General features: G+C 44.7%; 55 protein-coding genes, 7 tRNA genes, 3 riboswitches and 2 other annotated features (1 of these 67 running past the window's edge). Of the genes, 16 read left to right on the top strand and 46 right to left on the bottom strand.

Annotation, left to right across the window (positions count from 1 at the left end):
* The 15 genes from BLU30_RS08745 to gpmA form a co-directional block, all read right to left on the bottom strand.
* Positions 1 to 976, bottom strand: partial view of a Nif3-like dinuclear metal center hexameric protein gene (locus BLU30_RS08745; RefSeq protein ID WP_090245551.1) — the 5' portion only. The gene continues 143 nt to the left of window position 1, outside the view; 976 of the gene's 1119 nt are visible here — the first part of the coding sequence; the start codon lies at positions 974 to 976; the stop codon falls past the left edge of the window.
* Positions 957 to 1655 (bottom strand): tRNA (adenine(22)-N(1))-methyltransferase, encoded by a 699-nt coding sequence (locus tag BLU30_RS08740; protein ID WP_090245549.1) that lies wholly within the window; start codon positions 1653 to 1655, stop codon positions 957 to 959. The genes BLU30_RS08745 and BLU30_RS08740 overlap by 20 nt, the downstream gene beginning before the upstream one ends.
* Position 1656: 1 nt before the next feature.
* Entirely contained in the window at positions 1657 to 2835 is a 1179-nt protein-coding gene (rpoD, locus tag BLU30_RS08735) for an RNA polymerase sigma factor RpoD (RefSeq protein ID WP_090245547.1), read from the bottom strand.
* Positions 2825 to 4600 (bottom strand): DNA primase, encoded by a 1776-nt coding sequence (gene dnaG, locus BLU30_RS08730; RefSeq protein WP_090245546.1) that lies wholly within the window; start codon positions 4598 to 4600, stop codon positions 2825 to 2827. Before dnaG ends, rpoD begins: the two co-directional genes overlap by 11 nt.
* A gap of 20 nt (positions 4601 to 4620) precedes the next feature.
* On the bottom strand, positions 4621 to 5526 hold the full coding sequence (locus BLU30_RS08725; protein ID WP_242873552.1) for a bifunctional riboflavin kinase/FAD synthetase: 906 nt from the start codon (positions 5524 to 5526) through the stop codon (positions 4621 to 4623).
* 15 nt (positions 5527 to 5541) lie between these two features.
* Complete coding sequence (gene truB / locus BLU30_RS08720; RefSeq protein WP_090245544.1) at positions 5542 to 6453, bottom strand: tRNA pseudouridine(55) synthase TruB; 912 nt, start codon at positions 6451 to 6453, stop codon at positions 5542 to 5544.
* Positions 6453 to 7415, bottom strand: a complete 963-nt coding sequence (locus BLU30_RS08715; protein ID WP_090245543.1) for a DHH family phosphoesterase — start codon at positions 7413 to 7415, stop codon at positions 6453 to 6455. Before BLU30_RS08715 ends, truB begins: the two co-directional genes overlap by 1 nt.
* Positions 7408 to 7779 (bottom strand): 30S ribosome-binding factor RbfA, encoded by a 372-nt coding sequence (rbfA, locus tag BLU30_RS08710; RefSeq protein ID WP_090245542.1) that lies wholly within the window; start codon positions 7777 to 7779, stop codon positions 7408 to 7410. The genes BLU30_RS08715 and rbfA overlap by 8 nt, the downstream gene beginning before the upstream one ends.
* A 19-nt stretch (positions 7780 to 7798) precedes the next feature.
* Positions 7799 to 10180 carry a translation initiation factor IF-2 gene (gene infB, locus BLU30_RS08705; protein WP_090245540.1) on the bottom strand — a complete coding sequence of 794 codons (2382 nt, stop codon included), beginning with the start codon at positions 10178 to 10180 and terminating at the stop codon, positions 7799 to 7801.
* A 64-nt stretch (positions 10181 to 10244) separates the two neighbouring features.
* Positions 10245 to 10514: an RNase P modulator RnpM gene (rnpM, locus tag BLU30_RS08700; protein ID WP_090245538.1), complete on the bottom strand. Its 270-nt coding sequence runs from the start codon at positions 10512 to 10514 to the stop codon at positions 10245 to 10247.
* A 20-nt stretch (positions 10515 to 10534) separates the two neighbouring features.
* Complete coding sequence (gene nusA, locus BLU30_RS08695) at positions 10535 to 11758, bottom strand: transcription termination factor NusA (RefSeq protein ID WP_090245536.1); 1224 nt, start codon at positions 11756 to 11758, stop codon at positions 10535 to 10537.
* 12 nt (positions 11759 to 11770) lie between these two features.
* Positions 11771 to 12241, bottom strand: a complete 471-nt coding sequence (locus BLU30_RS08690) for a ribosome maturation factor RimP (protein ID WP_090245534.1) — start codon at positions 12239 to 12241, stop codon at positions 11771 to 11773.
* A gap of 74 nt (positions 12242 to 12315) precedes the next feature.
* Complete coding sequence (gene frr, locus BLU30_RS08685) at positions 12316 to 12873, bottom strand: ribosome recycling factor (protein ID WP_090245532.1); 558 nt, start codon at positions 12871 to 12873, stop codon at positions 12316 to 12318.
* Between the two features lie 13 nt (positions 12874 to 12886).
* Positions 12887 to 13597, bottom strand: coding sequence for a UMP kinase (pyrH, locus tag BLU30_RS08680; RefSeq protein WP_090245530.1), 711 nt, complete (start codon positions 13595 to 13597; stop codon positions 12887 to 12889).
* Between the two features lie 252 nt (positions 13598 to 13849).
* Positions 13850 to 14608, bottom strand: coding sequence for a 2,3-diphosphoglycerate-dependent phosphoglycerate mutase (gpmA, locus tag BLU30_RS08675; protein ID WP_090245528.1), 759 nt, complete (start codon positions 14606 to 14608; stop codon positions 13850 to 13852).
* A gap of 133 nt (positions 14609 to 14741) precedes the next feature.
* On the opposite strand from gpmA, the gene BLU30_RS08670 reads away from it, so the two are divergent.
* Complete coding sequence (locus BLU30_RS08670) at positions 14742 to 15458, top strand: LytR/AlgR family response regulator transcription factor (RefSeq protein WP_090245526.1); 717 nt, start codon at positions 14742 to 14744, stop codon at positions 15456 to 15458.
* Positions 15459 to 15505: 47 nt separating this feature from the next.
* Positions 15506 to 15635: riboswitch (FMN riboswitch) on the top strand.
* Between the two features lie 126 nt (positions 15636 to 15761).
* Positions 15762 to 16343, top strand: coding sequence for an ECF transporter S component (locus BLU30_RS08665; protein ID WP_090245524.1), 582 nt, complete (start codon positions 15762 to 15764; stop codon positions 16341 to 16343).
* 50 nt (positions 16344 to 16393) lie between these two features.
* Here BLU30_RS08665 and BLU30_RS08660 read toward each other — a convergent pair whose 3' ends face one another.
* Entirely contained in the window at positions 16394 to 17842 is a 1449-nt protein-coding gene (locus BLU30_RS08660; RefSeq protein ID WP_090245522.1) for an alanine/glycine:cation symporter family protein, read from the bottom strand.
* A gap of 45 nt (positions 17843 to 17887) precedes the next feature.
* Positions 17888 to 17985, bottom strand: a riboswitch (glycine riboswitch).
* A 156-nt stretch (positions 17986 to 18141) separates the two neighbouring features.
* On the opposite strand from BLU30_RS08660, the gene rpsT reads away from it, so the two are divergent.
* Positions 18142 to 18408, top strand: coding sequence for a 30S ribosomal protein S20 (gene rpsT, locus BLU30_RS08655; RefSeq protein WP_090245519.1), 267 nt, complete (start codon positions 18142 to 18144; stop codon positions 18406 to 18408).
* Between the two features lie 277 nt (positions 18409 to 18685).
* On the opposite strand, the gene BLU30_RS08650 is transcribed toward rpsT, so the two are convergent.
* The 5 genes from BLU30_RS08650 to epsC all read right to left on the bottom strand — a co-directional run bounded on the left by BLU30_RS08650 (position 18686) and on the right by epsC (position 23531).
* Complete coding sequence (locus tag BLU30_RS08650; protein WP_090245517.1) at positions 18686 to 19123, bottom strand: amino acid-binding protein; 438 nt, start codon at positions 19121 to 19123, stop codon at positions 18686 to 18688.
* A gap of 10 nt (positions 19124 to 19133) precedes the next feature.
* Positions 19134 to 20432: a phenylacetate--CoA ligase family protein gene (locus BLU30_RS08645; protein WP_090245516.1), complete on the bottom strand. Its 1299-nt coding sequence runs from the start codon at positions 20430 to 20432 to the stop codon at positions 19134 to 19136.
* Between the two features lie 84 nt (positions 20433 to 20516).
* Positions 20517 to 20769, bottom strand: a binding site (T-box leader).
* Positions 20770 to 20839: 70 nt separating this feature from the next.
* Positions 20840 to 21892: a nicotinate-nucleotide--dimethylbenzimidazole phosphoribosyltransferase gene (cobT, locus tag BLU30_RS08640; RefSeq protein ID WP_090245513.1), complete on the bottom strand. Its 1053-nt coding sequence runs from the start codon at positions 21890 to 21892 to the stop codon at positions 20840 to 20842.
* An 88-nt stretch (positions 21893 to 21980) separates the two neighbouring features.
* A complete protein-coding gene (locus tag BLU30_RS08635) occupies positions 21981 to 22559 on the bottom strand; it encodes an HDIG domain-containing metalloprotein (RefSeq protein ID WP_090245511.1) in 579 nt (192 codons plus the stop codon).
* Positions 22560 to 22592: 33 nt separating this feature from the next.
* On the bottom strand, positions 22593 to 23531 hold the full coding sequence (gene epsC / locus BLU30_RS08630; protein WP_090245509.1) for a serine O-acetyltransferase EpsC: 939 nt from the start codon (positions 23529 to 23531) through the stop codon (positions 22593 to 22595).
* Positions 23532 to 23709: 178 nt separating this feature from the next.
* On the opposite strand from epsC, the gene BLU30_RS08625 reads away from it, so the two are divergent.
* Positions 23710 to 25755, top strand: a complete 2046-nt coding sequence (locus BLU30_RS08625) for a diguanylate cyclase domain-containing protein (RefSeq protein ID WP_176770875.1) — start codon at positions 23710 to 23712, stop codon at positions 25753 to 25755.
* Between the two features lie 69 nt (positions 25756 to 25824).
* Here the strand turns inward: BLU30_RS08625 and BLU30_RS08620 are convergent, their stop codons facing one another.
* The 7 genes from BLU30_RS08620 to BLU30_RS08590 all read right to left on the bottom strand — a co-directional run bounded on the left by BLU30_RS08620 (position 25825) and on the right by BLU30_RS08590 (position 32679).
* Positions 25825 to 27429: a peptidoglycan binding domain-containing protein gene (locus tag BLU30_RS08620; protein WP_090245505.1), complete on the bottom strand. Its 1605-nt coding sequence runs from the start codon at positions 27427 to 27429 to the stop codon at positions 25825 to 25827.
* Positions 27430 to 27567: 138 nt separating this feature from the next.
* Positions 27568 to 28050, bottom strand: a complete 483-nt coding sequence (locus BLU30_RS08615) for an ACT domain-containing protein (protein WP_090245504.1) — start codon at positions 28048 to 28050, stop codon at positions 27568 to 27570.
* Positions 28051 to 28059: 9 nt separating this feature from the next.
* Positions 28060 to 29262 carry an aspartate kinase gene (locus tag BLU30_RS08610; RefSeq protein ID WP_090245503.1) on the bottom strand — a complete coding sequence of 401 codons (1203 nt, stop codon included), beginning with the start codon at positions 29260 to 29262 and terminating at the stop codon, positions 28060 to 28062.
* A gap of 8 nt (positions 29263 to 29270) precedes the next feature.
* Positions 29271 to 30002 carry a 2,3,4,5-tetrahydropyridine-2,6-dicarboxylate N-acetyltransferase gene (gene dapD, locus BLU30_RS08605; RefSeq protein ID WP_090245502.1) on the bottom strand — a complete coding sequence of 244 codons (732 nt, stop codon included), beginning with the start codon at positions 30000 to 30002 and terminating at the stop codon, positions 29271 to 29273.
* A 19-nt stretch (positions 30003 to 30021) separates the two neighbouring features.
* Entirely contained in the window at positions 30022 to 30771 is a 750-nt protein-coding gene (dapB, locus tag BLU30_RS08600) for a 4-hydroxy-tetrahydrodipicolinate reductase (RefSeq protein WP_090245500.1), read from the bottom strand.
* Positions 30771 to 31655, bottom strand: coding sequence for a 4-hydroxy-tetrahydrodipicolinate synthase (gene dapA, locus BLU30_RS08595; protein ID WP_090245498.1), 885 nt, complete (start codon positions 31653 to 31655; stop codon positions 30771 to 30773). Before dapA ends, dapB begins: the two co-directional genes overlap by 1 nt.
* Before the next feature lie 25 nt (positions 31656 to 31680).
* The gene (locus BLU30_RS08590; RefSeq protein WP_090245496.1) at positions 31681 to 32679 is read right to left on the bottom strand and encodes an aspartate-semialdehyde dehydrogenase; all 999 of its coding nucleotides are present in this window, start codon (positions 32677 to 32679) and stop codon (positions 31681 to 31683) included.
* Between the two features lie 83 nt (positions 32680 to 32762).
* Positions 32763 to 32934, bottom strand: a riboswitch (Lysine riboswitch).
* 110 nt (positions 32935 to 33044) lie between these two features.
* Between BLU30_RS08590 and BLU30_RS08585 the strand changes: the two genes are divergently transcribed.
* Positions 33045 to 33938, top strand: a complete 894-nt coding sequence (locus BLU30_RS08585; RefSeq protein WP_090245495.1) for an SPL family radical SAM protein — start codon at positions 33045 to 33047, stop codon at positions 33936 to 33938.
* Positions 33939 to 34009: 71 nt separating this feature from the next.
* Here BLU30_RS08585 and BLU30_RS08580 read toward each other — a convergent pair.
* From BLU30_RS08580 to BLU30_RS08535, 10 genes are all read right to left on the bottom strand, one after another.
* A tRNA-Gly gene (locus tag BLU30_RS08580) sits at positions 34010 to 34083 on the bottom strand.
* 8 nt (positions 34084 to 34091) lie between these two features.
* Positions 34092 to 34165: transfer RNA gene (locus tag BLU30_RS08575), tRNA-Cys, on the bottom strand.
* Between the two features lie 23 nt (positions 34166 to 34188).
* Positions 34189 to 34263 (bottom strand) — tRNA-Gly (locus tag BLU30_RS08570).
* Between the two features lie 99 nt (positions 34264 to 34362).
* Positions 34363 to 34438: transfer RNA gene (locus tag BLU30_RS08565), tRNA-Phe, on the bottom strand.
* Between the two features lie 3 nt (positions 34439 to 34441).
* Positions 34442 to 34518, bottom strand: a tRNA-Asp gene (locus BLU30_RS08560).
* Positions 34519 to 34646: 128 nt separating this feature from the next.
* Positions 34647 to 34722: transfer RNA gene (locus tag BLU30_RS08555), tRNA-Val, on the bottom strand.
* A 98-nt stretch (positions 34723 to 34820) separates the two neighbouring features.
* Positions 34821 to 35564, bottom strand: a complete 744-nt coding sequence (locus BLU30_RS08550) for a class I SAM-dependent DNA methyltransferase (RefSeq protein WP_090245493.1) — start codon at positions 35562 to 35564, stop codon at positions 34821 to 34823.
* Positions 35565 to 35572: 8 nt separating this feature from the next.
* Entirely contained in the window at positions 35573 to 36745 is a 1173-nt protein-coding gene (locus BLU30_RS08545; protein WP_090245491.1) for a M20 metallopeptidase family protein, read from the bottom strand.
* A gap of 8 nt (positions 36746 to 36753) precedes the next feature.
* On the bottom strand, positions 36754 to 37593 hold the full coding sequence (locus BLU30_RS08540; protein WP_090245489.1) for a PRD domain-containing protein: 840 nt from the start codon (positions 37591 to 37593) through the stop codon (positions 36754 to 36756).
* A 98-nt stretch (positions 37594 to 37691) separates the two neighbouring features.
* Complete coding sequence (locus BLU30_RS08535) at positions 37692 to 39914, bottom strand: PTS sugar transporter subunit IIABC (protein ID WP_090245487.1); 2223 nt, start codon at positions 39912 to 39914, stop codon at positions 37692 to 37694.
* 243 nt (positions 39915 to 40157) lie between these two features.
* Positions 40158 to 40412 (top strand) — a binding site (T-box leader).
* A 72-nt stretch (positions 40413 to 40484) separates the two neighbouring features.
* Here BLU30_RS08535 and BLU30_RS08530 point away from each other — a divergent pair.
* Positions 40485 to 42023 (top strand): sodium:solute symporter family protein, encoded by a 1539-nt coding sequence (locus BLU30_RS08530; RefSeq protein WP_090245485.1) that lies wholly within the window; start codon positions 40485 to 40487, stop codon positions 42021 to 42023.
* 52 nt (positions 42024 to 42075) lie between these two features.
* On the opposite strand, the gene BLU30_RS08525 is transcribed toward BLU30_RS08530, so the two are convergent.
* The 4 genes from BLU30_RS08525 to BLU30_RS08510 all read right to left on the bottom strand — a co-directional run bounded on the left by BLU30_RS08525 (position 42076) and on the right by BLU30_RS08510 (position 45494).
* Positions 42076 to 42849, bottom strand: coding sequence for a tyrosine-protein phosphatase (locus BLU30_RS08525; protein WP_090245483.1), 774 nt, complete (start codon positions 42847 to 42849; stop codon positions 42076 to 42078).
* A 59-nt stretch (positions 42850 to 42908) separates the two neighbouring features.
* Positions 42909 to 43640, bottom strand: a complete 732-nt coding sequence (locus BLU30_RS08520; RefSeq protein WP_090245481.1) for a CpsD/CapB family tyrosine-protein kinase — start codon at positions 43638 to 43640, stop codon at positions 42909 to 42911.
* Positions 43641 to 43642: 2 nt separating this feature from the next.
* Complete coding sequence (locus BLU30_RS08515) at positions 43643 to 44347, bottom strand: YveK family protein (RefSeq protein WP_176770874.1); 705 nt, start codon at positions 44345 to 44347, stop codon at positions 43643 to 43645.
* A 151-nt stretch (positions 44348 to 44498) separates the two neighbouring features.
* A complete protein-coding gene (locus tag BLU30_RS08510; protein WP_090245479.1) occupies positions 44499 to 45494 on the bottom strand; it encodes a zinc ribbon domain-containing protein in 996 nt (331 codons plus the stop codon).
* A gap of 136 nt (positions 45495 to 45630) precedes the next feature.
* Between BLU30_RS08510 and BLU30_RS08505 the strand changes: the two genes are divergently transcribed.
* The 6 genes from BLU30_RS08505 to BLU30_RS14750 all read left to right on the top strand — a co-directional run bounded on the left by BLU30_RS08505 (position 45631) and on the right by BLU30_RS14750 (position 50786).
* Positions 45631 to 45706, top strand: a tRNA-Trp gene (locus BLU30_RS08505).
* Positions 45707 to 45904: 198 nt separating this feature from the next.
* A complete protein-coding gene (locus BLU30_RS08500) occupies positions 45905 to 47176 on the top strand; it encodes a tyrosine-type recombinase/integrase (RefSeq protein ID WP_090245477.1) in 1272 nt (423 codons plus the stop codon).
* A gap of 1 nt (position 47177) precedes the next feature.
* Positions 47178 to 47363: a hypothetical protein gene (locus BLU30_RS08495; RefSeq protein WP_090245475.1), complete on the top strand. Its 186-nt coding sequence runs from the start codon at positions 47178 to 47180 to the stop codon at positions 47361 to 47363.
* A gap of 4 nt (positions 47364 to 47367) precedes the next feature.
* Entirely contained in the window at positions 47368 to 47904 is a 537-nt protein-coding gene (locus tag BLU30_RS08490) for a hypothetical protein (RefSeq protein WP_090245473.1), read from the top strand.
* A gap of 337 nt (positions 47905 to 48241) precedes the next feature.
* The gene (locus BLU30_RS08480) at positions 48242 to 49828 is read left to right on the top strand and encodes an AAA family ATPase (RefSeq protein WP_143024221.1); all 1587 of its coding nucleotides are present in this window, start codon (positions 48242 to 48244) and stop codon (positions 49826 to 49828) included.
* Positions 49829 to 50705: 877 nt separating this feature from the next.
* The gene (locus BLU30_RS14750; protein ID WP_479691030.1) at positions 50706 to 50786 is read left to right on the top strand and encodes a putative holin-like toxin; all 81 of its coding nucleotides are present in this window, start codon (positions 50706 to 50708) and stop codon (positions 50784 to 50786) included.
* A gap of 125 nt (positions 50787 to 50911) precedes the next feature.
* On the opposite strand, the gene BLU30_RS08475 is transcribed toward BLU30_RS14750, so the two are convergent.
* Positions 50912 to 52114, bottom strand: coding sequence for an IS110 family RNA-guided transposase (locus tag BLU30_RS08475; protein ID WP_090245468.1), 1203 nt, complete (start codon positions 52112 to 52114; stop codon positions 50912 to 50914).
* A 1312-nt stretch (positions 52115 to 53426) separates the two neighbouring features.
* Here BLU30_RS08475 and BLU30_RS08465 point away from each other — a divergent pair.
* Both BLU30_RS08465 and BLU30_RS08460 read left to right on the top strand, forming a co-directional pair.
* Entirely contained in the window at positions 53427 to 53993 is a 567-nt protein-coding gene (locus BLU30_RS08465) for an AP2/ERF family transcription factor (RefSeq protein WP_090245465.1), read from the top strand.
* 191 nt (positions 53994 to 54184) lie between these two features.
* Positions 54185 to 54433 carry a hypothetical protein gene (locus BLU30_RS08460; protein WP_090245464.1) on the top strand — a complete coding sequence of 83 codons (249 nt, stop codon included), beginning with the start codon at positions 54185 to 54187 and terminating at the stop codon, positions 54431 to 54433.
* A gap of 54 nt (positions 54434 to 54487) precedes the next feature.
* Here the strand turns inward: BLU30_RS08460 and BLU30_RS08455 are convergent, their stop codons facing one another.
* A complete protein-coding gene (locus tag BLU30_RS08455) occupies positions 54488 to 54715 on the bottom strand; it encodes a BRO-N domain-containing protein (RefSeq protein ID WP_278286247.1) in 228 nt (75 codons plus the stop codon).
* Between the two features lie 34 nt (positions 54716 to 54749).
* On the opposite strand from BLU30_RS08455, the gene BLU30_RS14095 reads away from it, so the two are divergent.
* The gene (locus BLU30_RS14095) at positions 54750 to 54947 is read left to right on the top strand and encodes a helix-turn-helix domain-containing protein (RefSeq protein ID WP_143024220.1); all 198 of its coding nucleotides are present in this window, start codon (positions 54750 to 54752) and stop codon (positions 54945 to 54947) included.
* Here BLU30_RS14095 and BLU30_RS08450 read toward each other — a convergent pair.
* Positions 54901 to 55131 carry a Rha family transcriptional regulator gene (locus BLU30_RS08450; protein ID WP_242873554.1) on the bottom strand — a complete coding sequence of 77 codons (231 nt, stop codon included), beginning with the start codon at positions 55129 to 55131 and terminating at the stop codon, positions 54901 to 54903. The two genes, BLU30_RS14095 and BLU30_RS08450, sit on opposite strands and share 47 nt — an antisense overlap.
* 1655 nt (positions 55132 to 56786) lie before the next feature.
* Here BLU30_RS08450 and BLU30_RS08445 point away from each other — a divergent pair.
* Positions 56787 to 57365, top strand: a complete 579-nt coding sequence (locus BLU30_RS08445) for a recombinase family protein (protein ID WP_090245459.1) — start codon at positions 56787 to 56789, stop codon at positions 57363 to 57365.
* Positions 57366 to 57435: 70 nt separating this feature from the next.
* Here BLU30_RS08445 and BLU30_RS14350 read toward each other — a convergent pair.
* The coding region (locus BLU30_RS14350; protein WP_207647996.1) for a hypothetical protein at positions 57436 to 57671 on the bottom strand (236 nt) is incomplete at its 5' end.

The following is a 57671-nucleotide window of genomic DNA, read 5'->3' as shown; positions in this document are numbered from 1 at the left end:
AATTATTCTCAGCTGCCCGCTGGGCGTCATGATATTTGAGGTCCCCGGTAATATAAACACTTGCTTTTTTAAGCTTGGCCAGACCGATAAACTCTGCCCCACTGCCGGTACACAGGGCTACCCGACGGATGGTGTCCGGTGGGTTTCCCGCCGTTCGCAGGGACCCTAAATTCAGGGCGGTCTTCACATGGTTTAAAAAGGCATCCGGGGTCATGGGAACCTCCAGCTCCCCGATCTTGCCTAAGCCATCCTTTTCCACCATGGTGTTCCCATCGAGGGGGTAGAGATCGTAGGCCATTTCCTCGTAGGGATGGGCCTTCTTTAGCTTCCCGATCATTGTTTTGACCATTCGTCCGTCAATAATGGTCTCAATACGGTCCTCCACCACGGTTTCCACCTGGCCTTCCGCTCCTATGTAAGGATGGGTGTTTTCCAGGGGCTTAAAGGTCCCCTTCCCCGTGGCTCTGAAGGTACAATGGCTGTAGTTCCCAATAAAACCCGCACCATTCTCACCGAGAACCTCCAGAATGTCCGCCGTTTTTTCCACGGGAACGTAGACCACTAATTTATAGTACATTTCCTGGGCGGCCGGATCCAGTGGACGGCGGTTTTCAATACCCAAAGTATTGGCAATATAATCATTCAATCCAAATTCTGCAATATCAATATTGGTATGGGCCGTGTATACCCCAATCTCATTTTTAATGAGCTTTTCCACCAGGGCACCGCTATGCTCATCAAAACAGATATGCTTAAGGCCGTTAAAAATAAAGGGATGGTGGGAAATAATTAAATCAGCCCCACAATCCACGGCCTCCTGAACCACTGCCGGGGTTACATCCAAAGTTAAAAGAATTCGCTCGACCATTTGACTGTAGGAACCAATTTGCAGCCCAACGTTATCCCAGGATTCTGCCAGCCGCTTTGGGGCTAACGCCTCAATACAGCCAAAAACCTTACTTGCCTTTAATCCCATTTTCTACCTCCAAAAGTGCCTGAAGCAATGCCTCACACTCCTGCTGCCGTACCATTGCCCCGGGTGTTTCCTTGCCCGAAAGCTCAGATAAGGTCCGTCTGACGGCTGTTATTTTCTCTTGCAGGAAGCGTGCAAAAACCAATGTTTCTGTGTGGCGCGCCGGGGCGTAACCCAGCACATCGTCGATGCCCTTTAATGGGGCCATCTGGCCCTGATTAGCGACAATGATTTCATAAATCCGATCCTCCTCCTGGACTAAGACCTCATCCTGGATGACGTAGTTGTTTTCCCATAAATACCGACGCAGCTTCGGTACATTGTTCATAGGCTGGAGGATAAAGGTATCCACCGATCGGGCTATTTTTTCATCTGCGGCTAACATATCCCGGATCATATAGCCCCCCATCCCTGCGACAATGACCGTTTGACATTCCCCAGGGGACAGTACCGAAAGGCCGGGTCCTAAACGGGTGTCCACATGCCCATCAAGGCCCAGTAGCGCAATGCGCTGCTGGGCCTTGGATAAAGGCTTTGGATGGATATCTGAGGCGATGGCCCGGGGGCATTTACCCTTTTGAACCAGTGCCGTCACCAGATAGCCATGGTCGGTCCCTATATCTGCCACCACCGTCCCACAGGGGGTGCAGTGATAGAGCATTTGTAATCGTGGCGAAAGCATCTTAGGTTAAATAATCCTTTAGCTTTTTACTGCGGCTGGGATGACGAAGCTTTCTCAAGGCCTTGGCCTCAATCTGCCGGATCCGTTCTCTGGTGACGTTGAATTCCTTCCCCACTTCTTCCAGGGTCCGGGCCCGTCCGTCGTCTAAGCCAAAACGCAGACGCAGGACCTTTTCTTCCCGTTCGGTCAGGGTGCTCAGGACTTCAATCAGCTGTTCCTTCAGTAAGGCAAAGGAAGCGGCTTCTGCCGGAGCCGGGGCTTCATCATCGGGGATAAAGTCCCCTAAATGGCTGTCCTCTTCTTCCCCAATGGGGGTTTCCAGGGAAACCGGGTCCTGGGCAATCTTTTGGATTTCCCGAACCTTTTCTTCTGAAAAGCCCATTTCCTTGCCGATTTCTGCGGGGGTGGGTTCCCGCCCCAGTTCCTGGAGCAGCTGACGGGATACCCGGATAAGTTTATTGATGGTTTCCACCATATGCACCGGAATACGGATGGTCCGGGCCTGGTCTGCAATGGCCCGGGTAATGGCCTGACGAATCCACCAGGTGGCATAGGTACTGAATTTAAATCCCTTGGTGTAGTCAAATTTTTCCACGGCTTTAATAAGCCCCAGATTTCCCTCCTGGATCAAATCAAGGAAGGACATCCCGCGGCCGACATAGCGTTTGGCAATACTGACCACCAGGCGAAGGTTGGCTTCTGCCAGCTTCTTTTTCGCAAAATCATCCCCCTGCTCCATCCTTTGGGCCAGGTCCATTTCCTCCTCTGCACTCAGCAGCGGAACCTTACCAATCTCCTTGAGATACAGCCGGACCGGGTCGTTTACGCTGACGGAATCTGAAATGTCCACTTCCACAATGGGCTCTTCGTCCACTTCGATTTCTTCCAGCTCCTCGACGTTAATATCAATATCCAGTCCATCTCCGAGGGGTTCATCTTTAAAGGTCAGGTTGATGCCATTCTTTTGTAAAAGAATATAGATCGCATCGATTTCTTCCGGGTCCAGGTCCTTGCTGCTCAGGGCATCGTCAATATCAATGCTGTTGAGGGAGCCCTTTTCCTTTCCCTTTTTAAGCAATGCCTGTACTTCTGGCATTTCCATTAATTCTGCATTTAAAGACTCATCCCCCAGTTCGTCTAAAAAGGCCTCTTCGGTTAAGCTTTTTTTATCATCCGCCATTTCTTACCTCCTGAATCTTCGATAATTCTTTCTTTAACGCCATAAGCTGGGTAACCAGCTGGATGCCCTCAGGACTTCGCTCATCTAACATGGCGATTTCCTCCTTCAGCCTTTGTATGTCTAAGCGGCAATGGTAATAATGGATGGTGTTCATGCTTTCCATGAGCAGCTCACCATCCTCCGTGCCGTTTTCAAAGGATAGTTCCGAAAAAGCCCGTCGCTCCTCTTCGGTTTCGAATCGTTCCAATACGACCGGCAGGGAGAGATGCCCTCCGCCGCCTTCTGCCAACTCTTTTAATATACCATAAAGCTTTTGATAAAAGCCCGGTGTGAAATCCTCTGGGGCCAGACGGCTGTAAACCGATCTATCCTGATGCTGAAATAAATATTTTAGGATATAAATCTGAGCATCCCCGTAGGCCTTCGGTATTCTGGATGCCGCTTCCTGGGAGGGCACCCGGATGGCCGGGGCCTGTCCATTCTTCTGTACCCGGATGGCCTCCCGCATGACTAAGCCCGCGGAAACGCCTGCTGTTTGGGCCACCTTTTTGGCATACAGTTCAATTTCCACAGAATTGCTTAAGGTTCTCAGAAGCCCAATGGCTTCATTTAAATACTTAACCTTCCCATCGGAATTGGTGGTGTCGTGGTTCCTGGCACATTGTCGCAGCTCAAAATCCAGTACAGTATCGGCCTCCCGGATGCGTCCTCTAAACGCCTCTACTCCCTTTTCCCGGATGAAGGAGTCCGGATCCTCTTCCGCTCCAAGGCGAAGGACACGGATATTCAAGGTGCTCTTCTTTAAAATCGCGATGGCTTTTTCCGTGGCACCCTCTCCGGCCCGGTCACCATCAAAGCAAAGAACCACTTCCTTCACGTAGCGGGAAAGGGTTTTCGCATGATAGGGGGTAAAGGCGGTACCCAGGGCTGCCACCGCATTCTCTATGCCATACTGGCACAGGGCAATGACATCCATATACCCCTCGACAATAATCATTTGCTCGTTTATGATCTTCTTTTTGGCCTGATTAAGATTGTACAGCTCATACCCTTTGGAAAAAACAAGGGTCTCTGGTGAATTGAGGTATTTGGGACCATCGGTGGACTGACCGAACTGACGGCCGCCAAAGCCGATGATTTTCCCCCGAATATTCAAGATGGGAATCATGATTCGGTTTCTGAAACGGTCGTATAACCGGCCATTTTTTCCCCGAAGCACCAGTCCGGATTCCAGCAATTCGTCCTCTGTGAAGCCCTGTCCCTGCAAATACTGGCAGGCATCCTGCCACTCATTTAAAGACAAACCAATGCCAAACCCCTTAATGGTCGCCGCACTCATTCCCCGGCCAGCCAGATAGCGCTGGGCTTCCCCATTTTTTTTCAAAATCCGGTAATAATGATTGGCCAGCTGGCGATGGAGCTCGTACAGCCGTTCCTTTTTCTCATATTCCCGGTCCTTTTCTGGATTTTCAATCCGGGGCAGGGTAATCCCCACCCGATCCGCCAAGTACTCCAGGGCCTCTGGAAAGCCCATGTTTTCAATGGCCATCACAAATCCGATGACATTACCTCCGACGCCACAGCCAAAGCAATGGTAGAGCTGCTTCTCCTGGGACACCGAAAAGGAGGGTGTCTTTTCATTATGGAAGGGACAACACCCCATGTGGGATCGTCCTGAACGCTTGAGGGTAACATATTGGGAAATGATATCCACGATATCATTGGCTTCAATGACATTCTGAATGATTTCTTCATTATAGCGCATGCCTGCCCCTCCCTATTGTCTTAAGAACGCTGACCCTTCCGGTACTTTTCGTCAATGCGAATAATGTCGCCTTTAATTTGGGCGATCAAATCCTCGATCTTTTCAAATTTTATTTCATCCCGCTGCTTTTCCATGAATTCCAGGGCCAGCGGCTCCCCGTAAATATCCCCTTCAAAATCGTAAATATAGGTTTCAATACTGTAAGGGTGCTTTTCAAAGGTGGGATTAAAGCCCAGATTGGTGAGCCCATCGTAGATTTTTCCCCGCACCTGTACCTGGGTGAAGTAAACACCGCTACTGGGCAAAATACGTTTTTCCGCCATTTTCAGATTGGCGGTGGGAATATTAAAGGTTCGCCCCAACTTTTTTCCCTCAACCACTGTGCCGGAAATGCTGTAATGCCGTCCCAGAAATTTAGGGACAGCTGCCACTTCACCCACACTGATTAATTCCCGGATGACAGTACTGCTTACGGCCGTTTCCTCAATGATAAAGGGAGGGACCACAGAAACACCGAATCCATAACGTTTTCCCAGCGCCATCAGGTCCGCCGTTGTACCAGCGCCCTGAAAGGCAAAGGTATAATTAAATCCCACCACGATATGCTTTACGGGATACTTGACCAGCAGATACTCACGGATGAATGCCTCTGGGGAAAGCTGCATCAATTCATCGGAAAAATCATCCAGGTAGACATTTTGAATGCCTGCTGCTTTAATCAAAGCGACCTTTTCATCATTGGTGGTAATGAGCCAGGGCGCGTAGGTTGGAAAAATCCGAGCTAAGGGATGCTCTTTAAATGTCATTACACCAGAATCCAAATTCTTATCCCGGGCGATTTCCAGGGTCTTTTCAATCAGGCGCATATGCCCCCGATGAACGCCATCGAAAAAGCCCAATGCCAATACCATACCTTTATTTTCCAATTCTACAACTTCCTTCTATAATAACTTTAAAGGGACAACCCGCGGCCCTTCTTCATCTTCCTTAAACTGTCCGAGTCCGACGAATCCCTGGCGATCGTAAATCCTCAGAATTTCCCCCAGGGTGAGTTGATCGAAATCATCCTCGGCGTTCCATTGGAAAAGCGCATTGCCATTGCGGATGAAATGCTCTCCCCGGGGCGTCGCCCGAAGGGTCTTAAAATGGCTGAGAACCCCATCCGGAGGAATGAGGATCTGGGACAAGGTGTCCTTTTCTACTGCGGATTCCAACTCACCAAGGCGAATGGCCTCCACCGCTTTAAAACGTCCAATTTCCTGTCGCAATAAACTGCCCATACAGGCAGGGGTTTCCAGGGCACGGCCAATATCATGGCACAGTGAACGGATGTACGTCCCCTTGGAGCAGGTGACTTTAATTTGGATTTCCCCTGGAAGGCCTTCCCAGTTCATAACCTCCAGGCGGGAAATGGTGATGGGTCTGGCTTCGATCTCAACAGTCTCTCCCCGTCTGGCGTAGTCATAAAGCTTTCGGCCATTCTTTTTGAGGGCCGAGTAAATGGGGGGCACCTGCATAAGATCTCCCCGGAAATCCGACAGTACCCCTTCCACGGCCTCCTGGCTTAGGCAAGACGGCCTTTCCTCCTGGATTTCCCCTGTGATATCATAGGTGTCCGTGGATTTTCCAAAAATCACCTGGGCCAGGTAGGTTTTATCCATTTGCTCCAAATAGCTGATATACTTGGTTGCCCGGCCAAGACCGACGAGGAGCACCCCCTCTGCTTCAGGGTCCAGGGTGCCGGCATGTCCAACCTTCTTAAGCCCGACAATCCGCCGAACCCGTGCCACCACATCGTGGGAAGTCATTCCCTTCTCTTTATAGATATTGAGAAAGCCCACCGGCACCGACATTAGTCGACCTCCTGCTCATTAAAAAATGCGATAATTTCTTCCTGGAGTACGGTTAAATCCCCGGTATAGCTTAGGCCCGCCGCCCGAAAATGGCCACCGCCATCATGGGCCTTGGCAAAGGTGGAAACATCGATGGCGTAGGGTGTTTTGGACCGCAGGGAAACCCGGTACAGTCCATTTTCACGCTCTTTAACCGTCACCGATAAAATCACCCCGGCAACATTAACCCCTATATTGGCAATGTCATCGGTAATGTTGATTTCTCCACCATAATCATCGATATCCCTCTGGCTAAGGGCCACCCAGGCAATTTTTCCCTGGTGTAACAGCTCCAGAGAATCAATGGCCCGGCCAAAGAGCTTCATCTGATTGTAAGATTTCATGCTGTGAAGCCGTTTTGCCAGGGGGGCAAAATTGTCCCGATGCCCATAGAGCTCACTTAAAATCTGATGGGTATCGGAGGTGACATTGGAAAACTGAAAGCTGCCGGTATCCGTTGAGATGCTGGTATAAACCGCTTCAACCATCTGATCATCCAGGGGGATGGCCAGGGCTTTGGCCACACGAAACACGAGCTCCCCGGTTGCCGCTGTCTCTTCTACAAAATTCACCTGTCCAAAGTGATCGTTGGAGCGGTGATGATCAATGACCATGACCACCTTTGCCGTAATCCCCCCCTCGGGGCGATAGGCATAATCCATGGTGGAGCAGTCTAAAAAGCAGACAACATCATAATAGGGCTTTAATTTCTGGTTAAAGCAGGCAATTTCCGGAAAGAAATCCAGCTTATCCTCCACGGGCGTATCGATATAATAATCAACGGTTTTACCCATGGCCTTTAAAAGCAGGCCAAGGGTAATCACGCTGCCGATAGCATCCCCATCGGGCTTCCGATGGGCCAGAACCAAAAAGCTTTTGTTTTCTGTGATGGTATCCAGAATGCTCTGGGGAACCTTATTCATCCGCTTTATCTTCCTTATCTTTCTTAATTTCGGATAATAGTGCCTCAATATGCAGGCTATATTCCACTGAATCGTCTAACTTAAAAATGAGTGCTGGGGTGGAGTGGGTCTTCAGGACCTTCCCCAAATTACTCCGCAGGAAGCCCTTGGCACTTTCCAGTGACGCCAGGGCGTCCTCCTTTTCCTGATCCGAGCCCAGAATACTGACATAAACCGTGGCCACCTTGAGGTCCGGGGTTGCCTTGACCCGTGTAATGCTCAGGCCCGTTGGATTCAGACGCTTATCCTTCATTTTCTGCTGAATGATCAGGCTCAGCTCCCGCTGAATCTGACCATTGATTTTTTCAATACGATGAGAAGCCATTTTGGTTCCTCCTTCTTTTTTATAATTCCCGGGATACGGCCTCCATCACGAAGGTTTCGATCACATCGCCGACTTTGACATCATTGTATTTCTCGACACCGATCCCACATTCATAGCCAGTGGCCACTTCCTTGACATCGTCCTTAAAACGACGGAGGGAGGCCAGCTGACCTTCAAATACCACGATCCCATCCCGGATGACCCGGGCTTCCTCGTTCCGACCAATTTTTCCGTCGGTAACATAGGACCCAGCAACCATGGTGCCACCTGGGATTTTAAAGACTTCCCGGACTTCTGCGTTTCCAGTGACCTTTTCGACAAAATCCGGAGCCAGCATCCCTTCCATGGCCTTCTTCACATCCTCAATGGCGTCATAAATCACGCGATAGAGACGGATATCCACTTCTTCACTTTCGGCGGCTGCCAGGGCATTTTTATCCGGACGGACGTTAAAGCCGATAATGATTGCGTTGGAGGTTGAGGCCAGCATAACATCGGTTTCATTTACAGCACCCACGGCGCCGTGGATGACATTAATACGCACTTCATCGGTGTTCAGCTTGATGAGGGACTGGGAAATGGCTTCCACGGAACCCTGGACATCGGCTTTGATGATGATGTTGACATCCTGGATCTGACCCTCCTGGATCCGGGTGAACAAGTCGTTCAGGGAAATCTTCGCCTTGGCCTGGCGGGCATCCTTTTCCATCTGCTGACGTTTTTCAGCTAACTGACGGGCTTCCTTGTCATTGGGCAGGACGATAAAATCATCCCCGGCCACTGGGACATCGGATAAGCCTGAAATCTCAACAGGCTGGGAGGGACCGGCTTTTTTAATGCGCTTGCCCTTGTCGTCAATCATGGTCCGGACCTTCCCGTAGGTCATCCCGGAGATGATGGAATCCCCAACATGGAGGGTTCCCTGCTGGACAAGCATACTGGCTGTGGAGCCCTTGCCCTTTTTCACCCGGGCTTCGATGACACAGCCCCGGGCGGCACGCTTAGGATCAGCGGTGAGCTCACCCACTTCGGCAACTAACAGAACATTTTCCAGGAGTTCTTCAATCCCAAGACCCTTCTTAGCGGAAACCGGGACTGCGATGACATCGCCCCCCCATTCCTCAACCACAAGGGCATGCTCGGTGAGTTCCTGCTTGACCCGTTCTGGGTTGGCCCCATCTTTATCAATTTTATTGATGGCGACGATAATGGGGACATCTGCTGCCTTGGCATGGTTAATGGCCTCTACGGTCTGGGGCATCACCCCATCATCGGCGGCGACCACTAAAATGGCAATATCGGTCATCTGAGCCCCACGGGAACGCATGGCGGTAAAGGCCTCATGCCCCGGGGTATCGATGAAGGTAATGGATTCGCCCTTGATATTAACGGTGTAAGCCCCGATATGCTGGGTAATCCCGCCGGCTTCTCCGGCTGTAACATTAGCCTTACGGATGCGGTCCAGCAAGGAGGTTTTACCATGGTCGACATGACCCATAACGGTGACGACAGGGGGACGCTTGATTTCATCCCCGGTATCGACTTCGTCGTATTCTTCTAATATTTTGGTGACCACATCTTCCATGGCAACCTTTTCCACACTAAAGCCCAGCTCATCGGCAACCAGATTGGCTGTATCAAAATCGATTTGCTGATTGATGGTAGCCATGGTGCCTGCCATCATGAGGATCTTGATGATTTCTGTGGCCCCGATATCCAGAATTTCTGCCAATTCTCCAACGGTCAACATTTCCGGAATCTCATAGACCTGGTTTTTCTGCCGCTCTGATTTGGTTTCTGCCTTTATCTTTTTATAGATACTGCGGGAGGTTTTTCCACGCTTGCTATGATCCCTTACCTTTGGTGGGGTGCTGCCACCAGCGGCCCCATGACTATTACGTCCCTGGTTTTGGTTCTTTTTCTTCTTGCCATCGTTATTTTGTGGCTGGCTGTTATCCTTTTTACCCGGCTTGCTTGGATTATTTTGCTTGGTCTGATTGTTCTGGCTTCCCCGCTTTTCAGCCGTCTTCTCCGTTGATGTCGGAGCGGCTTTGGGGCTGCCGTTTTTGCCTTTATTCTGGACTGGTTTGTTGTTCTGGCCTTCCGGCTTTTTCTGTTGCTCTTTATTCTTCAGTGTATTCTGCCTTTCCTTCCCCTGATCCTTAGCCGCCTCTTTTTTAGGTTCTGTCTTTGGCTTTTTCGCCTCAGCCTGAACGTTTGGTGCTTCCTTAGGGGCTTTTTGTTCCGCGTCATAGCTCTTTTTAAATGCTTCAACCTGTTGGTCGGTTAACGCGCTCATATGGTTCTTCACAGGGATACTGTGCTTATTTAAAATATCGACAAATTCTTTGCTGGGAATTTCATACTCATTCGCTAACTGATATACTCTTAATTTCGCCATAAAATCCCTCCTATATATGCATAATTTAGGTTTCACGGCACCTATAACCGACGGCCTCCTGCTGCTAACGCACGGGGCCTTTTTGTATTTTATGCCGGATTGATTCGAAGACATCATCACTTATCTCGGTTTTTAGAGCAGCACACAGTGCTTTCCTGGCTTTGGGGCTTTCAATACAGGCCACATCAGTGCAAACATAGGCACCCCGACCATTCATTTTCCCCGAAGCATCCACACAAACGCCGTCCTCCGCATTATTGACGATTCGAATCAATTCAGACTTGTTTTTTTTCTCCCGGCAGATGACACACATCCGCATTGGTATTTTTTTCATAATTGCTCCTGCTGGATGGATTAAAAAATATCCAGGGTATCTTCACCCAGCGCTAAGGTTTCTTCCGTCCCTTCAAAATCGTCGGGCGTATCCTCTTCTATGGTAATTTCCAAAACGTCGTCAAGACTGCCCTTTAGATCTTCCATAAAAGCATCTCTGTCCTCTTCAATCAAATACTTGCTGCGCAAATCCGGATCCGCTTCCAGCATCCTTTCGAAATCCGAGGCACTTTTGATATCAATCTTCCAGCCCGTTAGTTTAGCTGCTAATCGAACATTCTGACCTTCTTTTCCGATGGCCAGGGAAAATTGAAAATCATCCACGATGGCCAGCGCCATTTTTTCTGATTGCTTGGGCAGGATTTCAACCACCTTGGCCGGGCTAAGGGCATTGGCAATGTATTCCTGAATATTATCACTGTATTTGATGACATCGATTTTTTCGCCACCCAGCTCAGTGATGATATTCTGCACCCGAACGCCCTTATGGCCCACGCAGGCCCCCACTGGGTCCACAGCGCTATCATTGGCCTTCATGGCGATCTTTGTTCTGGATCCTGCTTCCCGGGCAATGCCAACAATATCTACAACACCATCGTAAATTTCTGGCACTTCATCTTCAAAGAGGCGTTTGACCAGCCCCGGATGGGTCCGGGATACATTGACCTGGGGGCCCTTGGTGGTTTTTTTCACCATGAGCATATAGACTTTTAGGCGCTGGTTCTGGCGATAGACCTCCCCGGGAACCTGCTCCGATGGCATCAAAACCGCTTCCCCGATTCCGACATCCACATAGGCCAGGTTATGATCCACCCGGGTGACGATACCGGAGACCACCTCATCCTGCTTTTCTAAGAATTCATTATAAATGATGTTTCTTTCTGCTTCTTTAATCTTCTGGAAGATGAGCTGTTTGGCGTTTTGCGCGGCTATACGGCCAAAATCCTTTGGTGCAACCTCCACCCGGCAGATGGTCCCAATCTGGGCATCCGGATCATATTCCTGGGCATCCTCCAACAGCATTTCAGTATCTTCATTATCAATATTATCGACAACGTTCCAATTGGCAAAGACCTTGATTTCACCGGTGTCCTGGTTGAGGATGACATCCACATCCTGGGCTGTCCCGTAATTCTTTTTATAGGCCGATTCAATGGATTGTTCAATGGCCTCAATCAACTCCTGTTTGTCGATATTCTTCTCTTCCTGAAGGGCATCCAATGCCATGATAAATTCTGCGTTCATACCTTCGCCTTCCTAAAATTCGATATGAGGGCTAGCTTTAGAAATGGCCTTATACCCAATTTCCAGTACCGTCTCCTCTGATGTTTCTATCTGAATCGCTGATTCGCTCACCGATTTTAGAATCCCGGTCCATTCCCGACTTCCCTCCACAGGGGCGAATAGTCGAACATCGACGGCTGTTCCAACAGCGGCTTCATAATCGCCAAGCCGTTTAAAGGGGCGGTCCAGCCCCGGTGAAGAAACCTCCAGCAAATAGCTTTGCTCGATGGGGTCCACCTCATCTAAATAATCGCTGACCACCCGGCTGACCTTTTCACAATCATCCAGTCCAACGCCACCTGGGGTATCGATATATACGGTCAGGATAAAATCCTTTCCGACCTTTTCAAATTCCACATCGACGCATCGGTAATCAAGACCGACCACCACGGGCTCCAACAATTCATACAGATAGTCTTTTTTTGACTGTTTTGCCACGACCATCCTCCTTCTTTCCAATAAAAGCATATGAGAGTGGGTTGCCCCACTCTCACGCGATCCGGTATATACTCATGCGGCTATACAGCCAGGATTTCCTGTTCCTTATCCTTTAAGATGGCATCAATATGCTTGATTTCATCATCTGTCAGCTTTTGGATTTCCTTTTCGCCCTGATGCAGTTCATCCTCACTGATATCACCAGCTTTTTCTGCATCCTTTAATTCCTGTACAGCCTTCCGTCTGATATTACGCATGGCCACTTTGCATTCCTCACCATATTTTTTAGTGAGTTTGACCAGTTCTTTTCGACGTTCCTCTGTGAGCTGGGGTACAAGCAGACGGATGATCTTTCCATCGTTGGATGGATTGAATCCCAGGTCCGATGCGATAATGGCTTTTTCAATGGCCGCCATGATGGAAGCATCATAGGGCTGGATGACAATCATCCGGGGTTCCGGAATACTGATATTCGCCATTTGGTTGACAGCGGTGGGCGTTCCATAATAATCGACGGTCACCTTATCCAAAATATGGGCATTAGCCCGACCAGCCCGAAGCCCTGCAAGGCTCTCGTTAAGGTTGTTGATGGCCTTATCCATCTTGTCCTGGGATTTTGCTTGAATTTCGTTTAACATAACTGCGCCTCCTCTATTTATCTTCTATGATCGTTCCGATGGTTTCACCCCGTACGGCCCGCATAATATTGTCCGGGTCGTCCAGTCCAAATACCAAAATCGGAATTGAATTATCCATACAGAGCGTAATGGCCGTGGTGTCCATCACCTTTAGTCCCTCGTTAATGACCGTAATATAGTCCAGACGGTCATACTTCTTAGCATCCGGATTGATCACCGGATCTGAATCATACACGGCATCTACATTCTTTGCCAAAAGGATGATATCCGCATCAATTTCTGCGGCCCGCAAGCTTGCTGTGGTATCCGTGGTAAAGAAGGGGTTCCCCGTCCCCGCAGCGAAAATAACCACCCGGCGCTTTTCTAAGTGGCGCATGGCCTTCCGCTTAATATACGGTTCTGCCACTTCCTTCATTTCAATGGCGGTCTGCACCCGGACCGGAACACCCATTTGTTCTAAGAAATCCTGGAGTGCCAGGGCATTGATGACGGTACACAGCATCCCCATGTAATCGGCTGACGCTTTATCCATTCCCTCGCCTAAACGTCCTCGCCAGAAGTTGCCCCCGCCGACCACAATGGCGATTTCCACATCCTGCTCAAAAACCTCTTTAATGGAAGAGCAGATCTCCTTGACCGTTGGGGGATCGATGCCAAATCCCTTTTCTCCCGCTAAAGCTTCTCCGCTTAATTTTATCACTACTCGTTTATACTTAGCTTCCATTTAACGTCCTCCGTATTGAAAACATTATACCCCAGAAGGGGACTTTTATCAAGGCGAGAATCGGTACTGCCGGCGCATTAAAAAAGAACACTCGACAGTGTTCTTCTTAATTTCTATTTAACTGTCTTTTCCCGGACCGAAACCGTCATAACCAGTGAAGGCTCTCGAATTCGCACTCCACATGTTTTTTTATTGTCTCATAGATAGCACCCTTTGTCAATCTTTTAGAAAATTTATCTCTATCTTTTAAAATCAACCTTTATTTTGGGGGTCAACCTTCCCCTGGGCGGCTACCTGCTCCATCTTTGCTTTTAATGTCTTGGGATCTCCCAAATAGCCTTTCTTCAAAACCTCCCCATCCGCACTCAAATCGTAAACCAAGGGAATGCCTGTGGGGATATTCACCCCGACAATTTCTTCCGGACTCATTTTATCTAAATATTTAACCAGTGCCCGCAGCGAATTGCCATGGGCTACAATAATAATCCGCTCTCCATCCTGCATCCTGGGAAGGATCACATCGCAATAATAGGGAACGACCCGGGCGATGGTGTCCTCCAGGCTCTCCCCAAGGGGTAGATCAATACTTTGCACATTCCGGTATTGCTCCTGGATCCGAGGGCAGCGCACATCGTCAACATCCAGAAGCGGCGGCTTTACATCGTAGGAACGGCGCCAAATTTTAACTTGATCTTCCCCATAAATCTGGGCTGTTTCTGCTTTATTCAGACCCTGGAGGGCTCCGTAGTGACGTTCGTTAAGCTCCCAGGCCTTTTCTACCGGAAGCCATACCCGATCAAGCTCGGTCAGGATCCCATCCAGGGTATGGACCGCTCGTTTTAGGTATGAGGTATAGCAGCAATCAAAATCAAGGCCTTCATTTCTCAACAGCGCCCCCGCTTGGGTTGCCTCCTGCCATCCCTCTTCTGTCAAATCCACATCTGTCCATCCAGTAAAGAGATTTTCCTTATTCCAAATACTTTGCCCATGACGTACCAGCACCAACTTCATAGGATCACCCCACCTTCTTTGTTGTTTGTACTATTATACTCCTAAAACTTTAGTCTGGATTGATAAAGCTCTTCATCGAATGAAGGATTTTGTGGTAGAATAGATATCTAAAGCAAAATTAAAGGAGAGCGCTATGAATATTGTTATTTGTGATGATGATGCGAACATTATTGCAACGCTAAAATCCCGGATTCTTCCGCTGCTTGATACCCTTTACCCCAATCATCATTTATTAGATTTTTCATCAGGTAATGATCTCCTGGTTTGGTATACCCAAAACCAGGAAGATATCGATATTCTCTACATTGATATTGAAATGCCAGGCCATACCGGGCTGTCCGTCGTCAAAAAATTACGGCAGTCAGGTTCTTCCTGTATCGTCATCTTCGTATCCTCTTATGAAAGCTATGTTTTCTCAGCACTGGACTACAGCATTCTCCATTATCTGTTAAAACCCCTGGATCCTGAGAAAATCGATGCGGTTACTAAGCGAGCCCTGGATACTTATAAAGCCGATCATCAGGATATCGAAGTCATCAGCCAGGGAAAACATATACTCCTGTCGGTTTCTTCAATTATCTATGTGGAATCCAAACTGCGCAAGGTTTTTATTCACACAACGGCAGGCAGTTATCCTGTCAATATGAAAATCGGGCAGCTTGAAGAACAATTGTCGCCCTATTCTTTTGTACGAACCCATAAAAGTTACCTGGTCAATTTGGCGATGGTCATTGGTTATGAAGGCTGTACTTTTCTGCTGTCCCATGGTTATCATGCCGAAATTGGCCATGCCCGGCGTTCGGATATCATTGACAGTTACAATGCCTATCTCCGCAAAAAGCTCATTTAAGTATTGACAATTGGTTTAATCAGCCTTACAATATAGACAAATAAATATGTCTGTTTCAGGGCGGGGTGTAATTCCCCACTGGTAGTGATGCGTTTTTACGATAAGTCTACGAACCCCACGGGTTGATTCGGTGTGAATCCGAAACCAACGGTATAGTCCGGATGAAAGAAACCAGAATCATCAAGAAGAATCATCCCTGGAGCACCTGTGCCCCAGGGATTTTTTTACGCATAAGCTAGCAGAAGCGAAGCGGAACGAATGATATTTGACCTGAAAAATCAAACAGACACAAGGAGGTTCCTCATGAAAAGTAGTAACAAAACGCGTTTTTTGGTTCAGATGGCCGTATTAGCGGCTATGTCGGTGCTTTTAGTCTATCTGATCCATTTTCCAATTTTCCCGGCTGCCCCATTTTTAGAATATGATCCGGCCGATATCCCCATTCTCATCGGGACGTTCATGTTCGGTCCTGTCGGTGGACTGATCATTACCGCAGTGGCCTGTGTGCTCCAGGGTGTTACCGTTAGCTCTGCCAGCGGTATCATTGGTATCCTGATGCACTTCTTTGCCACCGGAAGCTTTGTACTGGTTGCAGGGAATATTTATAAACGGAATCGTACCCGTAAAGGTGCCGTTATTGCCCTGGTGGCCGGTGCCCTTACCATGACCGTCACCATGGTCCTCTGGAATATTGTAATGACCCCTATCTTTATGGGAACCCCCAGGGATGCTGTCCTGGCTATGATTCTCCCCGTCATTCTCCCCTTCAATCTCATTAAAGCCGGAGCCAATGCCGTCATCACTTTCTTCGTCTACAAATCTGTTTCCAAGGTTTTGGGGATGGAGATCCAGGAAAAATCAACGGTCGCTAAGACTGAAGCGTAAAATGTAAAAACCGCTCCCCAATAATGGGCAGCGGTTTTTTTAATCTCTATTTATAATTCTTCTTCAGCGTACACCATGTCCTTGGAATGGATCAGTGCACTGGCCGGATCTTCAAAATATTTCTTCGTCTCAGAAACTACCACACCGCTAAGGGCCATGAGGGCAATGAGGTTTGGAAGTGCCATAAGCGCGTTAAAAATATCAGCAATGGTCCAAACCGCCTGAACGGTCATAAATGGTCCGATAAAAATGGCCAAAATGTACAGCCACCGATAAACCTGAACGGCACTTTTCCGGCCGTTGGATAAGTATTCCAGGCACCGTTCACCATAATAATTCCACCCGAGAATCGTCGTAAAGGCAAAGAACACCAGACACAACATCAGTAAAAAGGCACTGATGGAAGGATTGAAGGGCAAGCCCTGCTGAAAGGCGTTGGTCGTAACGGCCACCCCCTCTAAACCAATATTCCAGGATTCTGTAAGGACAATGGCTAAGCCGGTCATGGTACAAATGATGATGGTATCGATGAAGGTCCCGGTCATGGAGACCAGACCCTGGCGTACAGTGGTTTTCGTCTGTGCTGCGGCCGCTGCAATGGGTGCGCTCCCCAGGCCAGCCTCATTGGAGAAAATCCCCCGGGCGATTCCCTTTTGCATGGCGACGATAATGGCTCCCATGGCACCACCAGTGACTGCCCGCAGTCCAAAGGCGCTTTGAATGATTTCTGCGAAAGCGGCAGGAATCTGTGAAAAATTAACGATGAGGATAACCAGACAACAGAGGATATAAGCCACTGCCATAAAGGGAACGATCACTTCTGAGACCCGGGCGATCCGCTTAATTCCGCCGATGACCACTAATCCCACACACAGGGTGAGGATAATACCAGTGATAACAACCGTCCATGAATAATCGGTGCCCAAAAGATTCACGGTCCATGCATTATTGGGATCGAAAAATCCATTGACCGCCGAAGCAATCCCATTGACCTGGGTAAAGGTTCCGATTCCCAAAAGCCCAACACCAGCGCCGAAGAAAGCAAAGATCTTTCCCATCCAACGCCATTTTGGCCCCATTCCCCGTTCAATGTAGTAGAAGGGTCCCCCCAGGACATGCCCGTTGTCATCGATGGTACGGTATTTAATGGCTAACACCCCTTCTGCATACTTGGTGGCCATACCGAAAAAGGCAGCCAACCACATCCAGAATAGGGCCCCAGGTCCACCAGCCACGATGGCTGTGGCCACACCGACGATGTTTCCCGTTCCAATGGTTGCGGAAAGGGCGGTGCACAAGGCGCCAAAACTACTGACTTCACCACTGCCTTCATCCTCATTTTTTATCATAAATTTTAATGCTTTGGGGAGATGTCGAATCTGTAATACCTTTAACCGGATGGTCAGGTAGATACCGACGGCAAGAATTAATACAATGAGTGGGACGCCCCAGACCAGGTCGTCGAACCACAATAGAAAATTGTTGATGATTTGAAACATTTTGTTCCTCCTTCTTAAAATAGAAGAGAGCCCAACAAACGCAAAATAAATTGCTCTGTCCGTTTGCCTGAGAGATAAGGCCCCATCTAAAATGGGGATTACACCTTCGGCGCTCATTTAAGAGACTCTCCAGAGTGGTGCTGTGCTTTGACACACAACGTTATAAATTTTAACATAAACTTAAGGTTAACACAAGGAAAGGTTTTTAAATTCCCCATTGAAATCTTTTTAAATTCAACTTGCACCTGCATCTTTCCTATGCTATACTTTTAATGTTATAAATAAATGAGGAGGTCATCATGGCTAATATTAAATCAGCGATGAAAAGAGCGAAAACCAATGAAAAGGCTCGCTTACGGAACAAAGCAGTACGCACCAACCTAAAAACCGCCGTCAAAAATTTTGATGCTGCAGTTGCAGGTGGAGACAAAGCTCAGGCAGAGGAATCCTATCGCCTGGCAGCAAAGAAACTGGATATGGCTGTTACCAAAAAAGTCATCCATAAGAACGCTGCATCCCGTAAGAAAAGCTCTTTGGCAAAAGCGCTCAACCAAATGTCCGTATAACTTCTCGTTTATTTCCCATACGAAAACCCGTGTCTCAAGGGTAGAGGCCACGCAATCATGCGTGGTCTTCTTTTTTGCGCGGAAGCTAACAGAAGTATGAAGATGAACATGATAAAGTCCGTTAAAAGCAAGCTTTTAAAAGGTCTTTGGCAGGTTCATCTTCACACGGCGCAGCCGCGAACGAGTGCAGCGAAGCGGAACGAGTGTATACTTCGCCCCCTTCACAAATAGCCAAAAAGCCCCCGCATTCAAGCGAAGGCTCTAATCTCTCGCCGCTTTATTTCAGCAGCAGCTCATCCTTATCCAGCAATACGACGTTCTCACTGGCCAGGAGCACGGTCCTTGCCCGGTCCACATCCCCATCATCCACTTTAAAGATAATAATGGCATTGGATGTATTTTGGGGTAAAAAGGAATAGGCATACGCCAGATTAATCTTTTCCTTCGTCAGGGTATCCACCAAACGACTGAGTCCACCGGGCTTATCCGGTACCTCTGCCGCCATCACCATGGAGACATTGGCCATAATCCCAGCCGCTTTAAGCCCCTCCAGAGCCTTATCTGTATCCTGTAAAATAAGGCGCAGAATTCCATAGTCCGCCGTTTCTGCAATGGTCAGGGACCGGATATTAATATCATTTTCTGCTAAAATATCCAAAACCTTTCCCAACTTTCCTTCCTGATTCTGGATAAATACTGATACTTGTCTAATCATCGTTCTCCTCCTAAATATTCCTTAAATCAACCACACGTTGGGCCTTCCCTTCACTTCGGGGCAGGCTCTTGGGTTCCACCAACATAATCTTTGCACTGATACCAATGATGGAATGAATACGTTCCTTCAAACGGCGTTCAATCCCCTCTAACTCACTGATGGTATTCAGGGAGAGGGAATCACTGAGTTCCACCTTGATTTCCAGAGTATCCAGGGTTCCTTCCCGACGCACAATTAATTGGTAATGGGGTTCAATTTCTCCAATATCCAGCATCGCACTTTCAATCTGACTTGGGAAAACATTAACCCCACGGATAATGAGCATATCATCACTTCGTCCGGTAATCCGGGCGATTCGACGGTGGGTACGGCCGCAGGCACAGGGCTCCGCAATGATATGGGTGATATCCCGGGTCCGATACCGTAGCAGAGGAATTCCCTCTTTCGTGATGGTCGTAATGACCAGCTCACCGGTTTCCCCATCGGGCAACACCTCCAGGGTTCGGGGATCAATGATTTCTGGGATGAAGTTATCTTCCCACATATGCAGGCCTTCTTGCTCCTGACATTCAATGGCTACCCCCGGACCGCAAATTTCAGACAACCCATAAATATCATGGGCCTTGATATTGAGTTTCTTTTCGATATCACGGCGCATATTTTCAGACCAGGGTTCTGCACCGAAAATACCGGCCCGTAAAGGCATTTTATCCGTATCCACACCGGCATCGGCCAGGGCTTCTCCCAGGAAGCTGGCGTAGGAAGGGGTGCAGGTTAGATGAGTCGTTCCAAAGTCCCGCATCAGCATCAGCTGCTTCTGGGTGTTCCCCCCAGACATTGGAATAATCGAAGCCCCTAAACGTTCTGCCCCGCCGTGAATACCAAGGCCTCCGGTGAAGAGACCATATCCATAGGAATTCTGTACCACCGAATTAGCATCCGCACCAGCACACACCAGCGAACGGGCTGCGCATTCTGACCACATGGCGAGATCGTTACGGGTATAGCCGACAACGGTTGGCTTCCCCGTCGTCCCGGAAGACGCGTGAATACGCACGATTTTAGATAGGGGCTCGGCAAAAAGCCCATAGGGATAATTATCCCTCAGGTCCGTCTTCTTTGTGAAAGGCAGCTGTTTCAAATCATCCAGACTCTGGACCACTCCTGGGTCAATTCCCATTTCCTGAAATTTTTCCCGATAAAAAGGAACCTGATGAAAGATACGGTTAACCATCTTCTTCAGACGATCCAGCTGTAGTTCTTCCAGTTGCTCCCTTGGCATACACTCATAGGTTTTATTCCAATACATTACAATCCTCCTGATTATTCAACAGATTTTAGGGTATCCTTATCCAAATGACCCTGTGTCAAAAAAACGAAAAGCCAGCCTATCCTAAAGGACGGGCTGGCCGCGGTACCACCTTCATTGATCTGTAAAAGATCCACTTTAATCAAAGCACTCCCAACGCATTGGTTCATGCTTTCTTTCCATTAACGGTGAAAGTTTCCGGTCCAAACTACTAACCTGCCGGTGTTCATAGGACGGCTCCTGAGGGAACTTCTTTCTTGCTTCCATTGCCGTATTTCACCATCACGGCTCTCTTTAAACTTTCACAAGAGATACTTTCCTCATTCACAGCTTTTTAATATTGTATACATTATAGTCTGAATGCTTTATCGCTGTCAAGTATTTTTTAAGGAAATGCTTTGGCTGATTTAAACAACCGCCATATCCACGTCATCATAGGTGGCCATTTCCCGGTTCATCGCGATGGCCGCGTCTATAAGGGGGAAGGCTAACGCTGCCCCACTGCCCTCTCCAAGGCGCATATTCATCAAGAGGAAAGGGGCGAATCCCAATAATTCTGATCCATAATTTGCCCCCTTTTCGTCCGATGCATGGGAGCAGATCAGATAATCCTTGACTTCTGGTTTCAGGGTGATGGCAATGGCAGCGGCCGCCGTGGATATGTATCCATCAACCACCACGGGGACATGGGCTGCGGCACCAGCTAGCATGGCACCGGCCATGGCGGCAATTTCCAATCCCCCAACCTTGGACAAAATATCCAGGGCATCGGTTTTATCCGGCTGATTAAGGGCAATGGCATCCCGAATGGCCTGGACCTTATTATCCATCATTTCCTCTGCCAGATTTGCACCAACGCCAGTAATTTCCAGGGGATCCACCTCCCCTAAAACGGCGAAAATCGCGGTGCTCGGGGTAGTGTTCCCAATCCCCATTTCTCCGGTTCCGATGACTTTATAGCCCTTTTCAATGGCTTCATTGGCGGTTTCAATACCTACCTCCAGAGCGGCCACTGCTTCGTCACGGCTCATGGCCGGACCTTTACGCATATTATCCGTACACCGCTTAACATTTTTATCCACAGCTTGACAGTCCTGGGGTAGCGGATTTTTCATCCCCACGTCATAGACAAAGACATCGGCACCAGCCGCTCTGGCCAGTACCCCCACACCCGTTCGGTATTCAGCGATCATGGGTGTCATAATATCCGTAAACACCTGGGGCGCTGCCGAAACGCCTTCATCACAGATTCCATGGTCCCCGGCATAGGTCAGCACACATTTTCTAGACACATCCGGAATAACTTCTCCCGTAATGGCTGATATTTGCTCAGCAATATCTTCAAGTACCCCTAAGCTCCCAACGGGCTTCAGGAGTACATCGATACGATCACGGGAAGCCTTTCGGGCTTCTTCATTAATCCCTGTTATTTTTTCCAGGGTTTCCTTTAACAAACACATAATACTCTCCTCCTACAATCCTTTTCTCATTCTATTGTAATGCAGATCTCCCCCGTTCTCAAGGGAATATTTTGCAGTTTTACCTGCCTTATTCCTCCGTGGGTTCCCCCTCTAATCCAATTTCCTTGGCCACGGACTGCATCCCTAATATAACCTCTGCAATGACATCGCCCAGGTCTATCCCAAGATTTTCACAGCCCTTTAGCACCACATCACGGTTCACTCCTGCCGCAAAGCCTTTGCTTTTAAATTTCTTTTTCACCGATTTTACTCCCAGATCCATGACGCTTTTAGATGGCCGCATAATCGCTGTAGCATTGACCAATCCCGTCAATTCATCTACCGTGTAGAGTATTTTCTCCATTTGACTTTGGGGTTCGATATCGCAGCACAGGCCATAGCCATGGCTTGCAATGGCCCGAATGATTTGGGGATCAACGCCACGGGCTCTTAGAATCTCCTGAACCTTGATGCAATGCTCCTCTGGATATTTTTCGTAATCCAAATCGTGGAGTAGCCCAACAATTCCCCACAATGCCTCATCTTCTCCATATTTTTTCGCATAGTGGCGCATCACACCTTCTACTGCCAAGGCGTGCTTAATGAGCGCATCACTTTCATTATATTCCTCCAATAATTCTATGGCCTCTTGTCGTGTTAGCTCCATCAATTCTTCCTCCTTTTCGTTTCCTCTAAGCAATCATCCCTTGGCCCATTCAAAATCCTCTGTAATCTCTACCATTTGTCCCCCTTCACATTGTAAGTCCGGATTCTTGACGCTAATTTTTGAACAGGGTGGAATGCTTCTTGTGATAAAGGCGTTTCCGCCAATAATGGAGTCGTGGCCGATGACGGTTTCTCCCCCCAGGATGGACGCATTGGAATAAATGGTGACATTATCCTCAATGGTGGGGTGGCGCTTATTTCCCCGGAGGCTCTGTCCCCCCCGGGTCGAAAGGGCACCCAGGGTAACCCCCTGGTAAAGCTTGACATTGTCTCCGATTTCCGTTGTTTCTCCAATGACAATTCCCGTCCCGTGATCCATAAAAAAGTGCTTGCCAATGTCGGCCCCGGGATTAATATCAATCCCGGTCCGGCTATGGGCATACTCAGTCATCACCCGGGGCATTAGTGGAACCCCTAAAAGGACAAGCTCGTGGGCCACCCGATAAACCATCATGGCAAACACCCCAGGGTAAGAGATAACGATTTGATCTAAATCTGCGGCGGCAGGATCTCCATCGTAAGCTGCCTGGACATCCATGGTAATATACTCTCTGACCTGGGGCAAGCGCTCCATAAAACGGCAGCTGATGTCCGAGGCCTGTTCCTCCATCTTCTTTTTATCGTAAGGCCCATTCTCCTGGCGAATCAGCGCTAAATAGATTTGGCGATTCAAGCGCTCCTCGATACACATCATTAAATCACCAATATAGTACTGGATTGTACAATTATACAATTGTCGTTCACCAAAGTGTCGAGGGTAAAATAATTCCCGCAGCTCATTGATGATCGTGATGATTTCTTTTCGGCTGGGTAATTCTGCCGATGAATAGGAGATATAGGCTTCATCCCCATGATAGCTCTGAACCATTTCAGAGGTTAGTTGGGTGATCCTTTGATTAAATGCTCTACTCAAGACTTTCCTCGCTTTCTTTTCACAAGACATTGTTCATATTTTACCTTTATCCTAAAGAAGCGTCAACCGGAACCCGCCTATTGGATGATAATTTATAGTTTTATTAATTTCCCATTGATTTTAAGGCAGCAAACGATTAGAATAAAGGTATTATATTAATAGTATGGAGGCGTTTAAAATGGAAAAGAAATGGTCAGCATTGATCGGGAAAGCAGGTTACAACGATTTCCAATCCCCATTTCTCCGTGAAATTTTAAACACCCTTCCCATCGCTCTTTTCATTGCAGACTTAGATCAGCGTGTTTTATTTATTAACCAAACCCTTCTTTCTAAAATTCCACCAGGTGATTACATTGGTTACCCCTGCAAAAAACTCTATGGTGAAAACTGCGATACCATGCTTTGCGCCTATCAACAGCTCCAGAAGGGCCACCACACCTGTTTATTCAATTTGAAGGGAAAAACATGGAAGGTTCAATCGACCTATTTGTACGATTGTCATCATGAGCCTTGGGGGTATTGTGAGATTATTACCGATCCAAATGAAAATGATACGGCCGGACACATTCTAAAGTCCATCGTTAATGGGGCCCCGGGAGGTGTTTTTCGCATCTGTTACGACGATGCTTTCACGATCCTTTATGCCAATGCCACCTTTTCTCATCGCCACCACATCAATCCTGAGGATTCTGATTTTTTAAATCTTACTTCCCACTTATATCCCCAGGATTTCAAGTATCTGCATTCAGAAATTTCTAAGGCTATCCAAAGAAAGGATCTCACCATTACCTTTGAGGCCCAAGTTCAATGCACGGATGGCCTGGTTCATTGGTTTAATTATAGCTGTGGTATCGATTATTCTAATCATTTTCCCATTATCAGTGGCTTCGAAATCGATATTACCGCCCAAAAGGATTTAGAATCTAAATTAAGACTCAGTGAAAAGCAGCTGAAAATTGCATTTGCACAAACCAATGATACCATTTGGAATTATGATATTCATACCCACACCATTAAGCAGTCCCGCTTTTCGATGCGCCAATTCGGAGGCCCCGAAATCATGCGCAATGTTCCTGAAGGGCAAATCGATTCTGGCTTTGTCCATCCCGATTCTGCTGAAACCTACCGGCAATTACACCAAAAAATAATTTCCGGCAATCGAAAAAGCGAAGCAACCGTCCGCCTGCGTCATCAGGATGGCAACTATGAATGGGAACGGATCAAATACCGGGTTATTAAGGATCACAGCGGAAACCCCATTAAAGCGATTGGTATCAGTAAGAATATTTCCGCTGAAATGCATGCAAAATCCCAGGCTCAACTGGATGCTTTAACCCAGCTTTACAACCGTTCTTTTTTTGAAGAACGGGTGACGGGTTATCTGTATGACCATCCAGACGTACAAAGACATAGCCAAGGGGCACTTTTAATGATTGATCTGGACGACTTCAAATCAGTCAATGACTCCTATGGCCACGCCTTTGGCGATGAGGTATTACGGGTGATTTCACAGCGGCTTCGTTCATGCTTTCGATACAATGACCTTATCGCCCGGATGGGTGGTGATGAATTCTCTATTTTCCTTCCTGACCTGCCATCCGAGGACTTTGCCCATAAAAAGGCTCTGGAAGTGTGCAAAACCCTTCAGATGCCTCTGTATGACGTTACGCCTCACGATCGGGAGTACCAACCATCCTGCTCTTTAGGAATTGCGTTCTTCCCTGAACATGGTACTTTGTTTTCAGATCTTTACCAAAATGCGGATGTGGCCCAGTACAATGCAAAGCGCACCGGAAAAAACAAATACGCGATCTATGGCTTGGCGATGAATGCAGAATCATCTTCATCGGCCAATTGGATGAATAAAGAATGGCTTATGGATGAGCTGGACGAATTGGTTTATATCAGTAATATTTCTAATTACGATTTAATTTATCTCAATCGTGCCGGACGGAAGCTGACGGGCATTGGGGATGTGGATTATACTGGAAAAAAATGCTATGAAATTATGCGTGGACGTAAAAGCCCTTGTCCGCATTGTAATAACCATCAACTCAATCCTGAAAAATTCATCTCCTGGCGTAATTTTAATCCCCATCTCGGTAAAAGCTTTATCATGAAGGCCAAGCTGGTCCCCTGGGATGGGGTTCTGAGCCGAATGGAGTATGCCCTGGATACCGATATCGATCCAGAGATTTCCAAGCAAATGGAAAAGCATCGGTAAATATCAAAAGGCAATCCCGCTGAGCGTTACACCTCAGCCGATTGCCTTTTATTTTATCCTTATACTCGGTTAATAAACAACCACGGGCGTTCCTTCCGATACATTATTAAAAATCGTTGCCGTTGCACTATAGGGCGTATTCACACAGCCATGGGAACCCCCACTTAAGTAAATGTCCCCGCCATAGCTACTCCGCCAGCCATCTGCATCATGGATCCCATTACCCCGGCTGGTATCAAAGGGCATCCAGAAGTTAACGGGAGACGCGTATCCATCCCCCTTCAGCACAGTATCCGTGGCTTTATAAACGATGGCGTACACCCCTGAGGGCGTGCCATACCCAGCGGAAACCGAACCGGTAACCACCGGTGTGCTCACAACCAGCTGACCATTGACATAAAGCCACATCGTCTGGCCGCCTAAGCTAATTTCCACATAGGTATTCCCAATATCATTATTCGCATCCCGGGATAAGGCCGTTGAGGAGTACACGGGCTCCCGTGTTACTGGCTGCCCAGCCTCAATAATCGGAATTAATGCTTCTAATTCTGCTGCTTCATCAATGCACCAACCATAGCTTCCGCCGCTGACGGTGATACGGGAGCCACCACTTGTGGTAAAGCCGTGGGAGCCACCAATGGTATCGTATTTTTCACCTAAAGTTGCGAGATAAGCTTTGGCCTTTTCCTGATCAATGGTGACATTCATATTCTCATCAACCGACAGCCATGATCCGATGGTTGCACTATCTAATATTTCATTTTGATTACCGAAGGTATAGGTCACCACAGATTTTAAGTATTTTTCCATGGTTGTTTTCGCCTTTTGAACCTCCGCAGATTCCGTCGTATATTTGGGGGTGGTATAACATCCCGCAGACTCTAAATCCAGGGTTGTTCTCCCACTGCCAATGGCTTTTTGCACCGCTTCCGTAAATTTAGCCCGGTCTAATTGATTGCCGGCTACTTCCTGTTTAATGGTAATGGTTCCATTTTCATAAACCGGTTGGGCGTTGGCTGCTGCAACAATATCTGTACTCGAAATCCCTTTAAGCTGATCAATCACAGCATTCAGCTGCGCTTTGTCATAGGTATAAGCCTCCTGCATATTGGCGTCCGGTCCTTTAAAAAAGGCCATTGGCCAGGCCCAGGCATTTTGGGATGCCAGCTGTTCCTCAATATGACTAGCGTCACTGTATTTTAGACTGATCGCCGTAGACGTAATGGTTTCAGTCTTCCCTCCCCGTTCCTGGAGGGTGAGAGTATAATCCGACGCATTCCCCTTAATCATCGCCTCTACCTCTGTGGCGGTTTTATTGGAGGCGTCCAGGCCATTCATGTTGGTATTGGCAAAAAAGTGGCTACTATAAAAATAAACACCGCCGCCATAGGCTATAAGAAGAACGGCTACTACTGCCCCCAGAATAATCCACAGTTTTTTCTTTGTGCCTTTGGTCACTGCCTGGGGCGTCGGTTTCTCTTGTGCGGTTATTTCTTCCCCGGAAGGTTCCTGATCCTCCTCGTGATCTTCGTAATCCAAATTGAGGGTTGCACCAAAATCCTCGGACTCTGGCCCATTTTCTTCTTCCTCTGCCATCGCCTCATTGATCTCCGTCAATTCTTCATTTTCTTTATTGCTTAATTCATTCTGTATATCTTTTTTTTCTTCCATCATTTTTTCCTTTTTGTCGTATCTTTTGCTATTCTATCATTAATGAAAGAAAAGGTAAATATAAAATATCGCTTCCCCATAAAAAACCATCCATTTTACATTGATCTGCAAAATGGATGGTTTCTTTTTATTATTTATTATTTAAAGTTCAAAGACAGTGCGTACGGCATTGGCTGCTTTCCGGGCATCCTCATTCTTTACCACACAGGCAATACTGATTTCTGAGGTGGTAATCATTAAAACACGGACATCATTGTCTGCAAAAACCTGAAGGAATTTAGCCGCTACACCAGATTGTGTCCGCATACCGATACCGTGGAGGGAGAGTCTTGTGATATCCTGATTAATACTAATCTGAATCTCCGGGTATTCCTCCCCCAGGGTATTGGCGATATCCCTTACCTTATGGAGCTCCTTTTCCAAAACGATGAGGGATACATCGAAGGCATTATTCACTGGGGCAGTCCTGGAAATAACGTCGACATTGACATCTGCCTCTGCCAATTCTTTAAGGAGACGGGTCATAATAAAATTATTGAAGGGAACCCGTTTAAGGGAAATCATCAGATTCTCGCAATCGATGGACAAACCGTCCACACTGTGGCTTTCCATAATCGTATTCATATCGCCCTCCTATAAGTCGAATGCTTCCGCTGTTGCCTGGACCGCACGTTTTTCAGCAGAGACGGGAATCATACAAGATATTCGGATTTCCGAAGTTGTAATCATTAAAATGGGAAAATCCAAATCCGACAAGACCTTAAAGAATTTAGCCGCTACACCGCACTCACTGCGCATACCGATGCCAACGACAGATAACTTCGTGACATCCTGATCCACCGCAATTTCCACCTGGGGGTAGGTTTCTTTAAACGTATCGAGAATCCGACTCATCTCCGGCAAATCCTCCACCGGTGCGGAGAAGGAGATATTAATGGCCCCGGAAACCGGTGAGGTCTGGCTGATCATGTCGATATTGATACTCTCTTTGGCTAAGGTCGAAAAGAACTGGGCCGTCACATTCATATCAAAGGGAACATTTTTAAGGGAAACCATTAACTCATCGTGATCGATGGCCATCCCAGTAATTTCTTTTGTAAATTCACCCTTCCCGCGATGAATAAGGGTTCCTGGAACTTCATTGATGCTGGAAGCCACATAAATATTGGCATCGTATTTACTGCCAAGCTCAATGGCTCGGGTATGCATGACCCCAGCACCTAAACTGGCCATTTCCAACATTTCATCAAAGCTGACAAAATCCAGCTTTTTCGCATTGGGGACAATGCGGGGATCGACACCGTATATGCCATCAACATCGGTGTAAATTTCACATGGGCACTCTAATACGCAGGATAGAGCCACTGCGCTGGTGTCCGAGCCTCCCCGGCCAAGGGTGGTAATATCATCATTTTCATTCACGCCCTGGAATCCTGCGACAATGACGATTTTTCCTTCATCTAAGGCTTCATCAATCTTCGTCCGATCGATATCCATAATCCGGGATTTCCCATGATGTCCCATGGTGCGCACCCCAATCTGGGGGCCCGTAAAGGAAATGGCATCGTATCCCATTTCGTCAAGGGCCATGGACAACATGGAGATCGACACCTGCTCCCCTGTGGCCAAGAGCATATCCAGCTCACGCTTTGGCGGATGCTCATTGATTTCGTAGGCCATCTTCACCAGCTCATCGGTTTTCTTTCCCATGGCAGAGACAACCACGACCATCCGGTTGCCCTTTTCTTTTTTTGCAATGACACGACGGGCGACGTTTTGAATTCGCTCAATAGACCCCATGGACGTTCCGCCGTATTTTTGAACAATCGTACCCATACCTTTTATTATCCCCTTAAATCATCCAGAAGCTCTGTTTTGCCCTCTGTTTTTTCATCTTTCTCTTTCATAACCTTGGCCGGGCTCCCTGCTACAACCACTCCGGCCGGCACATCCTGAGTCACCACAGCCCCTGCTGCAACCACCGCGTTTTCACCAATCTGAACGCCTTCCAAAATAACGGCATTGGCACCAATGACAACACCGTCACCCACCGCTACCGGCTCCTTGGAGGGAGGCTCTAACACTCCTGCCAATACGGCACCAGCTCCAACGTGACAGTTCCTGCCAACCTTGGCCCGGGCCCCCAGGACTGCATTCATATCAATCATGGAGCCATCTCCAATTTCTGCGCCAATGTTAATGACTGCCCCCATCATGACGACGGCATTCTTTCCAATATGGACACCCTCCCGAATAAAGGCACCGGGCTCAATCCGAGCATCGACCTCTGTTAAATCCAACAGGGGGATGGCCGAATTACGACGATCATACTCAACTTTACAGAAAGAAATCGACGCTGCCTTTTCTTCAATTAATGTGCCGATTTCTGCCGCTTCACCTAAAATGATGCACGCCGAGGGATCCCCAAAATAGTTCATCCCTTCTAAATCCTTCCGACGTAAATATCCCTTGATAAAAGCCTTTACCGGTGTGGTTTTTTCCACAGCCTTAATATACTTCGCAATCTCATAGGGATTTTTTAAATCAAATTGTTCTTTTAATGCTTCGTTGGTCATCTTTCCTCCACTATTTCGTCTAAGCCAGAACATCATCCATCGCATAAAGTCCCGGGGTTTTGCCCACTAAAAATTTAGCGGCCTCCACTGCACCATTGGCAAATACTTTTTTGGATAAAGCCGTGTGCTTGAATTCAATTATTTCATCGTTGCCGGCAAAGATCACCGTATGCTCCCCAGGGATGGTCCCACCACGAATAGCATGGATTCCCATTTCACCGGGCTGTCGTTTGCAGTCAAGCCCCTGGCGGCCATAGGTATATTCCTTTTTTTCCTGAAGTCCGGCATTCACTGCATCGGCCAGCAGCAGCGCCGTCCCACTAGGGGCATCCACCTTTTTATTATGGTGCTTTTCAATAATTTCAATATCGAAGCCAGACTCCAGGGTGCCAGCAAGTTCCTTTAATGCCCGGGCGAGGACATTGATGCCCAGGGACATATTGGCGGTTTTAAAGACCGGGAGCGTCGCTGCCCCTTCTTTAATTTGTACCATATCTTCTTCCGAAAGGCCCGTCGTCGCCAGGACGATGGGGGTCTTTGTCCTTACTGCATACCCAAAGATTTTAGGAAAGGCTGAAAAATGGGAAAAATCAATGATGACATCCGCTGGAACGTCACAGTCCTCTAAATCCGTAAAAACCGGGAAATCTGCCTCGACGGCATCCCGATCATAGCCACATACAACGGTACATTCCGGATCCTTGTCAATAATCTGGGCGAGGACATGGCCCATGGCGCCACCGGCTCCTGATAACATCATCCGAATCATCAGAGCAGTCCTCCGTATTCCTTAAGGGCCAGGATTAAACGTTCTTTATTATCTTCATCCATTTCCACTAAGGGTAACCGCATTTCACCCGTATCTCTGCCTAAAATACCCATGGCTGTTTTTACGGGAATAGGGTTGGTTTCATAGAACATGGCCCGGTTGAGAATATTGGTGTGGAACTGCAGCTGACGGGCTTTTTCCACATCCCCCTCGAGGTATGCCATCACTAAATCATGCATCGCCTTTGGTAGGATATTCGCAGTGACGGAAATCACACCCTTTCCACCTAAGGACAAAATCGGCAAAACCTGATCATCATTGCCACTGTATACCGTGAAATCCGGCCCACAGGTTTCGATGATTTCTGATATTTGGCTGATATTCCCGCTGGCTTCCTTCACACCGACCACGTTATTCACCTGGCTGAGTTTTTTAAAGGTATCCACAGTGATATTGGCCCCGGTCCGACTGGGTACATTATAGACGATGACGGGTAAATCCACGGTTTCAGCAATGGCCTTAATGTGGACATAAATCCCCTTTTGAGTGGACTTATTGTAATAAGGATTAATGACCAATGCGGCATCGGCATGGTTCTTCTTGGCATGCTCGGTGAGCATGATGGAATAGGCTGTATCATTACTGCCAGTTCCTGCAATATAGGGTACCCGGCCGGCAATTTGCTCACCAGCCACCTGAAGCAGATCCAAATGCTCCTGATCCGTTAAGGTCGAGGTTTCACCCGTTGTCCCTGCGATGAGCAAGGCATCGGTTCCCTGGTCAATATGCCAATCGATGAGCTCCCGGAAGCGATCCCAATCCACAGCGCCATCTCGAAAAGGAGTGACGAGGGCAACACAGCTCCCTGTAAATATACGTGACATGATTATTCTCCTTTGTATCCTACTCTTAAATCAAGCCCTGATCAATCAGAGCAAAGGCGATCTGTACCGCATTGGCGGCTGCGCCCTTACGGATATTATCGGCCACACACCAGAAATTTAAACCATTTTCAATACTGAAGTCCCGGCGAATCCGCCCAACATAGACCTCATTGGTCCCTGTGGCGGTAACAGCCATGGGATAGACATTTTCCGCCGGATTATCCTGGACAATACAGCCTGGGGTTTCTTCCCACATTTTCTGGATCTCTTCAACCTCAAAAGGTTTTCGAAGTTCACAGTTAATGCTTTCGGAGTGGCTGTTGTACACCGGTACCCGAACGGTCGTTGCAGTAATGGCAATGGAATCATCATGAAGAATTTTGTGGGTTTCATTCACCATTTTCATTTCCTCCTTGGTATAGCCATTGGGAAGGAAATCGTCAATATGGGGAAGACAGTTAAAGGCAATGGGATGCGGGAATTTCTGGGGTTCTTCCCCCTGGATACCATTCTCTAAATCCTGATACCCCTTGACCCCAGCGCCAGAAACAGCCTGGTAGGTGGAGTAAACAATCCGCGCAATCCCATAGTTTTCATTAAGAGGTTTCAAGGGAACCATGGCCTGAATGGTGGAGCAATTCGGATTGGCAATAATATTTTTATGCCACTTTAAATCCTCCGGGTTAACTTCTGGAACCACCAGAGGGACTTCTGGGTCCATGCGCCAGGCAGAGCTGTTATCAATAACGATGACACCACGCTTAGCTGCCTCCGGGGCAAATTTTTCACTGGTTCCGCCGCCGGCTGAAAATAATGCCACATCAATATCCTTATCGAAGGCTTCAGGTGTTAATTCCTCAACTTCGTATTCCTTCCCCGCAAAGGTAATTTTTTTCCCGGCTGAACGTGCAGAAGCCATGGGATAGAGGTTTTCCACCGGGAATTTTAATTCCTCTAAGACTTCCAACATTTTCTGACCAACCATACCTGTTGCACCAACAACAGCGACATTATACTTTTTCATAGCGACCTCCTGTGTCAATATATTAAAAAAAGCTAGTAAAGATACCAGCTATTCAAAGTCACAGCGCCAAAAACGCCTTTATTGAGATTGATAGCACTCCATCTTCCGATGACAGTCCCATTGCTCTTAACAATGAGCCCAGGAACATGATCGACAAATACCATGCCCTTCGGCGTCCTTCCCTTTCACCACCCGTCACATCAGCTTGCCCTGATCCTGGTGGCTACTTTTAAAGCACGCGCCTCTATCTTTACTTATTGAGTTATGGGCTAATTGTAACAGATGTCCCGATGAAAAGAAACCCCCAATTTCAAATACATCAAGTTTTTAATGAAAGCTGTCATTTTTTACACTATAATAGTTCTATGGAAATGTTAGAAGTCAAACACATCATCACACGGACCCGCAGCGATGCCTGGTTTGGTTCCGATTATAATATGAATATTTACCGCGGCTGCTCCCATGGGTGTATTTATTGCGACAGCCGTTCTTCCTGCTACGGAATGACGGATTTTGATACCGTTCGTGCCAAGGCAGACAGCACCAGCCTTATCCAGTCTGAGCTGCGCTCCAAACAAAAAAAGGGCGTTGTGGCAACAGGTGCTATGAGCGATCCCTATAACCCCCAAGAGCAGAAATTCAAGTTAACCCAGGCTGCTCTGAGTCTCCTCGATCGCTATCATTTTGGGGTTGCCATTGCCACCAAAAGCGATTTAATCACCCGGGATATTCCCGTGCTGCAGTCCATGGCGCACCACTCCCCTGTCCTTTGTAAAATAACCCTTACCACAATTTCCGATGCACTGGCTGCTAAGGTGGAGCCCCGGGCCCCCTCACCCACCCAGCGGTTAAAAGCCATTGAGGCCCTGGCTAAAGCCGGTATTTTTTGCGGGGTTTTACTCATGCCGGTGTTACCTTTTATTGAGGATGATGTCCAAGCTATTGCCCAATTAATTGAAGGCTGTGCGTCGGCGGGTGCTCGTTTTATTTATCCCGCCTTTGGTGTCACCCTTCGGGAAAATCAACGGGAATGGTATTTTAATGCTTTGCGACAGGCCTTCCCCCACGCCCGCTTACCCGAACGTTATGCCAAAGCTTTTGGCAGCGCCTATGAATGTCATTGCCCCGAAGCCAAGGCGCTGTGGTACGATTTTAAAGGCTTATGCGCACAACAAAATCTTCTCTTTAACATGGCTGATATCATCCGTACGTATAAGGCACCGTATCTTTCTGAACAATTGACTTTCTTTGATATGTAGGCAATCAAAAAAACTCCCGGCCGATTCGACCAGGAGTCCTTTGTTTATGCGGTTTTCCGCTTCATTTTAAATGGAGCGGGTGAAGGGAATCGAACCCTCGTAACCAGCTTGGGAAGCTGGGGCTCTACCATTGAGCTACACCCGCAGGATGTATGGAGGTGCTACCCAGAATCGAACTGGGGATAGAGGTGTTGCAGACCTTTGCCTTACCGCTTGGCTATAGCACCGAAACTTTTTCTAAACAAAAAAATGGAGCGGAAGACGAGATTTGAACTCGCGACCCTCGCCTTGGCAAGGCGATGCTCTACCACTGAGCCACTTCCGCTTATAACGATCATTCTTTTCTTCGTGCCAACACTTCAAGAGTGCTAAACACTCCCACTAAGCCATTTCCGCTTATAAACATTACTTTATTTATTATTAGTGGTGCCCAGAGGCGGAATCGAACCACCGACACGGGGATTTTCAGTCCCCTGCTCTACCGACTGAGCTATCTGGGCATATGGCGACCTGGAAGAGACTCGAACTCTCGACCTCCAGCGTGACAGGCTGGCATTCTAACCAACTGAACTACCAGGCCGCATGTTACTTTTTTGTACTTGCATGTTCACCGTGAGACACACCATGCACAATGTATTTCGGGCACTTCCTGCCCGACACGCATTCACGGCTGTGCCGTATGTGTATTAGCGGTTCGCTTACGTAAAATGGTGGTCGCTACAGGGCTCGAACCTGTGACCCCCTGCTTGTAAGGCAGGTGCTCTCCCAGCTGAGCTAAGCGACCATCACAACGAGTACGAACCTTATTATACGGTAGTCCGCACTCATTGTCAACTGCTTTTTACAAGTATTTTTAAGTATTTTTGTCTATTCTTAATAAAACTACCGTTTCTCAGCTATAAATTGTATGCGGTCATTTTCATTTCCACCTGCAATAAATGTACCAAATGCATGCACCCGCTGATTGATTAAATCCGGGCGTTTTAATATATGAAAAATATCTTCAGCACTATAGATATATTGGCTTTGTTTTTCATCAAACCGTTGATACAGCCCGTTTTCCTGTTCCACAAAAAAGGAGAGGTCAAAGTCCATGCGCATTTCATCGATATGGGGGTCGTTTTCCCAAACACAAAAAATATCCTCTAAATCATACACAAAGGTTCTGTCCTTAATGACTTCCTGATATTTTGTTTTAGTATTCATATCAAAGGTCAGCATTCCACCGGGCTTCAGAGCATCGACACTACAGCTGATGAAATTATTAAAGGCCTCTAAGTTCGGAAGATAATTAACGCTATCACAACAGCAAATGACCGCATCAAATTTTTCCTGAATGGCAAAGTTACTCATATCCCCCATAAAAAAGCGGACATTATTTAAACCGGCTTCCTCTATTTTCTCATCCGCTACGGTGAGCATATTTTCAGAAAGATCCACTGCGGTGATCTCATAGCCTTTTCGGGCAAGCTCCAGAGTAATATTCCCTGTACCACAACCAAATTCCAAAATGGTTTTCACCTCATTTTTGGCATTGAGCATCACGCGAAAAAGATAATCCGCCCATTCTTTATAATTGATTTCGGTCATTAATGCGTCGTATACCTGTGCAAAATCGTCGTACATATTTCCCCCTATGCTTTATAAGCTCTTTCATTCATTGCAATGTGACAATAGACCGCTACCCCAGACAATAGCACCTTTTCATCAAAATTAAAATTTGGAGAATGCAGTCCATTGATAAAGCCTTTCTCTTCATTCCCGGTGCCTAATCCCATAAAAAGTGCTGGTATTTTCTTTCCATACATGGCAAAATCTTCTGCGATCATTTGTTTTTCGAAGATTTGTTTCTGCTCACCCAATACGGGCCAAACCTTTTCGTACAGCTCAGGATTATTTTTCACCGGAGGATACATATCGTCAAAACGAATCTTAATGGTACAGCCATACATTATTTCAATCCCCCGGGCCATTTCTACCATCCGGGCTTTCATTTCTTTTTGGATTTCTTCATCAAAGGAACGTACCGTCCCGGAAAGGCTCACCTTATCAGCCACAACATTCATCCGGGTCCCCCCTTCAATCGTTCCTACAGAGAGCAGAGCCTCTGCTCTGGGATTCAGGGTCCGGCTGATGATTTTTTGCAGGGAAGAAATATAGTCCGCACTGGCTACAATGGCGTCGATGCACTGATCCGGATTTGCCGCATGACCACTCTTTCCTAAAATATCAATATAAAACTCTGAAGTCATGGCAATAATTGGGCCTGGGGCCGTGGCCACCACCCCTTCTTTAATGAAGGGAAAGAGATGGGTCCCGAAAATGGCCTCGACACCAAAACGATCAAAAACACCGCTCTCCACCATTGGCTTTGCCCCTCCGGGACCTTCCTCCGCAGGCTGAAACACCAGCAGGATATTTCGGGGGATCAGCCCCGGATGCTCCACCAGGAATTTCGCAAAGATTAAAAGCATAGTCATATGGCCATCGTGACCACAGGCATGCATCATCCCCTCATTCCGGGAAGGATATTCAAGCCCCGTATCCTCTGTACCATCCAAACCATCCATATCAGAGCGAAAAGCGACGGTTTCATTGAACAGCCCATTTCCTGGGATAAACACAACCACACCGGTGCCAATGATTTTTTCTGGTTTCAAACCCAATCCTTCCAAATAATTCATGATAAAGGCCTGGGTTTTAAATTCCTGGAAGCCACGCTCAGGAATCTGATGGAGCTGACGCCGCAGGTTATGTGCCTCTGTTTGGTAGTGTGTGAGTGAATCTTTTATTTGCTCTGGTTGCATTTTTCCTCCTAATCGTCCTTTGGGCTGGTCCGAATCCGCTCAATATGAAGCGCGAGATAACTGATTTCTGTTTCAGTAAAGCACATCCCAAGCTCCTCCCCCAATCCATGGCAAATGGCCTTTGCAATATTAAAGGAATAGGCACATTTTTCCTTTGTAAAGGCAATCATATCCTGATTTAACGCTTCATTTTTATTGGCTCTGGTCATCATGCATTTAATATGATACAGCAACCGGTTATAGGCAATGGTTCCGATTTCTTCAATCTGACATTCTTCCTGAATTCGATCGACACTTTCCCGGATGATGCTGGTAATTTTCAGGGATTGGGAAACCCCCATATCACATAATGCGGAGTGGATATATAAGGTGATGTACCCCAACTCCCCATCGGGAATAAAAAAGCCCGTCCGCGCTTCAATAATGTCTTTGGCTTTTAGGGCAACGGCATATTCATCCTCATAGAGCAACCGAATATCCTCTGCAAAGGGGTTATGCATCGCCATTTTAGCCTGCATCCGCACCACAGAAAAGGCAATGTGATCTGCCAAAGGCAAAAGGATGTTATTATCGATGGCGGTATCCCCAAAGGCTTCTTCTGATAAATCGATAATGGCCCCTGCAATTTCAACGTAAAGGGGATTAACGGAATTCAGTAAATCATCTGTGGATCCCTTTTCGGTGGCCTGTTTGAGAATATACTTTTTAGACCCCGGGCCTTCTTCAAAGGGATGGTTTACTTTTTTCCCAAAGCCAATTCCCTTTCCCATAAAAATAATCTCTTGCTTTTCCTGAATATCAACCACAACCACGGCATTATTATTCAGAACCTTTTTTATATAATACACGACACACCCTCTATTTACAATCCTGATCATAATACAAAGAAGGCTGAGCACATCATGTTCCAGCCTTCTTCTAACGGACATCTAATTGTATTATACTATTAAGAATTTATTTTAACAATATCTTCTTTATCTTTAATCTCTCCATTGGCTATTATTTCCATTTCCTTTGTTGCTGGAAGATCGGTAAAAATGATGGGGATTGCCGTAGACGGCACGTTTGCTTCAAGAAAGTCCAGATCTAAGGTCAACAGCAAGTCTCCCGCCTCAACGTGCTGCCCTTGCTCAATATGACCTTCAAAGCCCTTTCCATCCAGTTTAACCGTATCAATGCCCACATGGATTAACAGCTCGGTTCCATGGTCACTGGTGATTCCAATGGCATGCTTGGTCGGAAAGAAGACGCTGATTGTCCCACTGCAGGGTGCATATACCTGATGCCCCTTTGGGAATATAACCACACCGTCACCCATCATCTTCTGACTGAAAACCTCATCCGGGGTTTCTTCAATGGGAGCTAATCGACCAGATATCGGTGCGATAAAGGTTTCTACCAAACCAGTCTTTTCAGAGGCAGTCTCTTCTTTTTTATCAGGCAGTGCGGGGCCAGAAGCCGGCAGGCTGTCAATTTCCAACTGATCGGCCAGGGGTGTTTCTAAAAAGTCTTCCAAATTTGATTTGATAGCAGATACCCTTGGCCCATAGATAACCTGGACACCATTGCCTTTTATAATAATTCCGGCCGCTCCGCTTTGTTTCAGAATGGGCTGATTCACCTTATTCGCATCCTTAACGGTACACCGCAATCGCGTGGCACAGCAATCGACATCAACAATATTCGCTTTCCCACCAAGTCCTTTAGTAATCAGCATCGAAATCTGATGGGTGTCTGAAAGCATCTCACCCTTAGCATTCTTTTCGTTAACATCGTCCCGAGTGTACAATTTAGGCTCGGTATCATCATCCTCACGCCCGGGTGTTTTCAAATTCAATTTCTTAATGAGGAAGCTAAATAGGAAGTAATAAATCACAAAGTAAACAATTCCCACAACAATCGCCCAAATCCATCCGGTTTTGGCATTTCCCTGAAGAATTCCGAATAAGAACATATCGATAAGCCCACCGGAAAAGGTCATCCCAATACCAACATTAAGGATGTGCATGAGCATATAAGAAAGGCCACATAAAACACAATGGATCACATATAAGAATGGTGCAACAAATAAGAAAGTAAACTCAATGGGTTCTGTAATCCCGGTAATCATAGCAGTTAAAGCGGCGGATAGAAGCAGACCCCCAACCACTTTGCGTTTTTCCGGACGGGCACAGCGATACATGGCCAGTGCAGCCCCAGGCAGTCCAAAGATCATAAAGGGGAATTTCCCAGACATAAATCGGGTTGCTTCAACACTAAAGTGCTCGACGTTTCCGCTTGCCAGCTGAGCAAAGAAAATATTCTGTGCACCCTCCACTAAATTGCCATCAATAACCATGGTCCCCCCCAAGGCTGTTTGCCAGAAGGGTAAATAGAATACGTGATGCAACCCGAAGGGAATGAGTGCCCGTTCAATAAAACCGTAGATGAAAGTTCCCGCATAGCCTGAACGAATCACTAAATCCCCCAGAGCGTTAATTCCAATCTGAACATAGGGCCAGATGAAGAACATAGCCGCACCAACTAAACAATAAACCAAGGCTGAAATAATTGGCACAAATCGGGTTCCTCCAAAGAAAGAGATAACCTGCGGTAACTCGATATTATAGAACTTATTGTGCAAAGCCGCGACCCCAAGTCCCACAAGAATCCCACCGAAAACCCCCATCTGCAAAGATTCAATCCCGATGGTTGTGGTAATGGATCCTGATGGCAGCATGTGTGTCGCCACAAGGGGAACAAAATTTGTACCACTGTTCATCGCTGCCAGCTTTAGTCCGTCATTTGCAATGGCCAAGGATGCCGGATCGAAGGTCCCCGTCAGGTGGATGAGCGAACCGATGACTGTGTGCATTACCATGTAGGCAATCACACCGGATAGGGCCGCAACAGCCTTCTCCTTTTTAGCCATCCCAATGGCTACCCCCATTGCAAAAAGAATGGGAAGATTGGCAAAGACAATATTCCCTGCATCCGACATAATCGTAAAGATCATGTAAGGAACGGTGCCTTCCCCCATTACCGCCGTTAAGCCGTAGGCTTCAATCATCGTTTGATTACTGAATGATCCACCAATCCCCAGTAAAAGTCCAGCGACTGGCAATAAGGCGATGGGGAGCATAAAGGAACGCCCGACACGCTGAAGCACACCAAAAATCTTATCTTTCATAATTTCCTCCTATTTACTTTTACATCGATATTTTTTAATACAAAAAAGGCACCAGCATCCAAAAACTTCTAAATCGTTTTGAATAGCTCATGCCTGATTGAACAGTAACACACTATCGATGTTTTAAATTAAGTAAATTATAGACTCCTTCCTCACAATTGTCAAGTCCTAAACAAAATAATTTTTCTCTGATTTTTCAATTGACTTTTATACTTTAGCATGATATTCTTTGACTAAGTTTTATTAAAGATTACGATCAGGAAAAAGTAGGCTTCCAATTCCTTCCAGAGAAGTGCCGTTTGGTGAAAGGCACAAAGGATAGGCAGTACCGAATACATCTTGTGAATCGTGCACCGAAGGGGGCTCCCTGGTAGGCTGCAACGGGTGCGCCCGTTAACGCGCAGGAGTATAACTGCCAAGGGCAACGTACTCTCCGAGCGCATCGCCGTGAGGCCGTGCGAAATTGAGGTGGTATCACGGGGTTTTCTCGTCCTCTTTCCTGAGGGCGTTTTTTTATTGCCTGAAGGGGCTTTATCACTTCGGCAATGCGCCGTTATTTAGGAGGAATTTATGATTGTTAAGTTGGCCCTTTTGATTCTTTTTTTCAGTAGCATGGTCGCTGTGGGTTTCTATTGCCGCAAACATTCCACCAATGTAAGTGGCTTCGTCCTGGGAGGACGATCAGTGGGGCCCTGGCTCACTGCTTTTTCCTTTGGGACTTCATATTTTTCGGCTGTGATCTTTGTGGGCTATGCCGGACAATTTGGTTGGAAATATGGCATCGCCTCCACATGGATTGGGATTGGCAATGCACTTCTTGGCTCCTGCCTCGCCTGGATCGTCCTGGGACGACGGACCCGGATTATGACCCAGCATCTTGACTCTGCTACAATGCCGGAGTTTTTTGGCCGGCGTTTTAATAGTGACGCTCTTAAAATCGGAGCCTCTATTATTACCTTTGTTTTTCTAATCCCTTATACTGCTTCCTTATACAATGGTCTATCCCGCCTCTTCGGTATGGCCTTTAGTATTGATTATTCTGTTTGTATTATTGTTATGGCCCTACTCACTGCGGTTTATGTTATTGCTGGGGGATATATGGCTACCGCTATTAATGATTTTATCCAGGGCATTATCATGATCTTTGGGATCATTGCTGTCATTGCGGCTGTTTTAATTAATCATGGGGGCTTTACAACGGCACTCACTACCCTTTCCCAGGTCTCAGATCCCTCCGTCTCCAGTCAAGCGGGTGTTTTTACCTCCTTTTTTGGCCCGGATCCCCTGGGGCTTTTAGGTGTAATTATCCTGACCTCCCTTGGCACCTGGGGACTTCCCCAAATGGTCGGTAAATTCTATGCTATCTCCGATGAGCATGCCATTAATAAGGGAATGGTCATTTCGACCTTTTTCGCCATCATTGTTGCTGGTGGTTCCTATTTTCTTGGTGGCTTTGGGCGGCTCTATTCCGGAATGATTGATGTAAAGGTGGATGGCTATGATGCCATCATTCCCATGATGTTAGAAAGCCTGCCGGATATCCTCATTGGTATCGTGGTTATTCTGGTTTTATCGGCATCGATGTCCACTTTATCCTCGCTCGTCATGGCATCAAGCTCGACTTTAACCCTTGACTTGATTAAAGATAATGTCGTTAAGAATATGTCCGAAAAGAAACAGATCCTGTGTATCCGAATCTTAATTGTCGTTTTTATCCTGATTTCCGTCATCATTGCCATTGTGCAGTACAAAAGCTCGGTTACCTTTATCGCACAGCTTATGGGAATTTCATGGGGTGCCCTTGCGGGCTCCTTCCTTGCACCCTTTCTCTATGGCTTGTATTGGAAACGCGTGACCAAGCCCGCTGTCTGGTTCTCCTTTCTTTTCAGCACGCTTTTAATGATTGGAAACCTGTTCTTTGGGCAGTTTTACCCCCTTTGGTTAAAATCCCCCATTAATGCCGGTGCCTTCGCGATGCTGCTCACTTTAGCCGTTGTGCCCATCATTAGCATTATGACCAGGCCACCGCAAAGGGAATTGGTTGATGATGCTTTCTCGGCCTATAACCGGATGGTTACTGTCCCCATTAAAGAGGATTTAGGCGAATAAAATACTCTTATAAAAAAAGGATGCCACTACATAATTGTAGGGACATCCTTTTTTATCGACTCCATCGATGTTTTTTTCGTTTAGTGTACGCTTTGGGAGCACATTCAATTCGACCATTACCGCCCAAGGCAACTTTAGGATTATCGGACATCATTCTTTTAAACTGACGAGCACCCAGAATATCTTGGGCAATTGCCAAGGCTTCATCCATTAATTTATAGCTCCGTACCCGATGGGCATCACTGGCCATAAATTGAGCCATATTATTTTCCAGCATAATATGGGCAGTCTCTTTTGCTCCATGTCCATAATATCCTGTCAAACTGAGCATATTCATCTGAATAAAAGAGCCTTTATTGATAAGATCCAACAAAACATTGGGATCCTCCTGAATAAAATCGTATCGCTCTGGGTGGGCAATTACAGGGCTGTAGCCCTTGAGTTGAAGCCGATAAAGAAAATCTTCAAAACTCTCCACACTCGCATCATGTCGAACGGTTTCCACCAGTAGATATCGACTTTTATTTAAGGCAATAAATTGATCGGAATCCAAAATTTTTAAAATATCCGGGTCATAAAACACCTCATTTCCCAGGTATACCTGTATCTCTAAATTCTGCTGTTTCATGGCTTTTACCAATTGCTGCATGATTTTTTTATTATTGGATAAGGTTGAGGTATAATTGGTATAACTCATATAATGGGGTGTCAATGTCACCGCACGGAATCCTAAGGATTCCGCAACCCTAAGCATCTCAATGCTTTCATCAATACCATTCGAACCATCGTCTACCCCTGGCAGAACATGAGTATGTATATCAATCATATTATTGACACCTCCGCTCTATTCAATATCTGCACTCAGTATTTCTATTTTTTGTTTGTTCATTTTTGTTTGTTCATTTTCCTTTGTGCTCTTTTTTCAGTATGATTCTTTGGTTTATCTTCTTCATAAGCACTATAATAATAGTAGTAGCCACTACGCTTGTTTGTTGGCGTATTATTCGCAACGACACCAACAATATGCCCGCCTACATTTTCGATATTTGCAATTGCTAACTTGATGCCCTCTTTATTGGTTACTTCTAGGGCCGTTACCAAGATGAAGCCGTCCGTGACTTTCGATAAAACAGCAGCATCTGTAACAACACCAACCGGGGGTGCGTCAATTAAAACATAATCATAGGATTCTTTCAGTAATGCGATTAATTCTTCCATCCGGCGACTTCCCAACATTTCTGATGGATTTGGTGGTATTGGTCCTGATGAAATCAAATGCAATCCCTCAACCTCTGTGCGCTGAATCGCATCTGCAATATCAACTTCCCTAACTAATATATTTGATAACCCCACACGATTATTTCGTTCAAATAAACGATGAACCCGCGGCCGTCTCATATCGCAATCCATGATTAAAATACGTTTATTTGATTGGGCAAGGGCAACTGCATAATTCGCCATTATAGTCGATTTCCCTTCACCCTTACCTGCACTGGTTATTGTCAAAACCTTTATCTCATTATCAATATCAGAAAAGGTAATATTGGTACGCATATTTCTAAAAGCTTCAGAAATGGGATCTTTAGGTGATTTATAGGTTACAATAGAACTTCTCATCCTTACTTCTCTCCTTCACTACTTAATTCACTAGCATGTGGAATAACCGCAACGATGGGAATATCTCCAACTAAATTTTTAAGCTCCTCTACACTTTTTACAGTTGTATTAAGCATTTCCTTAATAAATACACTAAATACACTAATAACAACTCCCAGCAAAAATGCAATAGCTAAATTCAACTTTAAATTCGGTGAAACGGGTTTATTGTCAGCTTTAGCCGCATCGACTATTTGTAGATTATTAATCTTCATTAAACCCGCAATATTATCCATAAATACCGTTGCTGTCTCATTTGCAATATTTGCCGCTTCCTGAGGGTCTGTGCTCGTTACTGTAATTTCAATAAGCTCTGTATCATTTACGGTTGTTACTTCCACCATACCGGCAAGCTGCTTGTCCGTATAGGTCAAGTGCAGGTTACTAGCAACTTTGGACATGATGCTTTCGCTTTTCGCAATTTCACTGTAGGTCCCTACCAGTTTTTGATTTGTTAAGACATCATTATAGGTAGCACTGGAACCTGTTTCCGAATATCCTTGTGGTTTTCCAACAATTAAGGTTGTACTGCTACTATACTTTGGTGCAATAAAAAAAACAGTAAAAATCCCTGTAATTAAAACAGCAACCACTGTCAGGCCCACAATAAATTTCCAATTATCTCGCAAAAGATCAAGTATCTCATGTAAGCTAATCTCTTCTTCCATTTCTTCCTCCTTAAACATTCGTCAAATGGTTCTATTCCTGTTTTTAATCTTAAACAGTTTTAGTATTATTATACCAAAACTGAGAATTATGGCAAGTAGAAAAGCCTTCAGATTACATTACTTTGATAATCGGAAGGCTTTTTATATTTTATTATTGTAAACCATAAGAAGATTTCGTTACCACGACATCTCCCTGGAAAGATACGCTGGCATTTGCTCCAGCTTCACCTTGTCCTTCCCAGTAATATATTTTCAATTGGACATCATTACCACTCTCATCTTTAAAAGTAGACTCTGATAGTAATGTTCCATCTCGTCCGAATATTCCAACAACATCGGCATAAGTCATCCCGTTTTGAATTTGTTCAAATTGAGCATTGGTTACTAAACTAGTAGTTGTCGGTTGTGTCACTGTTGTAGAAGGTGTTGTCGTTGGTGTATTTGTAGAAGTATTACTTCTCTGTCCTGAAAAAACGAAGGTGTATAGCATAAAACCAATCGCACCAACGATAATCACTGCGCCAACGATGATCATTGCAATTAAACCACCATTTCCTTGCTTTTTCCCGCATTCTGGACATACTTTATCCTGATTATCTAAAAAGGCTCCACAAGCTTTACAACGTCGTTCTTTCTGTGTTTTTTCGATAATCGGGGCAGTCTCTTCTTCCGGTATTATATGCGTCTGTTCTTCTGCGCTCTGATCCAACACCTCAGTTACTTCTTCTCGATTATCTGCAGATTGAGGTATCTCATCAGTAGTCCCCAAGACTTCTGTTTCTGTCTCCTCCGATTCGACCGGTCCCGTCGGTTTTTCTTCTTCCTGTTGTGGTGGTAATTCAGGTGGTGCTGCTAACTCAGTTTCTTTTTGCTGTACACTCATCGCTAAAAGGCTTTTGTATTCTGGTGCAACGGCTCTTTTAAATCCATTAATCAGTTCTGGATTTTGGACAGTAATTTCCATCCGGGTTTTACCTTCTACTGGCACTTTAAAATCAATTTGGATGGGTCCCATGTCACCATGCTGACCAATAATTGAAGGCTCCTCCTCGTTGACCTGATAACTAATGCCCATTTTATTCAAGGCTTCTTTTGCACTATCAAACCAAATTGAAAGGGAACCACTGGCTGTTAACGCCTGTTTCATTTATTCTTCCTCCTAATCACATTGTTATTGTCACAAATGCTCTTTTTCAATTTACTTGATAAGTATAACATATTTTTAAAAATTTGTCTTGCATTTTTGATTTTCTTGCTATATAATAGCATCCGTAGCCAATTTTAGGGGTATAGCTCAGTTGGTAGAGCAGTGGTCTCCAAAACCACGTGCCCCGGGTTCAAATCCTGGTGCCCCTGCCATAGCCTACAACCTCAAACCTACTGATATAGCGGGTTTGGGGATTTTTTTATGCTTTTTTTCAATTATTTTTTCAGTAATTATTATCCTTTTTACACCCGAAATATACCTTTTTTCGATTCAAATATAGGTCAAATATAGGTCAAATATTATTGACTTCCCAATTTCCCCTTGTATAATTGAATCAAAAGGAGGTCATAATGGCAAAACAGAAAAAACCTTCCAAAAGAGCTTTTGGGACCGGAACTGTAAAACTAAGAAATGATGGACGGTATGAAGGAAAAATATTAACACAGGAATTAACGAAAGGAGGAAACCCAAAATATAAATCTTTTTATGGGAGGACAGAGGCAGAAGTAACAACTAAAATGGATGAATACCGCTTTATGCACAATCTGTCTCGAGTTGACCCAACCAAAATCACACTTGAACAATATATGAATCAGTGGTTACAAAAGAAAAAAATAGAATTGAAGCCCACATCATACACCCGTGTTCTAGCGACTGTGAATAAGCATATCATCCCGTATATTGGACATATCCCAATACAGAATTTGACAGATGGACATATACAAGATTTAGTAATCAACCGTATGTTTGAAGATGGGCTGAAACATTCGTCCATTCAAAAAGCGTACCAAAGCTTAAACAACTGTATCACATATGCAATCAAGAGAAGAGACCTTACATATAACCCTATGGGTGTAGTCGCTTTACCACCAAAACACAAATTTAAAACAAAAGATGAAGAATTGAAGTATTTCACTGAATCGGATATGGAAATATTTATCAAAACAGCCCTTACACCTGGCCTTGATGGTGAAAAAATGTTTCATTACAAATATGGCCCAATGTTTGTTTTAATGCTCAACACAGGAATACGTTCCGGTGAAGCACGGGCATTAAAGGTACAAGATTGTGATTTTACAAATAACACACTGAGCATCCATTCAAACGTTGTTGATTTTTTTGACATGGAATCCAAACAAACGACCCGCTATATACAGGAATCTACTAAAACGGAAGCTGGTACAAGAACAGTAACTCTTGTCGGATATGCTGTATCAATGGCATTAATCCTTACTGTAAACAAAGAACCAAAGGACTTGTTGTTGTCTACTCCAGATGGAAAACCAATATCAACCTCTAATTTTGAACGCTCATTTAAAACAATCGTGAAAAAAGCTGGCCTTGTGGACGATGACGGAAACTCAAAATATACAGGTTTGCACACATTGCGTCACACCTACGCATCATTTATGTTCAGAAATAAAATTGATATTAAAATAATCTCACATCAATTGGGCCATGCGGACGTATCAACCACCTACAATATTTATACGCACATAATCAACGCCAACAAAATTGACGAAATCGCACAAATGAATAGCTTGTCTAATCCTGAACCAATTCAAAAAAAAGAAAATACATTGTATCCAACAGGGACAGTCTTTTCAAAGGAGGGCCTATAAAATGACCGCCCAACAAGCGTTAAATCTAGTACTAGGAACCATTGACGAACGGATCCATAACCTATCTCACCAACGAGAAGTCCTTTTAGAGGATGATAATTATTTAGAAGCTTCTGACCCCGATTGTCGTATTCGGGAACTTGCTGCAATGATTGATGAAATTCAAGAACTTATGAAAGAGGTATAATAAAATGAATACAGAATTAGAATTCTTTGAAATTCCCACTATCCTAGATGCTCTGGATTGCACCCTCCCACCCAAAGACTATTACAACAAATCAATGCTAGAAGTCTTTATGGATGGTACAAAATCCGCATTCTATCGGATAGAACAAGAAGGCACAACCGCAATGGCCCATGAAATTTTAAACCCTATGGCATTAGCCCTTGATGGACTTCCAACAACAATGGGAAGCTGGGACTGGCAATATTCTCCATTATCAGTTTGGTGTAAGTGCTGGTTAGAATTTGCAGAAAATTTATACAAGTATCCCGAATGTAGAGCCGATTTTGAAAAATGGTTAGATGATGAAGGATATGAGGACGAAGAAGAATATTTTAACAACTTCACAACCGACTATGAGGGACTTTTCTTTCTACCGCCAGAAATTGAAAAACAAGAAGGGCAGTATTTTGTTTTCAAATGGACGGATGTTTCATTCGAGGGAATAAATGACAAATACAAAAAGCAAATACCATGGTTATTTGAAGATACCCTACCAGCATAATTAAGCTTTATCCGTGGAAATATCCCACGTTTAGAGGGTGGAAACATTCACCACCAATAAGTACACATTGCAGTGTGTCAACCAAAAGGGCGTATGGCTTCGGCTGTACGTCTTTTTCATTATCCGTTAGTCATAAAGGTTACGGGAAATCACAAGCACTTTATCCTGATAAAGTATCTATTTATAAGCCTTTCACTGCCCGTCATAGGAGTAACGGTAGCACGGAAAAAACATCTCCCTCAAAAGGACAAAAATACATTGATCTATTATTGACAAAGAGTAGAAACTGTTTTCATTCATGATTGTAATCTTTTCATTTTTATGGTAAAATAGCTTCATGAATATTAAAAAAACAACACACCCGCTTACAACTAAATACTTGTCCGAAGATACCTCCTTAACACGCATGATAGAAGAACACCTATCAAAGCACGAGACCGTTTTATTAATCGCCCCACAGGGGACTGGAAAGACAACGTATATCCAAAGTTTGCAGAATAAAGATTTTATCAACACTGTTGTTGGACTATTCCCCACCCGGATGTTATCCAAACAACAGAGGAAGAATGGGCAAGAAGCCGGATTCACTCATTCCACCACCTATTTCAGTAGTGAAGACTATTTAAAATGGATGGACTTTGAAGGACTATCAGACCATGACACCCTTATATTCATTGATGAAATCCACAAAATCATCCAATATTCAGCCTTTGCTTATGAAGAACAGACCGTCCCAGCACTGAGCATTATTGAGAAAGCAACAAAGAACCCATGTATCCTGGCAACCGCTACACCAGACTATTTGTATCACTGTTGTACAGATGAACCCTTCTACCAATCCATCGACATCATTATCGAAGTACAAACACAGAAAGAATATATCAAACACTTAACCCTTTTAGACGGATATTCAAAAAGAGAAGATGCACTAAAAGCTCTGGTCAGGAAGAACCACAAAGCCGATACGAAACAAATCATCCTATTAAACAATACAAAGAAATGTGATGCCTGGGCAGAAGAATTTCAACAATCAGGAATCCATGCCTTGTCCATCCACTCAAAGACCGACAGAGAACACCCAACCATTCAGCCAATATACGAAAGCATTACAAACAACGGAACCTTGAATTGTGAAATCCTCATTGCCACATCATGGATTGACATTGGAATTTCCTTCAAAGATGAGAATATCACCAATCTATACTGTATCCTAACCGACAATTGGACCGATGGGGACTTCACTATGATAAAGCAATTCATGGCAAGAGCCAGAAAAAGCACGCCTCATTTGTATATGACACGACCAAAGTTAACATATGACGAACAGGAATATTTAAAGTATATGAGAAGTCATACAGAAACCAATGGATTACTTTCTCCAGGGACAGACTTCTACAAAGAACTGGAACAGGATATCATTCACACTGCCAGGAATCAAGCTGAACTCATTAACCAGCATAAAATCAAAGATCAATCCTCATTCTATGCGATGGGATGCCAAAAAATTGGAGATCGATATACAGCCAATTCCATGCACTGTAAATACTATCTGGATACCCTCTACGAGAAAAAACAAATTGAATCATTCAAGGATGATGATATCACCAAAGAAATTCTATCCAAGCATTTCAACATTGAAGTTGAACAGATAGACATTCATACCTACACACCAGAGGCAACAGGATTGACACCAGAAGAAGAACAAGCGGTCATCCTCTACTTAGAAGAATTGTATACAACACAGAAGAAATTTGCCCAGAAAGAATTATGTACAAAAATAAGAACAATCACAAATGATAAGAAGAACTATGAAAAGGCTGGACAGTTTTTAAAGAACACTTTTATAGGAGGCGAACAACTTAACACATTGTTCAAACTCGCACGAAAAAATGGCGGTAAATATCAAATCGAAAAAATCAAATAAATATTATATTACATACTTTTTTGCACTAAACAAGTAAAATATTGTCTTCTTTTCAATTATGTTACATCAAAATAAGTAATGAAAATAGCTGTATCCCCATAGATAAGCCATTTCAGAACATAACAGGATATAAAACAAAATGAATATTATATTACATCCAAGACCATGCAGAAACGATTTCCAGCGTATAAATAAAATCGTTTACGTACATATGCGTATAATAAAATGTTACATCAAAACGGATATTCCATAATTCAGAAAATATATTCATTCATACTGTTTTCATACTAACCGCTATGCCACAATATTCATCCATCCAGAAAGGCAGCGTCAATGATAAAACTCGAACAGATAGATATATTTCTTGTGTCGACAAAGGTTTTAATCTTTTCCATCTTTTAAAATAGATATTGCGCCCCGCCGAACTAAAAGGGGTGTACTGGGAATGCGTTTTGTAAAAACGTGTTGCCAGTATGCCCCATGGCGTGAGGCGGGCAAGGCTTTCTGTCAAGAAAGACTTAACATTCTCTTTTAAAATACTGTATAAAAATAATCGAGTATGTCAGTCCTATTGCAAGCAATAGTCCTACACAACTTCCTTTCAGTCAGATGTGTGATAGAAAATACACAATATAATTCTTTCATTATACAGACCGAATAAAAGAGAATGTAATACTCATCAAACATTATGCAGAATGAATGAGACAAACACATTTATACAGTATGCGAATCTCTGCCCCATCGAATGTGTACATCACTATCTATTGAGAAAGAAATCGCTTCCTATTCTTTTAAAAGCCTGATATAATACCATCCAAGAGTGGTTCGCCGGGTAGCGGGCTTCTGCCTCAATCTGCATAAGATTGGAGGTGATGCTATGACAGTGTATGAAAGTTTAATGATTATGTTGACATTCGGCGCACTAGTGGCATTACTCTTTTCCGGTCGCAAAGGCTAAAAAAGAGCATGAAAACCTGCTAACAAAAGTCAACCCCCAACGGAGTATTATTTAAGGTAATATTTATCCTTTATTGGGCATGACAAAAAGACCATGCGAACTGGTTGTTAGGGTACCTTTGTAGATTAGCTCTGATAAACTGCAATTACACGGGCATAATAAATTCTTAGAAACTTATTCATTCCCGCAATCTTTGCAACTTTTTTGGGCTTTCCTTCCTTTTCTTTTTTAATGATGAATTGATAGACCGCATCATCTTCAGGTGCTTTGTGGCTTTTTAAACTCCGCATCACTTCATATCCGATTTTCCTAAGATTTGATGATCCACGTTTTGAGATTTTTCGTCGTGTCCCAACATATTGTCCGGATTGATAAGGTGGGGCATCAATGCCGGCATAAGCGACAAGCGCCTTTCCCTTGTGGAAACGTCGGACATCACCAATCTCTGAAATGAGTTTAACAGCCAGGGTTTCACCAACACCGCCCATAGCCCGAACAATCGGATATTCTGGAAGGGTCTTGGCAATGACTTTCATACGTGATAGAATGACACTAAGGGTATTATCGATTGTTCGTAATACCTTGACCGCTTCTTTCACCAGCATTTCAGTAGATGCCTGATCTGAGGGAAGTGTTGGGATGCTTTCTTTGGCCTTTTGATAAATTTTGACGGCTTTATCGTGGCTCTGGTGGTATCCCTTTTTCTTTGCCCAGGACAAGTAACTCCGAATGAACTGCTTCTCGGTCTTTGCGGTAATCAAGTCATAATGCCACCATGTTTCTACGAAATCAGATAACTTATCTTTATTATTGCTTTCCTGCCATCCCTTTAATTCTTTTTTTATATCGGGCATGGTATAGTCCAAAAGATGGATAAGTTCCAGAACGCTTTCTACCCGCATCTCCATATAGTGCCGATATTGGCGTCCGAGAAGTTTCAATTCCGAATACGTTGCGTCTTCCATCGTGTAATTGATGAGCTGGAACCAATGATCAATTCCGAAATTTGCAATAGCCTTGGCATCCTGGCGATCTGTTTTAACGCGTCGTAAGCCTTGATTTCGATATTCTTTCATGACATAGGGGTTAATAACAGATATGAATAATCCCTTGTCTTTAAAATAACTGAGTAAGGGTAAGTGATAAACCCCCGTGGCTTCCATCACAATACGTACCTCGTCATTCATTTTTAGTAGCATACTGGCAAGATCAGACAAATCTTTTTCTGTGTGCTCTATTTCGTAAGGGGATATTATGATCTCTTCTGCTGGCTTCATAACACAAACCATACTTTTTCCTTTTGATACATCGATTCCAACACTTATCATTAACGGTGCACCTCCTTGTGAATTGTGTAATTGTTCCATCCACACTTATTACAATTCAATTTAGCTCGTTACGCGAAAGCACTTGATGTGTTTCAACCTGCTTAAACGAATGCTTATAATAAAGGGTTGGATGACTGTTTTGATGTCGGATGTTTTGATCCCAAAAGCTACACGCCAGTCCAATTACTCCCCTTATTATAATAAAAAATAAGTGTAAATGTTCGGATGCTGGTTTGCATCTAACATTTACACTTATATGGTACTAAAAGCTACCCCTATGATTTGACCGTCAGTGGGTAGCTGATTAAAAATCTGTAGAGGCAGTACCGCCGAAAGCGGGCCACTCTTTTCTACCCACATTATACAACGATATAGCTATTTTTTCAAGCCCCTGGGACCTGTTTAAGGTTGCTGGGGGTTTTCTAAATTGGTTGAACCAAGATTAAACTCAATAACGATCCGTTATCCAGATGTCCGTTTAAAGGACTTCAGAAAACTTTCGAAGGTCAATACTTTGTTATTCCTCTACCATAACCCCAAATTGGGTTTTGATATCTCCCAGTAATTTGGCGGCGGAATTTCCGCCGATGAAATCCTGTTTTGGGACCTCATCAAACGCCGGGATAGTTTATCCCATCCTCATTATCAATATGGACATGCTCTTTTTTAACCTAACATAACGAATCGTTATGGAGTCGTGAATCGCTACCCCATTTATCCAAAGCTGTTGTTTTGGCAGTTTTGCTATTTTATAGAGTCGATGACCTGCCCAGTCGATTTGACGGGTTAGTTTGAACTAAGTCGGCAAAACGCCGCCTTTGATATTCCTCTCACATTACCAGTCCATCAACCCTTTTATGTAATATTTTCAATCTATTTGTAATATTTTCATTTATTTTCATAACATCTTGACTTTTTAACGTTTTTATGATATAGTTTACATTATATGTGAATACTTGCAGTGTGTTCAGAAAAACGAGTAATGGATGGAAGGTGATACCAGACGAACATATTAATGTAGAAATCACGGATAAGGACTTATGCAACGTTGATATTTTAAAACGGATAATCATAAACTATTACACCCTTCGGGAATATGCCAGAACGAAGCCAGATTATGGACTACTATTTACGCTGGATGATTTAGAGGATTTTATAAGGTATAGTCCTAAAATAAAGACAGTGACAAGGGAATGCCTGCTTAAGCGAATGGAGGGATTTAATCAAGCAGATACAGCACAATTATTGGGAAAATGCAGAAGTGTTGTCCAGAAAAGCTTAAATCGTGGATGTCGGCATATTATAAAACACTATGGAGGTGATTATAGATAACGAAACAACCATTGAATATTTAGAGGATATTGGGAAATGGGAAGCTCAGATTATGGGCAGACGGTTCTATATTCTATTAGGTTATTTTAAAACAGAAGAAGAAGCTCAAAAGGCTTGTACTCAGGCAATGGATTATAAAATATCAGAATGGAAAAGGCTAAATCCTGGGAAGGTGATTCCAGATCGAATATTGTTAAACGGCGTACAGAGCGACTTTTATTCAAAATATCATTTGAGAATCAACCAGAAATACTACAATTTCCCAGAATGGTATAACGATAAACAAAAAAAAGAACTTTGCAATCAATTTATAGAAGTGCATCCCCATTTATTCCACTATGAATTACCAAAAGATGGCAATGACAGAACACCCAAAAGGGCAGAAGCCATGCTCAGTACATTGGCTGCATATCTCACAAATAAGTACAACAAAGGGAAAGGTAAAATTTATTGGGAAACAAAATTCAAACAAGAAAAACGATGGGAACATGAAATTCCATCCTGTGGGGTAGTTGATTCAGAAGGGAATCCGCTATTAGAATTTTAAATAAGCGTTTTTAAGCGATTTTTATTTCTCTACCCTACTATGTGTACCTGTTAAGACAAAAAAATCGCTATATGCGTGTCTTAGACGGGTAAAACGGGTATTTCTGCACTACATTTAAACGACTACTTTTATAATACTTTCCCCTATCCAACAGAATGATAAAAATATCAACACTAAGGAGGAATGCTATTATGAAATTAATTGTAACAACTGTTTTTAAAATCAAAAGCAAGAGCGGGGATACCATCCAGGTTTATAAGGATGATTCAGGCCATTTGTATTTTAACTTTGAAGATTTTTCAAAATGCTGTGTGATAACTGGGGACCGGGAAGTGATAAAGGCTTTCTGTGATGTTGTCGAGGTTAACGTGGTGGAGCATCGGGATTTAGAAAAAATAGCATTGAGGAAAATTAACGTCATCAGACAGAAGGGAATCTAAATGTTAAGAATGATTTCAGCGTGGGTATTAATCGTCCTGTATATTGTTAAATCATCACAAATGAAGAATTTGTAGAAGCTTGCTGGATAGGATGAGTGAGTATAAGCCAGATTCGTTGATGATGGTCATTGATCTCCTTTGACCTGAGTCACTGATTTGATGACTCAGCTTATCATCTTCATCAACATGATTTGCTACTGCATTAGTTGGAGCTTTTCCTATTCCATACCCCAACGCCTCAGCCACATCCCTCCCAACAAACCAGGGTTCATTATTGACGATTACTGTAATTAAAATGAATGAAAGAAGGTAATTAATGAAATTAAGAGAATTTAGAGAATCAATGGATTTAACGCTTGAAGAAATGGCCGACTGTTTAAGTAATGATGAGCATTATATCAGCATTGGTCAATATTTAGATATCGAGTGTAACGAAATTATGCCAGATTATCATTTTATGGCAATATTTAAAGAAGTATTTCCCTTTGTGTCAATTGATGAAGTGTTTTTTTAAACCCCATGGCCAATAAAGTGAATCCGTCACGGGTGCAGAGGTATTCTTTGTTTCTTTTCCCGCTCGAATCTCTGTATTCAGATGTGATGAAATACTGAACGCAATTTTGCGTTGAGTCGTTTCCTAATACATAATCAATACCCCGAAGCACTTCTGCATGCCTCTTCCCAAAATCCTCTGCAATCTTTCGGCTGGATACGGTGATGACATCCCCATCAGTGTGGAAGAATGGAAGTAATTCATTTGATTCATCTCCTCAAAATTGAGGACATCTTTTGGCTGGATAAATATTGGGGGTGGTCATTTCGACTCCCCCTTTGTCATTCTCGTTTTAGTATTTCGATGGAATAAATAGATTGGCTTATTTTTCGGCCGATGTTACCACAATATAAACCAATAATTTTTAGGAGGTGGACGTATAGAACGACACGGAACACGATTGTATGAAATATGGCGTGGAATGCGAAAACGGTGTAACTATCCGAAAAACCAGAATTATAAATGGTATGGGGGAAAAGGAGTAAAAGTTTGCCAGGAATGGGACGATTATATAACATTCTACAACTGGGCATTAACTCATGGATATTCAGACAATTTAACGATTGAACGGATTAATCGGGATATGGATTACTCCCCAGATAATTGTAAATGGATTACACTATCCGAACAACAACGGCACAAATCCAGCAATCACCTAATCTCTTATGATGGTGAAACACATTGTATTACAGAATGGGCAGAAATGCTAAAGATTAAACCTGGGACGCTTTGGGCTAGAATTAAAAAGGACTGGACGATAGAAAGAGCATTAACACAGTCGGTGAATATGCGGACCACATAGAAATTACTGAAATAATTCACTAGCTTGTAGACGCCGGATTCAGTGATGAATTTCTCACCGGCGTTGTTTAATTTTCGGAGGTTGGTTAAACCGACATCTGGATTTTGACACACCCCATTTGACATTCCATCAATTGGTGCTATAATAAACATACAAACAGGCGCACTACTGGCCACGGTCACGGTGCCCAAGCTTATGATTAAACCGCAATCACTTTACTAGGGTTATTTGCGGTTTTTTCTTTGCGTCAATTCTTTCATTATCTTTTCCCAAATTGATTCATCATATTTTCGTTTAAGCGTTGCCGCATGGAACCAGTATAAAACAAGTCCCACAAATACGAGATATCCAACCAGAAAAAGAATAATCCTTATCAGCATAGAACCCCTTTCTAGGGGCACCACATACCGCAACCAGTAGGCCAGACGTAGCACGCCTGTAATGGCATTATATCATGGATATTCTACAAAGCAATGTAGAAAATTCAATGTACAGGTATATATTAGCCACTTTTAAAATCCACAGGTCATTACATATGGGTAAAGAAAATAAAATGGCTCTAATCGCCAATTTCATACGTTTTTATGACTTACGGGGCATATTTTTTGCCCTGTTTTTTTATTTGAAGCGTTTATATATCAAAACTCATTATTGAGTTCTCATTTAGTTAATATCCCCCTATTCCAGAAGGTCATACTCAATCAAGGGTACCTGTGGGCCTTTATGACGAACGATGCTTAAAGATTTTTAGTAAACCACCCCCACCCTCTACGATATCTTGATAAAATGAAATACGCAATCAGAACAATTCCCTATCAACTACCTACAAAGCGGTATTTCAATAGGGCATGCTCTAACGACATATTGAAAAAGGCCATATTTATGTGTCATACAAATCATAAAACAAATTATGAAACATTTCATGTAAAACACATCTTATTGACACACTTTAGAAATCGTGCTAGACTGAATCCAACAAATAAATGGAGGGAATCACAATGGAACGCATTGGGTATATAAGGGTCAGTACCGAAGAACAGAACGAGACACGGCAGGAAGTCATTATGGAACAGCTGGACGCATCCAAGGTGTTCATCGAAAAGCTATCCGGGAAGGATACCAACCGACCACAGTTAAAGGCTATGCTTAACTATGTGCGTGAAGGTGATACTGTAGTAGTGGAGTCCTATTCCAGACTTGCAAGGAGCACTAAGGACCTTCTGAATATCGTGGATGAGCTATCCTCCAAGGGTGTTCAGTTTATCAGTCAGAAAGAAAACATTGATACCACAACACCACAAGGACGATTAATGCTGACCATCTTTGCCGGGCTGGCCCAATTTGAACGGGAATGTATGCTTGAACGGCAGCGTGAAGGAATTGCCATTGCTAAAGCTGAGGGCAAATATAAAGGTAGACAGCCCATAGCCATAGACCAGGAACAATTCAAGACAGTATATAAGAACTGGAAAGATGGGAATATCACGGCACGGAACGCCATGGAAGAACTGGGCCTTAAGCCCAATACATTTTATAGGCGTGTGAAAGAATATGAAGTCCAACAGGAATGTAACTAGATTGCTTATTTTATGCAAAATCAAGCCATAAAATATAGGTCAAAATATAGGTCATTTCTTTAAAGAATCCTTAATAAATAGCATAAAAAAAAGATTTCTTTGCCATTGAAAAGATTCCTCCAAAACCACGTGCCCCGGGTTCAAATCCTGGTGCCCCTGCCATTAAGACTACATGAGACCTACAGTTTGTAGGTCTCAGAGCGTAGACAAACCAGCTAACCGAAACAACACCATCGGTTCGCTGGTTTTGTTTTTTCCTTAAAATTGAAAAAAGCAGTAAAAAATGAGATAGGCGCAAAAGAATCC

This window comes from Eubacterium barkeri, assembly GCF_900107125.1.
Classification (GTDB): Bacteria; Bacillota; Clostridia; order Eubacteriales; family Eubacteriaceae; genus Eubacterium_O; species Eubacterium_O barkeri.
The sequence above is the reverse complement of the archived record's forward strand: the minus strand, read 5'-3'. Positions and strand labels throughout refer to the sequence as shown.

Coding starts and splice junctions, on each gene's coding strand:
- BLU30_RS08740 (WP_090245549.1), bottom strand. CDS start 1,655: ATGCTTTCGCCACGATTACAAATGCTCTATCACTGCACCCCCTGTGGG.
- rpoD (WP_090245547.1), bottom strand. CDS start 2,835: ATGGCGGATGATAAAAAAAGCTTAACCGAAGAGGCCTTTTTAGACGAA.
- dnaG (WP_090245546.1), bottom strand. CDS start 4,600: ATGCGCTATAATGAAGAAATCATTCAGAATGTCATTGAAGCCAATGAT.
- truB (WP_090245544.1), bottom strand. CDS start 6,453: ATGTCGGTGCCGGTGGGCTTTCTCAATATCTATAAAGAGAAGGGAATG.
- BLU30_RS08715 (WP_090245543.1), bottom strand. CDS start 7,415: ATGAATAAGGTTCCCCAGAGCATTCTGGATACCATCACAGAAAACAAA.
- rbfA (WP_090245542.1), bottom strand. CDS start 7,779: ATGGCTTCTCATCGTATTGAAAAAATCAATGGTCAGATTCAGCGGGAG.
- infB (WP_090245540.1), bottom strand. CDS start 10,180: ATGGCGAAATTAAGAGTATATCAGTTAGCGAATGAGTATGAAATTCCC.
- rnpM (WP_090245538.1), bottom strand. CDS start 10,514: ATGAAAAAAATACCAATGCGGATGTGTGTCATCTGCCGGGAGAAAAAA.
- nusA (WP_090245536.1), bottom strand. CDS start 11,758: ATGAACGCAGAATTTATCATGGCATTGGATGCCCTTCAGGAAGAGAAG.
- BLU30_RS08690 (WP_090245534.1), bottom strand. CDS start 12,241: ATGGTCGTGGCAAAACAGTCAAAAAAAGACTATCTGTATGAATTGTTG.
- frr (WP_090245532.1), bottom strand. CDS start 12,873: ATGTTAAACGAAATTCAAGCAAAATCCCAGGACAAGATGGATAAGGCC.
- pyrH (WP_090245530.1), bottom strand. CDS start 13,597: ATGGAAGCTAAGTATAAACGAGTAGTGATAAAATTAAGCGGAGAAGCT.
- gpmA (WP_090245528.1), bottom strand. CDS start 14,608: ATGAAGTTGGTGCTGGTACGTCATGGGCAAAGTATTTGGAATAAGGAA.
- BLU30_RS08670 (WP_090245526.1), top strand. CDS start 14,742: ATGAATATTGTTATTTGTGATGATGATGCGAACATTATTGCAACGCTA.
- BLU30_RS08665 (WP_090245524.1), top strand. CDS start 15,762: ATGAAAAGTAGTAACAAAACGCGTTTTTTGGTTCAGATGGCCGTATTA.
- BLU30_RS08660 (WP_090245522.1), bottom strand. CDS start 17,842: ATGTTTCAAATCATCAACAATTTTCTATTGTGGTTCGACGACCTGGTC.
- rpsT (WP_090245519.1), top strand. CDS start 18,142: ATGGCTAATATTAAATCAGCGATGAAAAGAGCGAAAACCAATGAAAAG.
- BLU30_RS08650 (WP_090245517.1), bottom strand. CDS start 19,123: ATGATTAGACAAGTATCAGTATTTATCCAGAATCAGGAAGGAAAGTTG.
- BLU30_RS08645 (WP_090245516.1), bottom strand. CDS start 20,432: ATGTATTGGAATAAAACCTATGAGTGTATGCCAAGGGAGCAACTGGAA.
- cobT (WP_090245513.1), bottom strand. CDS start 21,892: ATGTGTTTGTTAAAGGAAACCCTGGAAAAAATAACAGGGATTAATGAA.
- BLU30_RS08635 (WP_090245511.1), bottom strand. CDS start 22,559: ATGGAGCTAACACGACAAGAGGCCATAGAATTATTGGAGGAATATAAT.
- BLU30_RS08625 (WP_176770875.1), top strand. CDS start 23,710: ATGGAAAAGAAATGGTCAGCATTGATCGGGAAAGCAGGTTACAACGAT.
- BLU30_RS08620 (WP_090245505.1), bottom strand. CDS start 27,429: ATGATGGAAGAAAAAAAAGATATACAGAATGAATTAAGCAATAAAGAA.
- BLU30_RS08615 (WP_090245504.1), bottom strand. CDS start 28,050: ATGAATACGATTATGGAAAGCCACAGTGTGGACGGTTTGTCCATCGAT.
- BLU30_RS08610 (WP_090245503.1), bottom strand. CDS start 29,262: ATGGGTACGATTGTTCAAAAATACGGCGGAACGTCCATGGGGTCTATT.
- dapD (WP_090245502.1), bottom strand. CDS start 30,002: ATGACCAACGAAGCATTAAAAGAACAATTTGATTTAAAAAATCCCTAT.
- dapB (WP_090245500.1), bottom strand. CDS start 30,771: ATGATTCGGATGATGTTATCAGGAGCCGGTGGCGCCATGGGCCATGTC.
- dapA (WP_090245498.1), bottom strand. CDS start 31,655: ATGTCACGTATATTTACAGGGAGCTGTGTTGCCCTCGTCACTCCTTTT.
- BLU30_RS08590 (WP_090245496.1), bottom strand. CDS start 32,679: ATGAAAAAGTATAATGTCGCTGTTGTTGGTGCAACAGGTATGGTTGGT.
- BLU30_RS08585 (WP_090245495.1), top strand. CDS start 33,045: ATGGAAATGTTAGAAGTCAAACACATCATCACACGGACCCGCAGCGAT.
- BLU30_RS08550 (WP_090245493.1), bottom strand. CDS start 35,564: ATGTACGACGATTTTGCACAGGTATACGACGCATTAATGACCGAAATC.
- BLU30_RS08545 (WP_090245491.1), bottom strand. CDS start 36,745: ATGCAACCAGAGCAAATAAAAGATTCACTCACACACTACCAAACAGAG.
- BLU30_RS08535 (WP_090245487.1), bottom strand. CDS start 39,914: ATGAAAGATAAGATTTTTGGTGTGCTTCAGCGTGTCGGGCGTTCCTTT.
- BLU30_RS08530 (WP_090245485.1), top strand. CDS start 40,485: ATGATTGTTAAGTTGGCCCTTTTGATTCTTTTTTTCAGTAGCATGGTC.
- BLU30_RS08525 (WP_090245483.1), bottom strand. CDS start 42,849: ATGATTGATATACATACTCATGTTCTGCCAGGGGTAGACGATGGTTCG.
- BLU30_RS08520 (WP_090245481.1), bottom strand. CDS start 43,640: ATGAGAAGTTCTATTGTAACCTATAAATCACCTAAAGATCCCATTTCT.
- BLU30_RS08515 (WP_176770874.1), bottom strand. CDS start 44,347: ATGGAAGAAGAGATTAGCTTACATGAGATACTTGATCTTTTGCGAGAT.
- BLU30_RS08510 (WP_090245479.1), bottom strand. CDS start 45,494: ATGAAACAGGCGTTAACAGCCAGTGGTTCCCTTTCAATTTGGTTTGAT.
- BLU30_RS08500 (WP_090245477.1), top strand. CDS start 45,905: ATGGCAAAACAGAAAAAACCTTCCAAAAGAGCTTTTGGGACCGGAACT.
- BLU30_RS08495 (WP_090245475.1), top strand. CDS start 47,178: ATGACCGCCCAACAAGCGTTAAATCTAGTACTAGGAACCATTGACGAA.
- BLU30_RS08490 (WP_090245473.1), top strand. CDS start 47,368: ATGAATACAGAATTAGAATTCTTTGAAATTCCCACTATCCTAGATGCT.
- BLU30_RS08480 (WP_143024221.1), top strand. CDS start 48,242: ATGAATATTAAAAAAACAACACACCCGCTTACAACTAAATACTTGTCC.
- BLU30_RS14750 (WP_479691030.1), top strand. CDS start 50,706: ATGACAGTGTATGAAAGTTTAATGATTATGTTGACATTCGGCGCACTA.
- BLU30_RS08475 (WP_090245468.1), bottom strand. CDS start 52,114: ATGATAAGTGTTGGAATCGATGTATCAAAAGGAAAAAGTATGGTTTGT.
- BLU30_RS08465 (WP_090245465.1), top strand. CDS start 53,427: ATGGAGGTGATTATAGATAACGAAACAACCATTGAATATTTAGAGGAT.
- BLU30_RS08460 (WP_090245464.1), top strand. CDS start 54,185: ATGAAATTAATTGTAACAACTGTTTTTAAAATCAAAAGCAAGAGCGGG.
- BLU30_RS14095 (WP_143024220.1), top strand. CDS start 54,750: ATGAAATTAAGAGAATTTAGAGAATCAATGGATTTAACGCTTGAAGAA.
- BLU30_RS08445 (WP_090245459.1), top strand. CDS start 56,787: ATGGAACGCATTGGGTATATAAGGGTCAGTACCGAAGAACAGAACGAG.